This is a genomic window from Paenibacillus glycanilyticus NBRC 16618, from assembly GCF_004000805.1.
GTDB classification, from domain to species: domain Bacteria; phylum Bacillota; class Bacilli; order Paenibacillales; family Paenibacillaceae; genus Pristimantibacillus; species Pristimantibacillus glycanilyticus.
The window spans coordinates 173,014-230,684 of sequence record NZ_BILY01000001.1 but is presented as its reverse complement, the minus strand read 5'-3'; the positions used below and the strand labels follow the sequence as shown (position 1 = coordinate 230,684).

General features: G+C 49.4%; 42 protein-coding genes (2 of these 42 only partly in view). 34 read left to right on the top strand and 8 right to left on the bottom strand.

What is annotated here, in order from left to right; genetic code table 11:
- Both PGL01S_RS00855 and PGL01S_RS00850 read left to right on the top strand, forming a co-directional pair.
- Window positions 1–336, top strand: the 3' end of a protein-coding gene (locus PGL01S_RS00855; RefSeq protein ID WP_127490678.1) for a type 2 periplasmic-binding domain-containing protein. 1,446 nt of this gene lie to the left of the window's left edge; 336 of the gene's 1,782 nt are visible here — the last part of the coding sequence; its start codon lies off the left edge, out of view; its stop codon occupies window positions 334–336.
- A gap of 28 nt (window positions 337–364) precedes the next feature.
- Window positions 365–1,903: a carboxylesterase/lipase family protein gene (locus tag PGL01S_RS00850; protein ID WP_127490677.1), complete on the top strand. Its 1,539-nt coding sequence runs from the start codon at window positions 365–367 to the stop codon at window positions 1,901–1,903.
- Here the strand turns inward: PGL01S_RS00850 and PGL01S_RS00845 are convergent.
- The 3 genes from PGL01S_RS00845 to PGL01S_RS31165 form a co-directional block, all read right to left on the bottom strand.
- Entirely contained in the window at window positions 1,896–2,687 is a 792-nt protein-coding gene (locus PGL01S_RS00845; protein WP_127490676.1) for a helix-turn-helix transcriptional regulator, read from the bottom strand. The genes PGL01S_RS00850 and PGL01S_RS00845 overlap by 8 nt on opposite strands.
- 219 nt (window positions 2,688–2,906) lie before the next feature.
- Window positions 2,907–4,271 (bottom strand): RICIN domain-containing protein, encoded by a 1,365-nt coding sequence (locus PGL01S_RS00840; RefSeq protein WP_244935469.1) that lies wholly within the window; start codon window positions 4,269–4,271, stop codon window positions 2,907–2,909.
- Between the two features lie 62 nt (window positions 4,272–4,333).
- The gene (locus PGL01S_RS31165; RefSeq protein ID WP_244935468.1) at window positions 4,334–4,612 is read right to left on the bottom strand and encodes a hypothetical protein; all 279 of its coding nucleotides are present in this window, start codon (window positions 4,610–4,612) and stop codon (window positions 4,334–4,336) included.
- Between the two features lie 340 nt (window positions 4,613–4,952).
- Here PGL01S_RS31165 and PGL01S_RS00835 point away from each other — a divergent pair, with 340 nt between their 5' ends.
- The 5 genes from PGL01S_RS00835 (at window position 4,953) to PGL01S_RS00815 (ending at window position 12,402) form a co-directional block, all read left to right on the top strand.
- Window positions 4,953–6,626, top strand: coding sequence for an extracellular solute-binding protein (locus PGL01S_RS00835; protein WP_174806512.1), 1,674 nt, complete (start codon window positions 4,953–4,955; stop codon window positions 6,624–6,626).
- Window positions 6,607–8,355: a sensor histidine kinase gene (locus PGL01S_RS00830; RefSeq protein WP_127490675.1), complete on the top strand. Its 1,749-nt coding sequence runs from the start codon at window positions 6,607–6,609 to the stop codon at window positions 8,353–8,355. The genes PGL01S_RS00835 and PGL01S_RS00830 overlap by 20 nt, the downstream gene beginning before the upstream one ends.
- Entirely contained in the window at window positions 8,348–9,991 is a 1,644-nt protein-coding gene (locus PGL01S_RS00825; RefSeq protein ID WP_127490674.1) for a response regulator transcription factor, read from the top strand. The genes PGL01S_RS00830 and PGL01S_RS00825 overlap by 8 nt, the downstream gene beginning before the upstream one ends.
- A 121-nt stretch (window positions 9,992–10,112) precedes the next feature.
- Window positions 10,113–11,543 carry a glycoside hydrolase family 43 protein gene (locus PGL01S_RS00820; RefSeq protein WP_244935467.1) on the top strand — a complete coding sequence of 477 codons (1,431 nt, stop codon included), beginning with the start codon at window positions 10,113–10,115 and terminating at the stop codon, window positions 11,541–11,543.
- Window positions 11,467–12,402 carry an AraC family transcriptional regulator gene (locus PGL01S_RS00815; protein WP_307719621.1) on the top strand — a complete coding sequence of 312 codons (936 nt, stop codon included), beginning with the start codon at window positions 11,467–11,469 and terminating at the stop codon, window positions 12,400–12,402. Before PGL01S_RS00820 ends, PGL01S_RS00815 begins: the two co-directional genes overlap by 77 nt.
- Here PGL01S_RS00815 and PGL01S_RS00810 read toward each other — a convergent pair.
- Both PGL01S_RS00810 and PGL01S_RS00805 read right to left on the bottom strand, forming a co-directional pair.
- Entirely contained in the window at window positions 12,399–12,599 is a 201-nt protein-coding gene (locus PGL01S_RS00810) for a hypothetical protein (protein ID WP_174806509.1), read from the bottom strand. The two genes, PGL01S_RS00815 and PGL01S_RS00810, sit on opposite strands and share 4 nt — an antisense overlap.
- The gene (locus tag PGL01S_RS00805) at window positions 12,599–13,759 is read right to left on the bottom strand and encodes a glycoside hydrolase family 27 protein (protein WP_127490670.1); all 1,161 of its coding nucleotides are present in this window, start codon (window positions 13,757–13,759) and stop codon (window positions 12,599–12,601) included. The genes PGL01S_RS00810 and PGL01S_RS00805 overlap by 1 nt, the downstream gene beginning before the upstream one ends.
- Window positions 13,760–14,070: 311 nt before the next feature.
- Between PGL01S_RS00805 and PGL01S_RS00800 the strand changes: the two genes are divergently transcribed.
- The 9 genes from PGL01S_RS00800 to PGL01S_RS00760 all read left to right on the top strand — a co-directional run bounded on the left by PGL01S_RS00800 (window position 14,071) and on the right by PGL01S_RS00760 (window position 27,843).
- Window positions 14,071–16,254, top strand: a complete 2,184-nt coding sequence (locus PGL01S_RS00800; RefSeq protein WP_244935466.1) for an ABC transporter ATP-binding protein — start codon at window positions 14,071–14,073, stop codon at window positions 16,252–16,254.
- Entirely contained in the window at window positions 16,254–16,751 is a 498-nt protein-coding gene (locus PGL01S_RS00795) for a DUF1854 domain-containing protein (protein WP_127490668.1), read from the top strand. The genes PGL01S_RS00800 and PGL01S_RS00795 overlap by 1 nt, the downstream gene beginning before the upstream one ends.
- Before the next feature lie 34 nt (window positions 16,752–16,785).
- The gene (locus tag PGL01S_RS00790; RefSeq protein WP_127490667.1) at window positions 16,786–18,297 is read left to right on the top strand and encodes a glycoside hydrolase family 43 protein; all 1,512 of its coding nucleotides are present in this window, start codon (window positions 16,786–16,788) and stop codon (window positions 18,295–18,297) included.
- A gap of 48 nt (window positions 18,298–18,345) precedes the next feature.
- A complete protein-coding gene (locus PGL01S_RS00785) occupies window positions 18,346–19,356 on the top strand; it encodes an endo-1,4-beta-xylanase (protein ID WP_127490666.1) in 1,011 nt (336 codons plus the stop codon).
- Between the two features lie 188 nt (window positions 19,357–19,544).
- Window positions 19,545–20,282: an ABC transporter ATP-binding protein gene (locus PGL01S_RS00780; RefSeq protein WP_127490665.1), complete on the top strand. Its 738-nt coding sequence runs from the start codon at window positions 19,545–19,547 to the stop codon at window positions 20,280–20,282.
- Window positions 20,245–21,297, top strand: a complete 1,053-nt coding sequence (locus tag PGL01S_RS00775; RefSeq protein ID WP_127490664.1) for an efflux RND transporter periplasmic adaptor subunit — start codon at window positions 20,245–20,247, stop codon at window positions 21,295–21,297. The genes PGL01S_RS00780 and PGL01S_RS00775 overlap by 38 nt, the downstream gene beginning before the upstream one ends.
- Before the next feature lie 47 nt (window positions 21,298–21,344).
- A complete protein-coding gene (locus PGL01S_RS00770) occupies window positions 21,345–24,215 on the top strand; it encodes an ABC transporter permease (RefSeq protein ID WP_127490663.1) in 2,871 nt (956 codons plus the stop codon).
- A 3-nt stretch (window positions 24,216–24,218) separates the two neighbouring features.
- A complete protein-coding gene (locus PGL01S_RS00765; protein ID WP_127490662.1) occupies window positions 24,219–25,106 on the top strand; it encodes an ABC transporter ATP-binding protein in 888 nt (295 codons plus the stop codon).
- A 58-nt stretch (window positions 25,107–25,164) separates the two neighbouring features.
- Complete coding sequence (locus PGL01S_RS00760; RefSeq protein WP_127490661.1) at window positions 25,165–27,843, top strand: endo-1,4-beta-xylanase; 2,679 nt, start codon at window positions 25,165–25,167, stop codon at window positions 27,841–27,843.
- A 173-nt stretch (window positions 27,844–28,016) separates the two neighbouring features.
- Here the strand turns inward: PGL01S_RS00760 and PGL01S_RS00755 are convergent, their stop codons facing one another.
- Entirely contained in the window at window positions 28,017–28,772 is a 756-nt protein-coding gene (locus PGL01S_RS00755; RefSeq protein WP_127490660.1) for a response regulator transcription factor, read from the bottom strand.
- A 260-nt stretch (window positions 28,773–29,032) separates the two neighbouring features.
- On the opposite strand from PGL01S_RS00755, the gene PGL01S_RS00750 reads away from it, so the two are divergent.
- From PGL01S_RS00750 to PGL01S_RS00680, 15 genes are all read left to right on the top strand, one after another.
- Window positions 29,033–30,439 (top strand): extracellular solute-binding protein, encoded by a 1,407-nt coding sequence (locus PGL01S_RS00750; RefSeq protein ID WP_174806508.1) that lies wholly within the window; start codon window positions 29,033–29,035, stop codon window positions 30,437–30,439.
- Between the two features lie 92 nt (window positions 30,440–30,531).
- Complete coding sequence (locus PGL01S_RS00745; RefSeq protein WP_174806507.1) at window positions 30,532–33,423, top strand: extracellular solute-binding protein; 2,892 nt, start codon at window positions 30,532–30,534, stop codon at window positions 33,421–33,423.
- Between the two features lie 16 nt (window positions 33,424–33,439).
- The gene (locus PGL01S_RS00740) at window positions 33,440–34,405 is read left to right on the top strand and encodes a carbohydrate ABC transporter permease (RefSeq protein WP_127490659.1); all 966 of its coding nucleotides are present in this window, start codon (window positions 33,440–33,442) and stop codon (window positions 34,403–34,405) included.
- 29 nt (window positions 34,406–34,434) lie between these two features.
- Entirely contained in the window at window positions 34,435–35,280 is an 846-nt protein-coding gene (locus PGL01S_RS00735) for a carbohydrate ABC transporter permease (protein ID WP_127490658.1), read from the top strand.
- Window positions 35,281–35,294: 14 nt separating this feature from the next.
- Window positions 35,295–36,761 (top strand): hypothetical protein, encoded by a 1,467-nt coding sequence (locus tag PGL01S_RS00730; protein ID WP_127490657.1) that lies wholly within the window; start codon window positions 35,295–35,297, stop codon window positions 36,759–36,761.
- Window positions 36,733–37,368, top strand: a complete 636-nt coding sequence (locus tag PGL01S_RS00725; RefSeq protein ID WP_041613544.1) for a YIP1 family protein — start codon at window positions 36,733–36,735, stop codon at window positions 37,366–37,368. The genes PGL01S_RS00730 and PGL01S_RS00725 overlap by 29 nt, the downstream gene beginning before the upstream one ends.
- A gap of 16 nt (window positions 37,369–37,384) precedes the next feature.
- Entirely contained in the window at window positions 37,385–39,937 is a 2,553-nt protein-coding gene (locus PGL01S_RS00720; protein ID WP_127490656.1) for a DUF5696 domain-containing protein, read from the top strand.
- Window positions 39,934–40,848, top strand: a complete 915-nt coding sequence (locus PGL01S_RS00715) for a carbohydrate ABC transporter permease (protein WP_127490655.1) — start codon at window positions 39,934–39,936, stop codon at window positions 40,846–40,848. Before PGL01S_RS00720 ends, PGL01S_RS00715 begins: the two co-directional genes overlap by 4 nt.
- A gap of 22 nt (window positions 40,849–40,870) precedes the next feature.
- On the top strand, window positions 40,871–41,809 hold the full coding sequence (locus PGL01S_RS00710) for a carbohydrate ABC transporter permease (protein WP_373864141.1): 939 nt from the start codon (window positions 40,871–40,873) through the stop codon (window positions 41,807–41,809).
- 127 nt (window positions 41,810–41,936) lie between these two features.
- Window positions 41,937–43,190 (top strand): endo-1,4-beta-xylanase, encoded by a 1,254-nt coding sequence (locus PGL01S_RS00705; protein ID WP_174806506.1) that lies wholly within the window; start codon window positions 41,937–41,939, stop codon window positions 43,188–43,190.
- Between the two features lie 100 nt (window positions 43,191–43,290).
- A complete protein-coding gene (locus tag PGL01S_RS00700) occupies window positions 43,291–44,445 on the top strand; it encodes an SGNH/GDSL hydrolase family protein (protein WP_307719620.1) in 1,155 nt (384 codons plus the stop codon).
- Between the two features lie 215 nt (window positions 44,446–44,660).
- Window positions 44,661–46,673, top strand: a complete 2,013-nt coding sequence (locus PGL01S_RS00695) for a hypothetical protein (RefSeq protein ID WP_127490652.1) — start codon at window positions 44,661–44,663, stop codon at window positions 46,671–46,673.
- 225 nt (window positions 46,674–46,898) lie between these two features.
- Window positions 46,899–47,822 (top strand): sulfate adenylyltransferase subunit CysD, encoded by a 924-nt coding sequence (gene cysD, locus PGL01S_RS00690; RefSeq protein ID WP_201002135.1) that lies wholly within the window; start codon window positions 46,899–46,901, stop codon window positions 47,820–47,822.
- A gap of 1 nt (window position 47,823) precedes the next feature.
- Window positions 47,824–49,482, top strand: a complete 1,659-nt coding sequence (locus tag PGL01S_RS00685) for a GTP-binding protein (RefSeq protein WP_127490651.1) — start codon at window positions 47,824–47,826, stop codon at window positions 49,480–49,482.
- A gap of 277 nt (window positions 49,483–49,759) precedes the next feature.
- Window positions 49,760–51,238, top strand: a complete 1,479-nt coding sequence (locus PGL01S_RS00680) for an Lsa family ABC-F type ribosomal protection protein (protein WP_127490650.1) — start codon at window positions 49,760–49,762, stop codon at window positions 51,236–51,238.
- 97 nt (window positions 51,239–51,335) lie between these two features.
- Here PGL01S_RS00680 and PGL01S_RS00675 read toward each other — a convergent pair whose 3' ends face one another.
- Entirely contained in the window at window positions 51,336–53,081 is a 1,746-nt protein-coding gene (locus tag PGL01S_RS00675; RefSeq protein ID WP_127490649.1) for a sensor histidine kinase, read from the bottom strand.
- Complete coding sequence (locus PGL01S_RS00670) at window positions 53,078–54,634, bottom strand: helix-turn-helix domain-containing protein (RefSeq protein ID WP_127490648.1); 1,557 nt, start codon at window positions 54,632–54,634, stop codon at window positions 53,078–53,080. Before PGL01S_RS00670 ends, PGL01S_RS00675 begins: the two co-directional genes overlap by 4 nt.
- Before the next feature lie 168 nt (window positions 54,635–54,802).
- On the opposite strand from PGL01S_RS00670, the gene PGL01S_RS00665 reads away from it, so the two are divergent.
- The 3 genes from PGL01S_RS00665 to PGL01S_RS00655 all read left to right on the top strand — a co-directional run.
- Window positions 54,803–56,170: an ABC transporter substrate-binding protein gene (locus tag PGL01S_RS00665; protein ID WP_127490647.1), complete on the top strand. Its 1,368-nt coding sequence runs from the start codon at window positions 54,803–54,805 to the stop codon at window positions 56,168–56,170.
- Window positions 56,171–56,261: 91 nt separating this feature from the next.
- Entirely contained in the window at window positions 56,262–57,173 is a 912-nt protein-coding gene (locus PGL01S_RS00660) for a carbohydrate ABC transporter permease (RefSeq protein ID WP_127490646.1), read from the top strand.
- Window positions 57,174–57,671, top strand: partial view of a carbohydrate ABC transporter permease gene (locus PGL01S_RS00655; RefSeq protein WP_127490645.1) — the 5' portion only. 321 nt of this gene lie beyond the right edge of the window; only the first 498 of its 819 coding nucleotides appear in the window; the start codon lies at window positions 57,174–57,176; its stop codon lies off the right edge, out of view.

Sequence of the window (57,671 nt, the reverse complement as noted above, 5' to 3'; positions counted from 1 at the left end):
ACGGCACTAACCACAGACTGGCAAAAGACCTACAACGCAACAAATGCCACCGAGTATTACACGAAAAACAATATGATCGACATCGTGCCGAATATAAATACGAGCCTTGGCAGTGATTCGTCGGATATTAAAAACAAACGCAGCCAGATTTCGGATTACGTAAAAAATACATCCTGGAAGATGGTATTCGCTAAGAATCAAGAAGAATTCGATCAATTATGGACAAAAATGAAGAGCGATGCCGTAGGGCTCGGCTGGAATGACGTTGTTGCCGTGGATACGGAAAGAGCGCAAAAAATCATTAAAATGCGTAATGATGCAACAACCGGCAAGTAATTATTTTGGTTGAAGGGAGAATGAATTCATGCTCAGAATTGTACAAGTGGAAAACGGGACGGTGCAAGGACTACCGGCAGCAGATCCTCGAATCACAAGCTTTAAAGGAATACCTTTTGCCGCTCCGCCGGTAGGAGAGAATCGTTGGCGTGCGCCTCAGCCCGCCAGCCATTGGGAAGGCGTGCGGAAAGCTTACGAATATGCGCCGATCCCTCTTCAGGTTAGGCAGGAGCTTGATGACAACAATATATATACGCGGGAATGGGCCGTGGAACCGGATATCGCGATGAACGAGGATTGTCTGTACCTGAACGTTTGGACCCCGGCAAAAAAAGCAGATGAACAGCTTCCCGTATTTGTGTGGTACTTCGGCGGTGGCCTGCAGGTTGGTCATCCTTCCGAGATGGAATTTGACGGAGAACGCATCGCCCGAAGAGGGATCGTTGTAGTCACCATCAGCTATAGACTGAATGCATTCGGATTTCTGTGCCATCCTGAAATTACGGCAGAAGCGCCGGATGCGCCGGCAAACTTCGGCCATCTTGACCAGCAAGCCGCAACTAGATGGGTCAAGCGCAATATTGCCGCTTTCGGCGGTAATCCGGACGATATAACGATTGGCGGACAATCGGCTGGCGGCGGCAGCGTCATGAACCAGCTGACTTCACCGCAGAACAGCGAACTTTTTCAGAGAGCGATTGTTCAGAGCGGATTATTTGCCCCGCTATACCCGAACGCCGGAATGCCAAGGTTTCTCCGCTCGTTGGAGGAAGCCGAACAGGAGGGCATCCAGTTCTTTAACTATCTCGGAGTAACCTCGCTTGAAGAAGCGCGAAATCTAGATGCCGTCTATTTACGGGATAAAATAGTGGAATATAAAGCTTTCTGGGGGACCGTCGTAGATCATAAGTTTAACGTGGGGAACTCGTTCGAGCTATTCCTTCAAAACAAACGATTGCAGGTGCCTGTTATGTTCGGTCATACATCGTCCGAATTTATCAGTGCTCCTCAAGCGGGTTCATTGGAGGAATTCCAACAATTGGCCGTCAATCTGTTCGGCGACGACGCCAAGACGTTCCTGGAGCTATGCGAATATTCAACAGGCAGCCTTGAAGAAGTCATTAAGAAGGCTTCGGTAAGCGGCCTTGAATATGCCATTCGGATTGCAGGCCAGGCAAATGCCGAAACGGGGGGCCATACTCCTCTGTATTATTACAATTTCGATGCCGAGATTCCGGGGTGGGATAATCCCGGAACGTTCCATTCGGTCGATCTTTGGTTCTTTTTCGAGACCCTGGCCAAATGCTGGAGGCCGTTCGTTGGCAAACACTACGATCTCGCCCGGCAAATGTGCAACTACTGGGCGAACTTCATCCGTACCGGAAATCCGAACGGCTTAGATTCAACGGGAGAGGAACTGCCGCAGTGGGAAGCTTATACGCCGGGTGCTCCGTTCGGAATGAAGTTTGCGGATGCAGCCGAATTTGTCAGGGAGCAGCCGAATGACCTGATGAAGTTCCTCGTAGAGGAATATTTTAAAGCGAATCGATTGATTCAGGTCAAATAACCGGATGTTCCCGAACCTGTTCGGAATGGCTGGCCTGTAACCGAAAATTTCTTGGCGAGAAGCCGGTCACTTGTTTGAATTGCCGGCAGAAGTGTTCCACGTTTTGGTATCCGCATCGGTCGGCAACTTCATGAATGGTTCGGGAACCTTGGAACAAATATTCTTTGGCAAGACGAATACGGCAGTTGATGACATCCTCCATGCAGGATATTCCGAAAGTCTTTTTGTAAATGGTTTGCAGATAACCCGGGCTAATTCGGACGTATTCCGCCATTTTCGGAACCGTCCAATGATCGCCCGGGCTATTTTGAATAGCGGCACGCAGACGTAATAGATCGTAGTATTGCGTTGTAAAGCCGTCATGGCAATAGGACTCCAATAGCTTGTTGAACAAGGTTCGCAGCAAACAATCAATGGAAGACTTCTTGTAATCTCTATTAAAATGATGCTCGATCACAAGCAGTTCGATCAACTTGTGGCAATAATCCGGATCATCCAGCGAGAATGGAATGCCAGATGGAAGGTTTGAAATGTACGGTTCGTCCGATTCAAAGCGGATCCAGTCGTTTACATATTTATCGGCGCAAGCTTTGTAATAGATTTTCTGATGTGCCCGGTACAGGACAGCGCTTTGAGAGGGGTATTTTTGGAGTTCTCCGTTTACCCAGAATTGTGCGGGGGTCTTGGTAATGACCAGAAGCCAGCAGTGATGGCCTTGAGGAATATCAAAAACAAAATTACTGTCATGCGCAGCATCGCTTCCGACATAATGGATATGGTTCATCCGATAGACTCTCCCTTCAAACGGCATATTCTTACTGCACGATCTATAATGAAAGAGGATATCTCCAAACATCCAATAATGGAATATACATTCTTTAGAAGTTACTAATAAAATAATAGGTTTATAGATCTGGAGGATTAGAAAACTTGCTCTTTCGATAAAACGTCGTAAGAATGAATGGGGCAGTCACCTTGGAAAAGGACTGCCCCATTTGTTTTGTTAGTTGATTTTCACCAGTTGCCACTGCTGATTAAGGTTGCCCCGATACAAATTCTGTTGGATCAAAGCGGAGTTGTTTGTCGAGGAATTGGCAACCTCAACTGCTTTGTTGCTATTTACGTTAATGATGCTCCAATATCCGTTGCTCAGCTTAATCAGCCGGAACTGCTGAGCGGTATTATTGTAATCGGACATAAGCTGAATGGCTTCCCCGTTGTTCGTTGTCCCGTTGCGTACATCCATGACTTTGTTGTCGGAAGAGCTGACGCTTCGAAGTTTATAGTAATTGTTATAGGTACCTTGATCCGTAATGACCCATTGTTGGGCGGTAGCGCCATTATCCGTATATTGCTGAAGCTGCAAGGCATTCGTATTCTGGCCTCCCGGTACCTCAAGCGCTTTTCCCGAGGCCCGGTTTATAATTTTGTAGGTCGATCCCGATTGGATGCCATTCCAGATTCCGTTCCATGGATGCAGCTGCGCCCGCTCATAATACCATTCGAAAATAAACCGGGCCATTCCGTCCCTTGCGGTATTGCCGTCGTACTTCAAGCCGGCCGTCGGATCGGCGAAGGAGCTTCTGGTGCCGGGCTCGAGCAAGAAACCGTTCATATGAACGGCTATGCTGACATTGCCCGCCGCCGTAAAGATAGCTTTCGTATTTTTGCCGAAGCCCTCATTGGAGCCGTTGAACAGGTCCCAATAAGAAGAGTCGCCGGATAACGTCTTGAACCATGTCGTTTCGGTAATATTGATCGGGTAATTGTTGGCGCATGGCTTGATCGTATCATCCCAGATCTGCTGAAGAGCGGCATAATCGTCATGGGCGCCGTAACCCGGATACCAATGAACGGCATACCCGTAATTGTTGAGCGGATCCGTCAGCGGATAGGAAGCGCACAGCTGGTAGTATTGATCCCAGCCAAGCCCTGCCGCCCAGATCACATTGTCTGCACCGTTATTCCGGATCGTGGAAATGATGGAGTTTTGGAAGGTCTTGAGTGAATTCCAGTAGGCAACAAAGTCGCTTTGTGCAGGATTGCCTCCCCAGGAGCCGTTGGCGGAGGCTTGAACAGGCTCATTGATAAGCTCGAACATGACGTTATCCGCACTCTTGATAGCCGTTTGGGAGGACAAATAACCCCAGATTTGATTAAATTTATCGAGATTGGCTTGCGTTGTCGCCTGGTTATTAAGAATAGTGAAGTCAAGGCCAAGCGTGACGTATACCCCTTTGGTCTTGGCATAGTTGATGTACGGAATGATAACGTCCTGGGTTACGGATTGCAGTCCTGCGAAATTGTATGTGCCGGCCGCGACATCGCCCATGTCCTCGCGATCGATAAACAAGCGAACCTGGTTCATATACCAGCCGTGGTTGTTGCCGTATTTACTTGATGTATTGGTGAAAGTATCCGTAATGTCCTTCAGATACGCCAGAACCGCCGCATGTCTGTTCCCGCCGTATTGATCCAGATAATATTTGCTGTCCTGGTACGTCCAATACGAACCGGAGGGTTGATGCCATCCGTCAGCAGCACGGGCTGGCCGCTGCTGTTCACCAGCTGATTGCCGCTCACATGAAGCTTGGACATGGTCATTCCCGACCACGCTTTCGCCGGATGACTGTTCACCAAGGATGGCGTTAGCATAAGCGCCACTAGGATGAACAGCTTCAGAATCCAGCTTGAATTGCTCTTTTTCATTAATACCCAACTCCTTTGAAATTTGATTGCATGGGGACTGTAATTGTATGCGCTTGCAGAAATGAGTGTACTATTCGGATGCGAGCGTTGAACACCTGTCTAATTATGGGGGTTAGCCTGTTTGATAATGGAGCAATCGGCCTTGCCGATACTCGTGCTTTCCTGTACATTGGATTATGCTAAAAAGTAAACAACGGGTAACGACATAAAGAGATGTGTATTGTATTATCGGGTGTCTGCCCAGATAATGAATTACATACAGCTCGTCGCAGCTGCGCCCGAGTGAAAAGGGGAAATCCTGTTGCGGATACCAAGGCCAAGGATAAACAAGATAAAGCTTATGCTTGCTGCGCTGATGCTTCTATCAGCCTTATCTGCATGCAAGAATGAAAACAACGCCAAGCCGCCGGAAGAGCAGGAGAATTCGAATAAGCCAATACCGGCATCGAATGCAGATCGTTCGCTCAGCCGTTATGCTCCGCCTATCGAGCTGTCCTTTGTAAGAGAAGTCGGTGAAGGATTAGAAGGCTTAATAAGCAACTTGCCGGGAGAAACGCTGGAAGATAACCGGTGGACAAGACTGACCGAGGAAACTCTGGGAATCAAGATCAAATATGATTGGACGGCGAAAGGGGATCTGTATCGTCAGAAGCTTGGCGCATCGATTGCATCGGGACATATTCCGGATGTTGTGCAGGTAAGTGCCCAGCAGCTTAGGGAACTGAGTAACGCCGGCTTGATCGAGGATTTGACGGATGTATATGAACAATATGCTTCCGCGCTTACGAAGAAAGTACTTAGCGAAGAAGGAGACGGCCCGTTTGAAACGGCAACGATCGATGGCAAGCTGATGGGTATTCCACAGACAAGCTCTTCGATTGAAGACGCGGATGTATTATGGATCAGAACGGATTGGCTGAAGAGGCTGGGGCTGTCGCCGCCGAAAACGATGGATGACTTACTGGCGATTTCGAAAGCGTTTACAGAAAGAGATCCAGATAATAACGGCCAGGACGATACCTTCGGGATTGCAGCAACGAAATATTTGGGTGACCCGGTTATGGGACTTGTTGACCTTATGGCCGGTTATAACGCTTTCCCGAATATTTGGATCAAGAATCAGCAAGGAAAACTGGTGTACGGAGGTATTCAGCCGGAGGTAAAAACGGCTTTGAAGGTGATTCAAGATATGTACAACCAGGGCCAGCTTGATCCTGAATTCGCTTTAAAGGACGGGGATAAGGCGGGCAAGCTTATAACTTCCGGGAAAATAGGAATGATCTACGGGGAGCAGTGGGCTTCCTTTCTGGTGCAAACGAGCCGGAACAATGATCCGGACGCGGATTGGCAGGCTTTTCCCATTGTTTCTGCAACGGGCGATGCCCCAAAGGTGCCCCTTAAATTCAATACGAACACCTTTTTCGCAGTCAGAAAAGGCTATGAGCATCCGGAAGCTATCGTGAAGCTCTTTAATCTGCATCTGGAGAAGAACTGGGGGCAGACCGCAGAATACGAGAAGTATTACAACACGACTTACGCGGTATGGCAGTTGTCTCCGGTTACCCCGTCTCCTACAAGAAAAAACCTGGAGGCTTACAGGCAGATTGAAGAAGCCCGCAAGAGCGGTAATCAGGCGAATCTGAAAGACGAGGCCATCTATATCAAGAAGAGAATGGATCATTATCTATCGGGAGATGCTGGCGAATCAGGCTGGGGCTGGTTTAAGACGTATGGTCCAACAGGTGCGTTTTCCATCATTGATCAATATGAGAAAAACAATCAACTGCTGTACGAGAGTTTTGTAGGCGCTCCTACGGATACCATGATTGACCTGCAGCAGATCCTTAGCGATCTGCAGGATCAAACCTACATCAACATTATTTTGGGCAGACCTATTGATGACTTCGACCAATTCGTACAGGACTGGTACAAGCTGGGCGGCGACAAAATAACAGCCGAGGTTAATCAGTGGTATGAACAACGGAGGTATTCACTTGATAAGACTGCCCGCTAAGTCATGGCGAAATGCCTTATTTGTCAGGCTTATTATTACGAATTTAGTTGTTATCCTGCCAATTATTTTACTGGGGGTGTACCTGTACAACTGGAGTTATGCAAATGCCAGTAATGAGATATCGAAAAATACGACTGCCCAGCTTTCTTATTACCTGGAAGATTTGGATCATCAAATCGAATGGCTGGAAATTCAGCAGTATGATATTTTGCAGGATAATGATCTGAACAAACTGGCGGTTACCTGGAATTTGATGGATAACGCTGACAAGAAAGCCAGCATCGATTATTTGCTTCACCGGTTTACTTCTATTAAGAATAGCAGCGTTTATATAAAAGATATTTACGTTCATGTGCGGACTATTCAGAAGACGATTTCTTCCAACAATGGAGTTGATGATTTCAATCAGCTCAGCTTCAATTATTTTCACAATGAAGTGGATAAGAAGGAAGCACGTCTCATCCTCTATGATCATTCCCTTCACCTTAGTGCTGCTAAATATGGAGGCAAGGAAGGGGATCCAGTATTTATCGTCCAGATTGAACTGAATATGGATAAGCTCAGAGAATCGCTGCAGCAGATCAGCGTTTATCCAGAGAGCGGCTCATTCCTTGTCTCCAATAAAATGGGATATACATTGGCTAGTAATGGAGATACCTCGGATGTTTTGCAGAGCTCTGTGATTGGTGCTCTTCATGCCGAAGAAAATACGTTGATCACGCAAATCGGCGACAAAAAATATCATCTCGATAAGGCTTATTCCGAACCGCTGGGATTGTCCGTCATTACCTATTTGCCCGAATCGGTAGTGAAGAAGCCTTTGAAAGGATTCAACAACTGGGCATGGATCTTCGCCCTGACATCCTGCTGTGCCATTGTTATTTATGCCTTATCGACGTATAAGTTTGTTCATAAGCCATTGCTGTTGTTAGTACAGAGCTTCAGAAAGATGGAAGGAGGTGCACTCAACATTCATATTGACCATGAGAAGAAGGATGAATTCGGCTATTTGTATAACCGGTTCAACCAGATGATTAAGAAGCTGCAGACGCTGATCGATCAAGATTTCAAACAAACGATGATGATGCAGAAAGCAGAGCTTAAGCAGCTTCAATCCCAAATTAAACCGCATTTTTTGTACAATAGCTTTTTTATTCTAAACTCATTGGCGAAAACGGGGGATTTGGAGCGCGTTCAGCTCTTCACGAACATGCTTGGCGAGTATTACCGCTTCATCACCCGCAACGGCGAGGATAACGTTCTCTTGGCTGAAGAAAGCCGGCATTCAGGCATGTATACCGAAATTCAGAAGCTCCGGTTTTCCAGAAGAATTAAGGTAGAGTTCGATGAGCTGCCGGAGAGCATGGAGCGAATCCGGGTGCCGAGGCTGATCATTCAGCCGATTATCGAGAATGCCTACGAGCATAGCCTGGAGAAAATGACCAATGAAGGCTTGCTCCGCGTTTCCTTCGGCATGAATGAGGAAGAAGCGAGAATTATTGTGGAAAATAACGGCGACCATCCGATCACAGACGAACAGATTGAAGCCCTGCAAGCAAGATTGGACAGCAAAGGGGAATCCGGCGAAATGACCGGCATGATTAACATCCACCGGCGCATCGTTCTGACTTACGGAGAGGGCAGCGGCTTGTTTCTGTCCAAAAGCGAGTTGAATGGCCTCAAAGTAGAGATCAGAATCAAGCTTGAGGGGGCTGGTGTTATTGTATAGATTGCTGATTGTTGATGATGAAGACATTATTACAGACTCGCTATATGAGGTGTTCCATCGGCTTATGCCGGAGAAGCTGGATGTCTGCAAGGCCTACTCTGCGAAGGAGGCCTTGCATTGGATGTCGCGGACGAGGATTGATATCGTATTGACCGATATCAGCATGCCGGGCATGAACGGTCTCGAGCTGTCGGAGGAGATTCAAGCCTTTTGGCCAAGATGCAAGGTCATCTTCCTGACGGGTTTTAGTGAATTTGATTACGCGTACAAAGCCATACAGATGCCGAAGGTCCGTTATTTGCTGAAGACAGAAGGTTATGACAAGGTTACGGCAACCGTTCAGGAAGTGATGCAGGAGATCGAGCACGAGAATCAGATGAGCCAAATGCTTGAGCAATCCCGCGAGCTGCTTTATACGCTTGAGCAGATGGCACAAGGGGATTACATTCGGCATTTGCTCCAGGAAAGCCATGGGCATAGTCTGGACAAGGACAGGCTGACCGATGAGTTTCATAAAATGAACATTGGCCTGAATCCGGCTTCTCCCGTACTCCTTGTCATGGGGCATTTATCGTATCCGGAGGGTGCCTCTTATATTGAAAGAAGCGGACTTCTTACAAAGGCGCGAATGGTGTGCAATTCTTATTTGTCCGAGAAAACGAGACAAATCGGGATTGTAGACAAGCAAGGGGATCTCTTATGGCTGCTGCAGCCCTCCGAGCATGAGGAAGAGAAGTTTTATAACCATTTGGTTCGCTACCTGGAAGGTACATTGGAATTAATTCAGGAGACTTGCCTGCAATCCCTGCGTTTGCCCATAGCTTTCTCGATAAGCGGTAGCTCCTGCGGATGGGAAGCCATAAACCGGCAATATGATCGGCTTCGCCAGCTGCAGCTCATGAGAATCGGCGGAGAAGGCATGACGATTATTGTGACTGACCGTGGCGAACAGCTTGAAGAGCCGCACGAGCTGCACAGGAAAGAAGAAGGACTGGTAGCCCCGAAAGCCGAAATGCTGGCAGCGTTCCTGGATGCGGGCAAACCCGAGAAATTCGACGAAATCTTCGAGGAATTAAGCTTGGCGATGCTCCACGCGAATAGTTCTGTTAATAGAAAGATTGAAATCTACTATTCGATTGCTCTTATTCTGTATGCGCATATTAACCGCGCGGGGCTTTGCGGCGAGTTTAGCGATTATTGCAAGCTGATGCGTCTGGATGAGCATTCCTCCATGCAAGAAGCCGTTCGATATTTAAGGCAGGTAACGGATCAGCTGTTTAAGGTGAAAAGTCCGGAAAATAAAGAAAATGCGGCTACCGTCATTGATAAAATTTGTCAGTATATCAATGAGCATTTAAACGAGGATTTGTCGCTTGTCCGGCTAGCCGAGATCAATTATTTCAATCCTTCTTACCTATCTCGATTTTTCAAGCTGGAATGCGGCGTCAATTTATCCGAATACATCGATAATTGCCGGGTTAGGAGAGCCAAGGAGCTGCTTAAGGAGGATGAGCTCAAGGTGCGCGAGGTCGCTGTTGAGGTAGGCTACGAAGCGGCACATTCCTTTACGAGATTTTTCAAGAAAGCTACCGGCATGACGCCGCAGGAATATCGGGACGCTCTCACCCAGACTTGAGGAGCTAACCATGAAAAAAAGGATTAATTTGAACATTGTTGTAGGACTAGGCTGCTTTACAGCCGTTCTCATACTATTGATCACATCCCATCATTCGATAACGAATCAGGAGGAATTAACAATGGAAGATTTACAGGTAAAACTGGCTAGCGCAGTAGGTAAAGTACCGCCGCAAGGAAATCCGCTTGTTTCGCATAAATTCGGGGCGGATCCTTACGCTCTCGTGTTTGATGGCCGCGTCTATCTTTATACGACGAATGACGTGCTCGAATACGGCGAGGATGGAAGCGTGAAGGATAATACGTACGGCAACATTAACAAGATTGGCATTATTTCCTCTGCGGATCTGATGAACTGGACGGATCACGGCATCATCAACGTTGCAGGTTCTGAAGGCGCTGCCAAATGGGCCACGCAATCTTGGGCCCCTGCTATTGCCCATAAGGTCATTAATGGACAAGACAAGTTTTTCCTTTATTTTGCGAATAATGCGAGCGGAATTGGCGTGCTGGAAGGCGACAGCCCAATCGGCCCGTGGAAGGATCCAATCGGAAAAGCGCTGATCTTAAGATCAACGCCAGGCGTTGAGAAGGTTACCTGGTTATTCGATCCGGCCGTGCTCGTGGACGATGACGGCAAGGCGTATATCTACTTCGGCGGCGGTGTGCCGGAGGGCAAGGATGAAAGTCCGGATACGGCACGGGTCATGCAGCTTGGAGACGATATGATCAGCGTAGTAGGCGAAGCGCAGGTTATCCCGGCCCCATTTATGTTTGAGGATGCCGGCATTAACAAATATAACGGGACTTATTACTTTACGTACTGCTCGAACTTCTATAACGGCGACCGTCCGGAGGGCAGCCCTCCTGCAGGAGAGATCGCTTATATGACCAGCGACAGTCCGATGGGACCGTGGACGTACCGGGGAACGATTCTGAAAAATCCCGGACATTTCTTCGGAGTAGGCGGCAACAATCATCACGTCATCTTCGAGTTTAAGAATGCCTGGTATATTGCTTACCATGCTCAAACCTTGTCGAAAGCGATGGGAGTTCCGAAGGGTTACCGTTCTACGCATCTGAATGAGCTTAAGTTCCAGGATGCCGATCGGTCGATTCAGGAGATTACGGCGAATTACGAAGGCGCAGCTCAAGTGCAATTATTTAATCCTTATGAGTCAGTAGAGGCGGCAACGATAGGATGGAATGCGGGAATTGCCACGGAAGCTTCCTCGGATGGCAGCTTGACCGTAACCGATATTGACAGCGGCGATTGGATAGCGTTATCCAAGGTTGATTTCGGAAGCAATGGCGCTTCCAGTTTTGCGGCTTCGGTATCGGAAGCATCCGCAGCTGCAATCGTTGAGCTGCGGCTGGATGCGGCGGATGGCAAGCTGATCGGAACCTTGCCGGTTCGGGCAACGGGTGACCAAGCGGCGGAATACCAAACGGAGGTAAGCGGTGCAGAAGGCGTACATGACTTATACCTCGTGTTCAAGGGACAGCCTGACAGCAAGCTGTTTAAGCTGCATAGCTGGCAGTTCGGCCAATAATAGGAGAGGATCGCGGCGACTCAAAGCCGCGGTCTTTTTTTGGAAAGGAAATTTTATGAGGTTGTTGGATGCATTTAACAGCAGTCAGTTAATTTGTACCTATAGCGGCTATAAGCCCGCCAACAGGCATAAGTGGGGACCTGGCGTACGTGATATTTATGCACTGCATTTTATAATCAGCGGGAAGGGAACGCTGGAGACAAATAATCGGCAGTATCCGTTATCGACAGGCGACAGCTTCATGATTTTTCCGAAAACGGAGATCTACTACTACCCTGATCCCGAGGATCCTTGGGAATATGTATGGATCGAGTTTAATGGAGATGAGGCGGAGAGGCTGATAGCGATGACCGGGCTTGAGCCGGATAATCCTGTAGTTGCCGCATGTCCGGCTGATTTAAAGCCCTACTTCCCTCAGGTCGTAGGCGCTGATACGAGGCACTTTGAAAAAATGAGAACGGAAGCTCAATTACGTCTGCTTCTTTCTTATTATGTGGAGTTCTATCCAAGAGAAGCTCAACCGATTGATTATGTCCAGCTGGCGAAGGAATATATCATGATTAATTATTGGCGGACAACCTTGACGGTATCGGATATTGTGAATGCTGTCAGCCTGGAGCGGAGCTATCTGTTTCGTTTGTTTAAGGAGGCTTCCGGAATGTCTGTTTCCGGCTATATGACCGCATACCGGATGGAAAGAGCCCGGGAGCTGCTGATGTCGTCCGGTTTGTCTATCAAGTCGGTCGCCTGCTCGGTAGGATACAAAGACCAGCTTTATTTCTCAAAGGTATTTAAGAAAGCAACGTCATATACACCTTCTGAGTATATGACGCTGCATGGTCGGGACGAGAAGCATTAACGGAAGAGGACGCAGTGTCCGGATTCCCGGAAATAGCGTATCAGCTTCTCAATGGGCTCACGTCCGCAGTTCAGCTTTGCTCCGAGACAATCGATACACAAGAACTGCTGAGCCGTTCTGGAGACAAGCTTCATGTATATCGCTCTATCATCCGCCTGAAGAGAGGCCTGGCAGTTCATGCAAGTTTTGCTGCTCATTATTTAACCAGCTTGGCACGGACAATCAGGCAGTCATGTGCCGGCACTACGGGAGCGAATCTCTCTGTGAACACGCCAAGCTCCTTATGCTCCCAGCAATCATACAGAGATAAGGAGAAGCCGGAAGCATAAGGAAGACCAATATCCCAAAATTGCAGCGACAGCTCCCGCTGATTATCGCTTAGATTGAAGAAGCCGATAGCCACGTCGCCGTCCGTCAGTACTTTTACCAGCATAAAGACATCATCCGCATGGAACCATTGGGGCTCCGGCTTAATCCGGTAGGCTCCGCGGCTTTCGATATCCTGATTGATAGCGATCAGATCCGGGTTGAGCAAAATATTTTTGGTTTCCTGATTAGCCGTACGGATATCGCAGCCAATCATGAGCGGTGAACCCATTAAGCTCCATAATGAGAAATGAGTCTTGTATTCATGGTCGCTGCAGCCGCCTATTTTACTGCCGATAAACGAGTTATTGCTGCCCCCGTACATGCCGACAACCAGCATATCCAGATCATTATGGCAGAAGGATCCGGTATAACATTCCTTGTCCAGCTGTGATAGGGCCAGATTTTTGATAGAATCCCAGTGATCCTGAATATCGCCTGTTGACCGGTACATATGGGCACCTGACTCACGTATCCACTGGTAGACGTTATCCTCGCCCCAGTTGCAGGCAGAGAAGAGAATGTCCCGTCCGCTGTTTTTAAGGGCAAGGCTCATTCGCTTGTACAGCAGCTCTCCCGAGATATGCCGGGGTTTGAAGCAATAATCGTACTTCAAATAATCGACGCCCCACTCAGCGAATAATTGGGCATCTTGAAATTCATGCTCAAAGCTGCCGGGAAAGCCTGCGCAGGTATGGGTGCCAACGCATGAATACATCCCGAATTTCAAGCCTTTCGAGTGGATATAATCGGCGAGTGCTTTCATCCCGCTTGGAAATTTGGCTGGATCAGCAACAAGATTCCCCTGCTGATCACGCTGCTTCAGGCTCCAGCAATCATCAATGACGATATATTCATAACCTGCCGCTTTGTATCCATCCGATTCGAATCGGTCGGCAACATCCCGGATCAACTGCTCATTGATGTCCCAGGTAAAAGTGTTCCATGAATTCCATCCCATAGCGGGAGTTATGCCAAGAGGCTTATCCAAAAGTTACACATTCCTTTCTTGTGCCCGCAGACAAGGGCTGGATTTGAAATTTGAATGATTCGTAAGTATTTAAACATAGGTTGCCTGCGGCAGCCTATAGCTTGACGTTGCTTCTATATGGACAATTGTTGTTTCTGCTGAGGCTATGTTTTGTCCCTATATGAATTGTGCCGGTTATCTATAACTTGACGGGTAATAGAGCCGAAATCCGGCAGGTTGCTGGAGCTGACGGGTAGAGCTAAACTTTCCTTGTTGTGTCAGTTACGATGTGACGGCTATATCCAATTAAGCAGGAGGAGACTATGTCCATTATGGATCAACTGCCTGAGCAGCTGCGGAAGCAGATAACAGGAGAATTGCTGTTTAGCGTAAAAACCGACCTGCTGTTCGACGGCCGCTTCGGAGAACAATGGCTGGCAGTGACGGACCAAGACATCAGGGTGTGGCAGAAAGATGGTTCGCCGGCTATTCAGTTTGCAGTAAGCGAATTGAAAGAAGCACGTGCTGTCGCAGCGGTAGGAGGTGGCATGCTGCTCGCGGATACCGTTGATTGTCCCGTTGTTATAGCGCGTTATACGGCAGCAATGACGCCGGTATTCAACTTCGCGGCAAAGCTGATCAGTGCGCTTGCGAAGAGAGAAGAACTGCCGGTATTATCGGAGCGAGATGTTCCTAAGCATTGCCCAACCTGCGGCAATCCGCTTCATGAAGGCACGAAGGTTTGCCAGCTGTGTATGAACAGCGGTAAAGCCGCTGCCCGGATGCTGCGCTATGCCAAGCCCTATAAAGGACATTTGGCAGCAGCGGCCTGCATGCTTATATTGACCACATTGGTTGAGTTGGTTCCGCCTTATTTGACAAAAGTCATTATCGACGATGTGCTTCAGGCCCAGAATAAGGGCTCTATATTATTGTTTCTTATTCTAGGGTTAGGCGTTACAACCTTGATGCTGTCCGTCATGCAGACTGTGCGAGGATACATCGGCGTATGGGTCGGCTCTAAGCTAATGGGGGATCTTCGCAAGGATATATACGGTTCTTTAATGCGTCTTTCCATCTCGTTCTTCGACCGCCGGCAAACCTCGCAGTTTATCGGGCGCGTGAACAGCGATTCGGAAGCGATGCGGCAGTTCATGACAGACGGGGTCGTCTTTGTGTGCGGAGAATCTTTGCGAATCGTCGCGATATTCGTTATTATGCTGAGCCTGGACTGGAAGCTGTCGCTATTTGCGCTGTTGCCCGTACCGGTCATGATCGCAGTGTCGATGACGATTTGGCCGAAGATTGGGCGCCGCTGGTACCAGCAATGGCGCTCCATCTTCCGCTTGAATACCCTTGTTGGCGATTCGTTGCAGGGTATCCGTGTCGTTAAAGCATTTGGCAGGGAACGGGAGGAGATGAACCGTTATGCAAGTGCCAATGTCGAAGTGGTTCGGAACAATATCCGGATGGAGGGACTATGGCAGTTCATGTTCCCGGCTTTTAATTTTATTGCGGGAATTGGGACGCTGCTCATCTGGTTTAACGGCGGTAACAAGGTGCTTCATGAGAATATGCAGCTTGGGGTTCTAATGGCTCTTGTCGCTTATCTCGGCATGTTGTTTGGACCTTTGCAATGGGTCAGCCAAATGATTAACTGGGCAAGCAATGCCATGGCTGCCGCCCACCGGGTATTCGAAATAATGGATACGCCGTCGGAAGTTCCGGAAGCTAATCAGCCAGCAGCTCTTGGGACCATTCAAGGTCTGGTTCGATTCGATAACGTCACCTATGGCTATGAGAAGCATCATCCTGTACTGAAAGACATCAATCTCCGGGTGAGGCAGGGCGAGATGATTGGCCTAGTGGGGCATTCCGGAGCAGGCAAGTCGACCTTTATTAATCTGATCTGTCGATTCTATGATACGGATGAAGGAGATATCTATATCGACGGTATCTCTATCCGGGAAATCAGCCAATCCGATTTGCGGAAGCAGATCGGCGTAGTGCTTCAGGAGACGTTCCTGTTCGACGGTTCCATAGCGGATAATATCGCATATTCGAAGCCGGATGCTTCGCCCGAGGAGATTATGCGGGCAGCCAAAATCGCAAATGCGCATGAGTTTATTGTCCGTCTGCCGGACGGCTACGACACGCGCGTAGGGGAACGAGGGCATAAACTTTCCGGCGGCGAGAAGCAGCGCGTGGCAATTGCAAGGGCCATTATCCATGATCCGCGCATTCTGATTCTGGATGAAGCTACAGCATCCGTTGATACGGAAACTGAACAGCAGATTCAGGAGGCGATCTCCCGGCTTATCCAAGGCCGGACGACATTCGCCATCGCCCACCGGCTGTCTACACTCCGCAATGCAGACCGGCTGGTCGTATTGGACCATGGCAAAATTGTTGAGGTCGGCACCCATGAAGAGCTTCTGGGCAAGGAAAAAGGGTTTTACCGCAAGCTTGTGGATGCGCAGAAAGAGCTGGCTCAGATTAAGGGGGTAGAAGGCTGATGGCAGACCTATACGATATCCGGATGTTTAAGCCGGAAGAGATCTACTTCAGCCGCGGCAAGGGCGGCGTTCTGCAAGGCGTGGTGGACGGTAAACCGTACGAAGAACTAGTTATCTACCGGACCTTTCCTTTCCGGTTTGCTTCCGAATATATTTCGGTAAGAACGACTGAGGGGAAAGAGCTAGGCATTATCCGCAATATTGCGGAATTGTCGGCTGAATGCGCAACTGAACTGGAGAAGGAACTTCAATTCCGATATTTTCTGCCTAAAGTACAACATATAACCAGCGTGAAGTTTAAGTCGGATTTGTGGATATGGGAAATCGAGACCCATCTCGGCGAAACGAGGCTGACGATGAGAAATCTGCACGAGCATCTTCAATTCCCGGGAGGCAACCGGATCGTTCTGACGGATATGAATGGCAAACGCTGCGAGATTGCCGATTGGCAAATCCTTGATGCCCACAGCAGGCGGCAGCTGGAAGATGTCCTTTAAATCTATTAATCAAAAAAAGAGAGGGGAACTTCCAATGAGCAGTACTATTATAACGAACCCGATTATTTGGGCGGATGTACCGGATATTGATATGATTCGAGTAGGAGACACTTTTTACATGGTTAGCACCAGCATGCACTCCATGCCCGGCTGTCCGATTATGAAATCTCGCAATCTGAAGGATTGGGAGATTGTCAATTACGTATTTGACAGGATCGAAGATCATGCTGCCCACAATCTAGCGGACGGCAAAGGTATTTACGGAAAAGGCTCCTGGGCATCCAGCCTGCGCTATCATAACGGAACCTTCTATGTCTGCTTCTCCAGTAACGATATGCAGCAATTTTATATTTACCGGACCGAAGATATTGAGAATGGAAAATGGGAACGCTCGGTGATCAAGGGGCTGCTGCATGATCCGGCACTCCTCTTCGACGAAGACCGCGTCTTTGTGTTCAGCGGCAATGGAGATATTTATATTACCGAACTAACAGCGGATGCAGCTTCCATTAAGCCTGACGGAATTCGTCAACTGCTGCTTGAAGGAGAGCGGGATGGCATTGGACTGCGTATTGAAGGCTGTCATGCTTATAAAATGAATGGTTATTACTATCTGTTCTTTATCGACTGGCCAAGAACCGGACATGGCCGACGCAGGGAGCTGTGCTATCGCTCCAAGGAGCTGCTTGGGCCTTATGAATATAAAGTCATCTTGGACGATGATCTCGGCTATCACAACAAGGGAGTTGCGCAAGGCGGAATCATCGACACACCGGCCGGTGATTGGTATGCCTTCTTATTCCAGGATCATGATGCGGTCGGACGGATTCCTTGCATCCTGCCTTTGACTTGGCGGGATGGCTGGCCGGTGATTGGCGACGGCGGCAAAGCGCCTGTAACATTTCAGACGAATTTACCGGAGTCGGTGTCTATGCCGCTCGTGATCAGCGATGAGTTTGATTATGAAGAGAACAAGCTGGCATTGAACTGGCAATGGAATCATAATCCGGACAATTCGCGCTGGTCGGTCACTGCCCGGCCGGGTTATTTACGATTGCAAACCGGCGATATCGTTGATCGTGTCGTATTGGCTCGCAACACGCTGACCCAGCGGACGGAAGGGCCGGCGTGCAGCGGAACAACGGTGCTTGATTTGTCCGCTATGAAAGACGGTGATTATGCCGGTCTTGTCGCACTGCAAAGCGGGTATGGCACAGTGGGCATACAAGCGGAGAACAATGGTGAGCGTTATGTCGTAATGGGGATAAACCGAGGCGACGGCGGAATGGAAGCCGTGGAAAAGCTTGAATATAACGGCAGCCGGATTTATGTGAGAATTGATTTTGATTTCCGCGACAGCATTGATCTGGCCTATTTTTATTATTCGGAGGACGGGGCAGAGTGGAAAGCGATCGGACGCCCATTGCAGATGAAGTACACGCTGGATCATTTCATGGGCTACCGGATTGGCTTGTTCAATTATGCAACCAAGCAATCCGGAGGCTATGTTGATTTTGACTACTTCCGTTATACAAGAATGGTTTAACAAGGCTCGGGTAGTAAAATTTCAAAGGAAGAAGAGGTGCGATTAAGCATGGAGAGTACAGTTAATAAGCGGGATAAGCAATCGTTAGCCGATGCATTTCAAAATGATTTTTTGATTGGTGCGGCGGTTAATCATCGCACGATCGTCAGCCAGAGCGAGCTGTTGAATCAGCACTACAACAGCATAACCGCGGAGAATGAAATGAAGTTTGAGAGCCTTCATCCTATGGAACAGCTGTACACCTTCGAGCGAGCAGATAAGATTGCGGGCTTCGCCCGTGAGAATGGCATGAAGCTTAGAGGCCATACGCTGGTTTGGCATAATCAGACGCCAGACTGGGTGTTTGAGGACGGTCATGGAGGAATAGCCGGCCGCGAGCTGCTGCTTGCCCGGATGAAGTCACACATTGAGACGGTCGTGAATCGGTACAAGGATACGATTTACTGCTGGGATGTCGTAAACGAAGCCGTGACGGATGACGGCGAAGAAAGCTTGCGTCCTTCCAAATGGCTGCATGGCATCGGACAGGATTACATCGAGCAGGCATTCCGCTTTGCCCATGAAGCCGATCCAAATGCTCTTCTGTTTTACAATGATTACAATGAATGCAACCCTGGCAAAAGAGAAAAGATTTACTCCCTCGTGAAAGCGCTGCTTGAAAACGGAGCTCCTATTCACGGCATCGGTCTCCAGGCGCATTGGAATCTGTTTGATCCGTCTTTGGATCTGATCCGGGAAGCTATCGAACGTTATGCTTCGCTTGGCTTAAAGCTGCAAATTACCGAGATGGATGTGTCCATGTTTGCTTTTGACGATAGACGAACCGATCTTACGGCCCCTACGGCTGATATGATTCGGCTGCAGGAAGAAAGATACAAGCAATTTTTCGAACTGTTCCGCGAATATAAGGACGTACTGACCAGCGTAACCTTCTGGGGAGCGGCGGATGATTATACCTGGCTGGATCACTTTCCGGTCAGAGGAAGGAAAAATTGGCCTCTTCTCTTCGATACGGAGCAGCGTCCAAAAGAAGTGGTTAAGGAGATTATTGGACAATAGAAGGAAGCTTAGAGTAAAGCACGTTCCAAATGGAACGTGCTTTTTTTGGCTTCGTAAGCTTGCGGCACTTTCTATACCTTGGCAGGTGTTATACCAAAAGCCGACAGGTTGTTGCCTCTTTCTGTTAGCACTACACTTTTTAAAGAAGGCAGAAATAGGGGCGTTAAAAGGGAAAGGGGGGAAGAATCATGCTGGCCAAGCAGGCAGAACAGGCAGTAACAATCGGAGAAACACTGCTTAAGGCAACAGGCATAAAGCGGGTATTCGGGAAAGGGAATGCCGGAGTTACGGCTCTGTCAGATATCCAACTTGATATTCCGGCCGGTTCCATGGTCGCGTTGAAAGGGCGTTCAGGCTCCGGCAAAACAACATTGCTTAATATTTTAAGCGCGCTTGATGAGCCCACTGAAGGGCAGGTTTTTTTTCAAGGGATAGAAATGACCGGCTTATCGGCCAAAGAGAGGAATGCCTTGCGCCGCAAGGAGATCGGATTGGTCTTTCAGTCGTTCGGGCTGATTCCGCTTATGTCCGCTTACGAGAATGTGGAGTTTGGGCTTCGGATAGCAGGCACGCAGGTGAAAGGGAACAAGGAAGCAGCCGAACGGGCTCTCGAACGGGTGGGCATGCGGGAGCGGATGAAGCATCGTCCGATGGAGTTGTCCGGTGGAGAGCAGCAGCGAGTGGCCATTGCGCGTGCCATTGCGCATGAACCTGCGCTTCTGATCGCAGACGAGCCCACTGCGGAATTAGACAGCCGAATGGGACTGCAGGTGATGCGGGTATTCAGGGATCTGGTTAACCGTTCCGGAATGACGATTCTGCTTACTACGCATGACCCGGGTATTATGGAGCTCGTCGATCATGTTATTGCATTGGAGGATGGAAAAATTGTATCCGAAACAACGAATCATGCGCCTCTTATCTAGCAGGGGAACAAAGCGGGCTGCTGTCTTTGCAATCATTGCATTAACACTGTCGGGCTGTTCTCTTCTTCCCCGCGAAGAAGCGGTACTGCAGCCACCGCTTATTCAGCCGGTTCAGGAAAAGCTTGATCTGGTGGAGGCAACTCGCGGCAGTATTCAAACCTCGCTGAAGGGTACGGCAACCTTTGTTTCCTCGAATGTGAAGACGCTGTCATTTACCGAATCGGGCGGACAGCTGAAATCCGTTAATGTCAAGCTTGGGCAAGAGGTGAAGGCCGGCGACCTGCTGGCTGAGCTGGAGACAGAGGATCTGGCGCTGCAGGTAAGGCTGCAAAAGCTGAGCGTAGAGCGGGTGCAGCTTCTGTATAGCGAAGCCGTGAGGGAGGGAGCTTCCGGAACAGACAAACGGCTCAAGGAAATCGACCTTGAACGGGAACAAATATCGCTGCAGGCCATGCAAAGCAGGCTTAACAAGTCGCAGCTGTACTCTCCAATCTCGGGAACGGTGATCTACGTCGATTCCATTAAAACGGGGGACCGCGTAAATGCCTATCAAACCATCGTTACGGTGGCCGACCCCTCCAGCATGCAATTGACTTATGTGGCATCGGATGCCAAGGATGTGCTTGGCGTGGAGGCAGGAATGCCCGTCAGCCTGAAGTACAAGGGAAAGGACTATACGGGTAAAGTGCTGCAGTCTCCATCGAGCGCTCCGGTCAGCACGGATCAGGCAAAGCCGAACGGCAATGCCGTAACCATTGTTATGGGGATCGATCATGCGCCAGACGGCATTCAAATCGGACATAGCGCCGATATGACCATTGAGCTTCAAAAACGCGAAAATGCCATCGTGCTGCCCCGTAAGGCGATCCGGTCTTACATGGGCCGGTCCTATGTACAGGTTGCAGACGGCGAGCGAAAAAAAGAAGTGGATGTCGAGGTGGGTCTAACAACCCCAACCGAGGTGGAGATCGTTAAGGGGCTTGAGGAAGGACAGCAGGTCATTCTGAACAATTGACGGTATAACGAAGCCTTGATGACAGGGCGCAAGAATGAGGTGTACGCATGGCATTATGGACAATGATTCTCCGCAAGATGGCAAACAACAAATGGCTTCAGCTGAATTTATGGTTTGGTCTGACCGTATGCGTGGCTCTTTTCAGCTCAATGCCGCTTTATTCGAATGCCATTCTAGAGAGGACTCTGCAGAAGGAGCTTCAGCTGGTCCAAAGCAAGAATTCCGTATATCCCGGTTACGTGCGGGTCAGCACATCGGTGTCTTCGACCAAGATGGATCAGAAAACGGCTCAGGCAATTGGACGCGCGGACCGGTACATTCAATCGATTCCCGAGCGGATGGGATTGGAGGCGCTGTCCTTTTATCAGCAGCGCTTCACCCAAAAGATGAAGGTGTACGGGGCGGATGCATCAGAGCAGGAGAAGAAGACGCAAAAGACAACGGGAGGCTTCAAATCGTTGTCCGATATGGAAAAGAGAGTGCATCTGATTGACGGCCGAATGCCGGTTGACCGCACGGACGGCTTGTTTGAAGCGGTGGTTACGCAAAAGTTTCTGAATTCCGTTAAACGCGATTTAGGGGAGGAACTTCTGGCGGAGACGGCGGATAAGCATTTGTTCCGGGTCATTCCGGTGGGGATTATCGATACCGATCCGGCAGCAGATCCGTATTTGCCTTTTCTGGCGACGGATGAGCCTGACGGATTTATCATTCCCTTCCAGCAATTCGAGCGCGAATTTATTGCGAAGGACGGCAAGGTAAGAGTATCCGACCTGGAATGGCGTTATGCACTGGACTACAAGCAGATGAGCATTGATAAGATCCAGGCATTTACCGAAGCCAATCGGGCGATTCGAAGTTATTTCCGCGGACGGCTTGGTTCCGCAGAGATTAATATTCCCGCGAATGAGACGATAGCCTCCTATCAAGGCAAGCAAGATAAACTTGATGTGATGATGCTGTCTTTGTATTCTCCGGTGATGCTCATGCTTGGTTTCTATCTGTATATGGCGGCAAATCTCGTCATTGAAAGGCAAAAAACGGAAATATCCGTGCTTCGAAGCCGAGGAGCCAGCCGGCTCCAGATTATGACGGCCTATACGCTTGAAAGCTTGGTGCTTGGAATTAGCGCGCTCGCCGTGGGTCCTTTTCTTGGCGTTACCTTCACGAAAGTATTGGGGGCCGCGAGCGGATTTCTTGAATTTGTGCAGCGCTCTGCTCTTGAGGTCAGCTTGACAAGCAATGCGTACAAGATTGCGGCCGCGGCTGTAGGCGGAGCGATCGTACTTATCCTGATCCCGGCGTTTCTCGCAACGCGGGTATCGATCGTCAGCCATAAGCAGCAGGCGGCAAGACTGACCAGGATCTCCTTCTGGCACAAGACAGGCATCGATGTTTTGCTTGCCGGCCTGGCTCTGTATCTGCTCTACAATTTCAATAACCGGCAGGAGGATTTGAAGCGTCTGGCCCTGAATTCGGATGACCTGCAGGTGGATCCGCTGCTGTTTTTAATGCCCGCGCTATTTGCGCTGGGAGCCGGACTGCTGGTGCTAAGAATTTATCCATGGTTTATTCGGCTTGTTTATTGGGTCGGGCGCAAGTGGTGGCCGCCGGCGCTGTACAACACGCTTATACAAATCAGCCGTTCTTCAGGCCAGTATTTGACGATCAAAGTATTTCTGATTTTGACGGTATCTACCGGTTTGTTCAGTGCCAATGCGGCCCGGACCATCAACGATAACATGGAAAGCAAAATCCAATATAACATTGGCGCAGATATGACCTTGACCACGCGATGGGAAAGCGACGCTCCTCCGCCAAGCCTGCAGGGGGCCGAGCTTCAGAATCAGATGGGAGACAATTCCGGCGAGAAGCGGGTGCAATATACGGAACCGCCATTCCAGCCTTTTCAAGAGCTCAGCGGTGTTGAAGCATCAGCCAAGGTATTCCGGAAGGAAGGGGCCAGATTCAGTGCAGGCAGCGCGAAAAAAACAAACGGCGCAGCTACGCTGGTTGGTATCGATACGAAGGATTTCGGTCAAACCGCCTGGATGAAGGACGGTCTTCTCGATTATCCGATCAACAGCTATCTGAATCTTATGGCGACCAATCCGAAGGCCGTTCTCATCTCGCGGTCGCTTGCTGACGCTGCAAAGGTAAAGCCAGGAGATCCGATAACCATTTATTGGGACGGACTGGATGAAGCCTTATTCACCGTCTACGGCATTATTGATTATTGGCCGGGCTGGAATCCGCTGCCTGCTGCTGCCGATGGTGAAGAAAAACCAACGAAGCCAAATCTGATCGTCGGCCATTTAAGCACGATTCAGAACCGGCTGGCTGTTGAGCCTTATGAAGTGTGGCTGAAGCTGAAGGACGGCGTTTCCAGCCAGTCCGTCTATGATCAATTGACCGCAGCCAAAATCAATGTGACCGGTCTGCATGACGCGAAGCAGGAGCTGATTACTTCCAAGAATGATCCGTTCCGCCTGGCCATCAATGGAGTCATGACGCTGGGCTTTGTCATATCCATGCTGATCAGCTTTTTTGGCTTCCTGTTGTTCTGGGTGCTCGCCTTATCCGGCCGAACGCTGCAATACGGGGTTTTGCGGGCAATGGGGATTCCATTCCCGCAAATTATCGGCATGCTGCTCAGCGAGCAGCTCCTTACCTCCGGCGCGGCCGTCATTATCGGCGTGTTAATCGGCAACATGACCAGCGAGCTGTTCGTCCCGCTTTTCGAAATGTCATTTGCGACGGCCGAGCAGGTTCCGCCATTCGAAATCGTCTATAAACTCAGCGATTATTTGCAGCTTTACAGTATCGTAGGCCTTACTCTCACGATTGGACTGCTTATACTTGGCTACCGGCTGTCCCGGACGCGGATTGCTCAGGCGCTGAAGCTGGGGGAGGAATAAACCATGATCAGATGCGAGGAGCTCGTCAAAATCTACAAAACCGCCGATCTCGAGGTGGTTGCTTTGCAAGGATTGGATATGCAGGTCGAAGACGGTGAGCTGATGGCAATCATCGGCAATTCCGGGAGCGGGAAGTCGACCCTGCTGAATATGCTGGGCGGTCTGGATAAGCCTTCTGCAGGCAGGCTGTTCGTAGACGGCAAGGATTTGCTGGCGTTCGGCGAAAAGGAGCTTGTGAAGTATAAACGAGAGACAGTTGGTTTTGTATGGCAGAACAATGCCCGCAACCTAATTCCTTATCTGACGGCTCTTGAAAACGTAGAGCTGCCCATTCTCCTGAAGGGGAGGCGGCGCAGAGCCCGTGCAATCGAGCTGTTGGAAGCGGTTGGACTTGGCCATCGCTTGAAAAACAAGCTCAGCGAGCTATCCGGGGGCGAGCAGCAGCGGGTGGCGATTGCCATCGCCTTAGCCAATGAGCCCAGGCTGCTTCTCGCGGACGAACCAACCGGCTCGCTCGACACAAAGACCTCTGAGCAGGTGCTGGATCTGTTCCGGAACCTCAATCAGACGCTTGGCATTACCGTTGTGATCGTCACGCATGACCCGCTGCTGGCCCGCAAGGTCGACAGGGTCGTGCAGATCCGGGACGGCAAAACCTCTGCGGAGATGATCCGCAGAGAATCGTATGCCGATGAGCTGGCACGGCTGGATGCCGAGCATTTGCAGGCCGAGCAGAAAAGCCATATCGAATATGCGGTTCTCGATAAGGCAGGACGTCTCCAGATTCCCGCAGGCTATTTGGATGCCGAGGGCTTCAAGGACAGCAACAAGGTGCGAGTTGAGATGGAGGAAGGGCGCATCATCCTTTATCCGCAGGAAATGATGCCATGATCCGCTCGTAAGGGCGGTTAATGGAATATACAAGAAAAGCGAAAGGTGAGGTGTATTAATGAAGAAACAAGGTTTGAAACGCTCTCTTTCAGGCGTGCTTGCCATTGCTGTGATGCTGGCTTCCTTGTCCTTGAGCATGCTGCCGAAGCAGGCGGAAGCGGCAGCAAGTACGGTGAAATTGACAACGGATTTTGAAGACGGCACGGTCCAAGGCTGGCATGGACGCGGAGGCAATGAAGTGCTGTCTGCCTCGGGAGTCGCTGCTCACACCGGGTCCTACGGTCTTCAGGTAACGGGCAGATCGCAAGGCTGGAATGGCCCGCAGCTCGATGTAACCTCCATGATGACGGAAGGGAAAACCTATGCACTTGCCGCGTGGGTCAAGCTTCCGGCAGGAACAGCTGCCTCATCGGTATCGATGACGGTTCAGCGTACAACGGACGGAACTACGAATTATGAAGGGGTTACCTCCGGGAATGTTACAGGAGACGGTTGGGTAAAGTTTAGCGGCCAATATCAATTGAAGCAGCCGATACAAAGCCTCTCCGTTTATTTTGAAGCATCCTCTAACCCGACACTGGATTTTTATGTAGACGATTTTTCGATCGAACAGCTTCCAGAACCGGAACCTATCGTTATCCAGCAGGATATTCCGTCCTTGAAGGATGTATTTGCCGATGATTTCAAGCTGGGAACGGCCGTATTGGTTAATGAAATCGAAGATCCGAACAGTCCGGATGCTCAATTGGTTAAAAAGCATTTCAATAGCTTAACTGCCGGCAATGAGCTGAAGTGGGATGCTACGGAGCCGCAGGAGGGGCAGTTCAACTTCACGCGCTCGGACAAAATTGTTGATTTTGCGGTGGAGAACGGTATTGCCATGCGCGGTCACACGCTGATCTGGCATTCTCAGACACCAAGCTGGGTGTTCTACGATGAGAATGGAAACCTGGCAAGCAAAGAGCTGCTGTTTGCCAGGATGAAGCGTCATATCGACGCTGTCGTTGGCCGTTACAAGGGCAAGATCTACGCATGGGATGTTGTGAACGAAGTGCTTGAGCCAGGCGATAAACAGCCGGGCGGTCTCCGCAACAGCTTATGGTATAAGATCGCGGGAGAAGAATTTATCGAGAAGGCATTCGAATACGCGCATGAAGCGGACCCAAATGCGAAGCTGTTTATCAATGACTATAATACGAATATGCCGGAGAAGCGGCAGGATTTGCATGACTTAATCAAACGTCTGAAGGATAAAGGCATTCCGGTTGACGGCGTTGGCCATCAGACGCATATCGGCATTGAGTATCCGCAGGTTCAAGAGCTCGATGACATGATACAGGCGTTCACGGATTTGAATATTGAGCAGCAAATAACAGAGCTGGATATGAGCGTCTATACCAATGACAATGATGCTTACGAGACATTCCCATTGGAGCTTCAAGTAAAACAAGCGAAGCGGTATAAGGAAATTTTCGATGTATTCAGGAAGCACGCAGATCAGCTGACCGCCGTTATTTTCTGGGGCAAGGACGATTTAAATACGTGGCTGCGCACCTTCCCGGTCGACCGCAATAACTGGCCGCTGCTGTTCGACGAACGGCTTCAAGCGAAATATGCCTATTGGGCACTGGTAGATCCAAGCAGGCTTCCGGTAGACATTCAGAATACATCGGCGGCAAATGCCGTTGCGGAAATTGACGGCAAGCTGGAGGATGCCTGGAACAGGTCGCCTTACGTCTCCGTTAAGAGCGAAGGAACGGCTGTCGCCAAGTTCAAGTCGCTGTGGGATTCACGCTACCTTTATCTTACGGTTGACGTGACGGATCCAAGCACGAACGGAAATGATGCGGTAGAAGTATTCATCGACGGCAATAACGGTAAAACAACCTCTTACGAAGCGGATGACAAGAAATATACGTTCCGCCGGAGCGGAGCAAATCCGGGTAAGCCTGCTGATTACAAAGCCGTTAAGCTAGCCGACGGTTACCGGATTGAAGCGGCTATTCCGGTTGATGGCCTGTCGCTGAATAACAAGCTAGGATTTGATGTACGCATTGTCGATAAGGCGGGCAGCACAGTAACAAAAACCTCCTGGAACGACAGAACGGGGTCGCAAGATGCCGATACGTCCAAATATGGCGTTTTAACCTTAATAGAAGGTCCGCAATATACGGAAGCTCCAATGGGATCGCCCGTTGTTGACGGCAATATAGATTCCCTCTGGAGCAAGGCAAACGTCATTACGACAGACCGCTGGGTGCAGGGAACAAACGGGGCTACGGCAAAGGTTAGGACGCTCTGGGATGGAGGACGTTTATATATTCTTGCGGAAGTGACGGACTCATTGTTATCCAAGAAAAGTCCTAATGCGTGGGAGCAGGACTCTGTAGAAATATTCATCGATCAGAACCAAGCTGCAACTGCGAGCTATCAAGCGGATGATGGGCAATACCGGATCAACTTTGACAACGAGCAAAGCGTGAATCCCGGCTCTTTAAGCGGAAATCTGGTATCTGCGGTAAAACGCACCGCTGATGGTTATCTGGTAGAAGCCTCCATTAAATGGAACGGCACGCCTCCGGCAGCCGGGGACATCATTGGCTATGATGTTCAGGTGAACAACGATGAAGACGGCGATGGGGATCGTGACAGCGTGGCGATTTGGAATGACCGTACAGGGCTGTCCTACACGAACACTTCCGGCTTTGGCCTATTGAAGTTGTCGGGAACAAAGTAAACGAGCGCAGCGCCAAAAAGCTTTCCGTTAATTCGGAAAGCTTTTTGTTCTGGCTTCAATGAGACCTATGGGAAAAACCGGTCAAAGTCCGGGACTTAAGGATAAGTCCAAAGACATGTCCGGTTTTTTATCGTTTGCAAGCGCTTACCGAAATAAAGATTCCTATAAACTCATTAGGCATAGATCGTACTTTGCTTGCGGTACTCATTAGCGCTTGCTCCCGTGTATTCCTTGAATTTCTTATAGAACCAGTCAATTTCCGTGTAGCCTACTTCATTGGCAATCTCGTAGATCCTCATATCCGTTTTCTCCAGAAGGAGCTTTGACTTCTCCATTCGCTGCTGAAGAAGATATTCGTTAAACGACATGTTTTCCTGGTCTTTGAATTTCTGGCCAAGATAGGCACAGTTGAAATGCAGCATGTTCGAGATTTTTTTCAAGGTAATATTCTCATGCATATGCTCCTGGACGTATTGCTTGACGAGATCAATGATGGATGGATTCCGGCTTCTTTTATTCTCGTAACTTAAGGTTAACCGTTTGGAGTGAACGGATTGAAGGTCAAGCTCTTTCTTTACCTTGCACAAGCTGGCAGCCAGATCTTCCGGCTGTACGGGATCCGCTATGTAATCGCTTACTTGAAAGGCCATTGCTTTTCTTAGCAGCTGGAAATCATGACTGCCTCCCAAAAGAATAATAGAGACACGGCTAAGCTCGCGGATTTGTTCGCAGAGCTGCATTCCCGCAGCCTGTGAAGGTTTAAGATCTATAAGAATGAGGTCGAACATCCGAGTGCCAAGAAGAGCTTGAGCGTCAGAGAGAGAATCCGCATAGGCATGAAGCTGGAAGCCATGCTGCTCCCATGGAAGCAGCAGTCTGGTTTCCTCTCTCGAAATCTTGTCGGGCTGAACAAGTAATGCTTTATACATAAAGCTGAACCTCGCTTTCCGTAGGATTGTCTCTGACGGATTATGGTTTTTATTATTGTTCATGACCCCAGCAGGTGACAATGTGCATTTCTTTATCCATCATCCATTTGTTTACCTCTTCGCAACAATGCATCCCGGGAGCCCGCATTATTCCTCGAAACCTATAAATTGACAGGTCATTGACCTATCTGCTGGCGGGTTGTTGACCGGAAATGTAAGCGCTACACTTTTTCCTGTAAACCAATTTAGGGGGGACCAATGTGAGAGTAAGAAAGACGATTATGATGCTTTCGACTTTGATGTTAGCGGCTTCATTAACGGCATGCAGCGGGGGAAGCGGCGGCAACGGCGGCAACGGCAATGCAAGCGGGAACGGCAATAATGCCGATGCGACAGCAAGCAATAATGCCACAGCCTCCAATAATGCCGCAGCGTCGAATAATACCGGCAGCGCGGAAGAGGATACTTCGTCTCCGGAGATGGATTTCGACATGGGAGGCAGAACGATCAAGGTCGTTTCCTGGTGGGATATGACCATCGGAGAGGACAATCCGGACAATATCCAGCGCAAGAAGAACCTGGAGGAGCTTGAGAAGAAGCATAACTTCAAGATGGAATTCGTAGCGGTTGATTACGGCGAATACCAGCAAAAAGTTGTCGCATCGCTCCTTGCCGGTGAACCGCTAGGCGATATTGTGAGACTGGGCAAAAACTACACCATTCCTTCCCTGGTTCAGCAAGATCTGTTATGGCCGGTTGACGAATACACGAAAAACACAAAGGTGTTTAATCCAAAGGCTACCGAATTCATGTCGTACAACGGCCGAGGCTACGCCTTCTCCGAGGGCCAAGGCAACCTGATTACCGGTATTTTCTATAACCGTACCCTCCTTAACAAGCTTGGTATCAAGTCTCCTCAGGATTACGTGAACGAGGACAATTGGAACTGGGATACCTTTACTCAAGTAGCGAAAGACGCGAACAAGGATACGAATAATGACGGCAAGCTGGATACATGGGGACTTGCGTCTGCCGGATTTATGGATCCTGCTCTCGTCTCCAATGAAACAAGCCTGACGAGTGGCGATAAGCAAAATCTGGATGATCCAAAAACCGTTGAAGTCTTTAACTTCCTGTCCAAGCTGGCAACCGAGAAAGTGGCTCGCCCAACCGAGGGCGGGGACTGGACGGAACCGGGGCAATTTTTCCGTCAAGGCAATACGCTTATGTATGCCGGGGCTATGTATGAGATCGGCGGCTTGAAAACGGATATGAAAGACTACGATATCGGTTTTGTACCATTCCCGAAAGGGCCAAGCGCTACCGCGTACCACTCTGCCGAGGGAGCATTCCAGGCTCTGACCATTCCGAAGAGCGTCGAGAATCCGGATCAGCTGGTATACATCTGGGAGAAAATCAACGATATCGATTCCATCTACGATTACGCGGATCAAGCGTCGCTTGAGAGCAACTTCACGGATGAGAAGGATATCCAGAACGCGCGCGACGCAGGCGCAGGCATGCTGGTGCTTGACAGCGCTACGTTCCCTAAATTCCCTTACTATGAAATGATCGGCGAACTGACTTCAGGAAACTCGGTGTCAACCGTGATCGACAAGTATAAAGCGCAGGCTCAAGCTGCCATTGATGAGGTTTACAAAAAGTAACGTTAAAAGCTAATGCCAACAGTCCCCATTAGAATCCTCACAATGGGGACTGTTGCTAAAGCGTAATCTCTTGCCGCAGGAGGGGAGAAAAGTTGAGCAACAAAAAGCGCTACGGAATTGCCATACTGGTTCTACTTGTATTTTTTTTGTCCATATGGGCGTTCTACCCTTCGGGTCAGCCGCATAACGGACGCGCTCAGGCAATGGGCGGATTTCAGGCGGTTACGGATTCCGATAAAGGCGGCTACAACGAGTATTTGAAAAGCTATTCTGCCGATGACAGACCGTCTCAAGTGATCCGAATAGAAGGCGAAAGCTTTGCCGCTACCGTTGGAGAAGGCTTTGAGGTGGCCGATCAACCGGAGGGTCTGAGCGGGAAAGCCGTTATGACGCCGGATGCCGGCTCGATAAGCTGGAACGTTCCTGTCGAGCAAGCCGGACTCTACAATATCCGGATTCATTACTACCCGATGGAGGGGAAAAGCTCCGCCATTGAACGCAAGCTCACGATTAATGACGAGCAGCCGTTTTCAGGAGCTGAAGATCTGTTGTTTGACCGGCTTTGGGGTAACCGCGATGCCGGGATTCAGAGAGACGACCGGGGAAATGATCTCCGTCCAAGGCAAATCGAGCAGCCGGCTTGGCAGCTCAAATCATTTATGGACAGTGAAGGCTATTATGCGGAACCCTATTTGTTCCACTTCGACAAGGGTGTGCAGAAGCTTACGCTGACAGCTTCCCGGGAGCCGATGGCCATCGACTATATCGAGCTGTATCAGGATCAGGCCGTCAAGTCCTACGCGGATATAAAAAAGGATTATGAAGCGGAGGGCTTAAAGCCCGCGAAAGACCAGTATATGATGATTCAGGCAGAGGACGCGGTGCTAAAATCGTCTCCGACGCTATATCCCTTGTCAGACAAATCAAGTCCTTCCGTTATTCCGTATGATGTGTCGAAAATCAGGGTTAACGCAATCGGCGGCGTGAACTGGAAGCTGCCGGGGCAGTGGCTGGAGTGGGATGTGGATGTACAAGAGGATGGATTGTATCAGATCGCATTAAAAAGAAAGCAGGATCAGCTTCGCGGTGTATACAGCACACGCAGTCTGATGATTGACGGGGAATATCCGTTTAAAGAAATGAAGCAGATTCCGTTTAATTTCGATATGGACTGGAAGATGGATGTCTTGGGCGGCGATGAGCCCTATTTGTTCCATTTGACCAAAGGCAAGCATAAGCTCCGTCTGTCCGTATCCCTGGGCGAGATCGCTCCGCTGCTCCAGACGATTGAATCAAGCGTCCTGCAGCTTAATGAGATATACAGAAAGATTCTGATCATTACCTCCAACTCGCCTGATCCTTACCGCGATTACCAGCTGGAGAAGCGGATTCCGGAGATGACGGAGGTGTTCAAGACACAGGCGGCTACCATCAAAAGCGTGGCCGATTATCTCGAACAATCGACAGGCGAACAAAGCGATAAAGTAGCGGTTCTCCATACGATGGTCAATCAGCTTGAAGAGATGGCTGCCAAACCTGAAACGGTTGCTAAACGGCTGGCCGCTTTCAAGATTAATGTCGGAGGACTTGGTACTTGGATATTAAACGTAAGAGTACAGCCGCTTACGCTGGACTATTTAGTTGTATCATCTCCGGAAGCCAAGCTTCCGCGGGCAAGCGCGACCTTCTTCCAAAAGGTTAAGCATGAGCTCGGAGGACTGGTTGCTTCTTACACGGAGGATTACGACAGCATTGGCAATACCAAGCAAAGCGGCAAGTCGATCACGGTATGGATTACGACCGGCCGGGACCAGGCCCAAGTATTAAAGAGCATGATCGATGAGAGCTTCACGCCGGAGTCGAATATATCCGTGAAGCTGAGGCTTGTTCCGGCCAATATTCTGCTTCCCGCAACGCTGGCCGATGAGGGACCGGATGTGGCCATGCAGATTGGGGAAGATGTACCGGTCAACTATGCGATGAGGAAAGCGGCGGCGGATTTGTCCGTATTCCCCGACTTCAAGGAAGTTGCTTCCAGATTCAACGAAAGCGCGTTGGTTCCTTATGAATTCAGCAATGGCACCTATGCCTTGCCGGAGCAGCAGACCTTCCCGATGCTGTTCTACCGGAAAGACGTGCTTGCAGAGCTTGGCTTAACACCGCCTAAAACCTGGCAGGAAGTATACAATATGATCTCTGTGCTGCAGAAGCATAATATGGAATTCTGGCTTCCAATCGATGACGTAAAGAATAATGCGAATCTGACACCGAACGCAACCTTTTCGATGATGCTCTATCAGAATAACGGCAAGTTCTATAGGGATGATGACAAGAAGAGTGCGCTCGATTCGGACATTTCCATGGAAGTTTTTAAGAAATGGACGCAGTTCTATACCAACTATAAGTTTCCGCTGATCGCGGATTTCCCGAACCGGTTCCGTACCGGCGAGATGCCGATTGGGATCGCGGATTATACGACTTACAACAATTTGGCTGTAATGGCGCCCGAGATTAAGGGGCTCTGGGATTTTACGATGGTACCGGGGACGGAAATGCCTGACGGCACGGTAAATCATGAAGTGGCCAGTCATACAACCGCAGTGATGATGCTGGAGAATGCCAAGGATAAGGATGCATCTTGGGAGTTCATGAAATGGTGGACCAGCAAGGAAACGCAAATTGCTTATGGCCGCGAGATGGAAGGATTGCTCGGGGAGGCAGCTCGTTATCCGACTGCCAATATAGAAGCGCTTGAGGAGCTGCCTTGGCCGGTGAAGGATTATCAGAATCTTGAAAGCCAGTGGCAATGGGTAGAGGGGATTCCTCAGGTTCCGGGAGGATATTTCACAGGACGCCATCTGGACAATGCCTTCCGCAAAGTCGTCAACGGCAATGAGAATCCACGCGAGGCATTATCGGATTATCTCTTGTATATCAATGACGAGATCGCGATTAAGAGAAAAGAATTTAAATTACCGAACTAGCTTGGGGGTGAAATCAATGCCTGATCAATCCGTATCCGTTCCTGTGCCTAGGCCCAATCTCGTCCAGCAGCCGGTTAAGGTATCCAGATGGACGCAATTGTTCAAAGAGATTAAGAGAAACAAGCACTATTATATCCTGATGAGCCCGTACATGATTATTTTCACCCTGTTTACGATCATTCCTGTTTTATTCTCGATCTGTCTTAGCTTCTTCTATTTCAATATGCTCGAATTTCCAAGGTTCGTTGGTTGGGATAATTATTCCAGGCTGTTCTTGAATGACGATGTCTTTATGGTTGCCCTGCGCAATACATTCATGTTCGCCGTTATTACAGGACCAATCAGCTATTTCGCCTGCTTTCTGTTTGCGTGGATAATCAATGAGCTGTCTCCGAAGATCCGGGCTGTTATGACCTTGATTTTTTACGCGCCATCCATCTCGGGAAATGTCTATTTCATATGGCTGATCGTATTTTCCGGAGACCGGTATGGTTATTTGAACGGTTTCCTGATCAAATTCGGATTTATTCTGGAACCGATTCAATGGCTTACGAATGAGAAATATATTCTGACCATCGTCATTATCGTTCAGTTATGGCTAAGCCTTGGTACCAGCTTCCTTGCTTTTATCGCGGGGCTTCAGACCATTGACCGGTCTCTGATAGAAGCTGGTACGGTAGATGGAATCCGTAACCGGTGGCAGGAGCTATGGTTCATTACGCTTCCATCCATGAGACCGCAGCTGTTATTCGGCGCAGTTCTTCAAATTACGGCTTCGTTCGCCGTTGCGGATGTTTCCATTGCCTTGGCGGGCTTTCCGAGCGTTAACTACGCAGCGCATACGATCGTCACGCATTTGATGGATTATGGCACGATCCGTTTTGAAATGGGCTATGCATCGGCCATTGCAACCGTTCTCTTCCTGATCATGGTGGGTGCCAACAAGCTGACCCAGAAGCTGCTTAGAAAGGTCGGTGAGTAACGTTGAACAGTTGGACAGCGGTTTTCCGAATGCAAAGAAAGCTTAACCGCTCCTTTACCGTCAGCTTTTTATTATTTCTGCTCCTTGCCGTATTTGGCCTGTTTATGGCCATACCGCTTGTATATGCGATTAACAACGCGTTCAAACCGCTAGATGAGCTGTTTATATTCCCGCCGCGGATTATGGTTAATAATCCTACGCTGGATAACTTTTTCGACTTGTTTGCGTTAATGGGCAATTCCTGGGTTCCGCTGTCGCGCTATATTGCGAATACGCTCGTTATTACGCTTGTAGGAACGTTTGGGCATATCCTGCTCGCGTCGGCGGCAGCCTATCCGCTTGCCAAGCACAAATTCCCGGGTTCCCAGATTATTTTCTCGACGGTCGTTCTGTCCTTGATGTTTTCCGGTACGGTTACGGCCATCCCGAACTATATGATGATGTCATGGCTAGGCTGGATTAATACTCATTTATCGATCATTATTCCATCCCTTGCGTTCCCGCTCGGACTATTCCTGATGAAGCAGTTCATGGAACAGATCCCGGACGCGCTCGTGGAAGCCGCCAAGATTGACGGAGCCAGCGAGTACCGGATCTATTGGCAAATCGTTATGCCGAATGTAAAGCCGGCCTGGCTTACCCTTATGATTCTGCAATTCCCTATGCTGTGGGGCTCTGACGGAGGCAACTTCATATACAGTGAGAACCTGAAGACCCTTCATTATGCATTAGGCCAAATCGCGCTTGGAGGTATTGCCAGGGCAGGCGTTGGCGCGGCAGTTGCGCTTATTTTGATGGTCGTTCCAATTACGCTCTTCATCCTATCCCAGAGCAGTGTCATCCAGACGATGGCAACTTCAGGGATGAAAGAGTAGAAGGGGGGCGAAGCATGATGCGAATACAGAACAAATTGTACCTCCTCCTTGCCTTAACCTTGTTATTAGGCATAGGCACGGGAGGCACTAAGGTGCGGGCTGCGGATGGCGCAGAATCCTATAACTATTCTTACTGGGGATTAACGACCGCGGCTCCGGCAGCTTACCAGGCTAACGTATTGTGGAACGGGGAAAGCATGGGGGCAGGTGCTTTCAAAGATCCAAGCGATTTTCAGGTGACCGCGGATAAACAAATCTATGTTTTGGATTCAGGCAATAACCGGGTCGTTGTGCTGGATGACAAGTTTCATCTCGTAAGGACGATCAGCTCGTTTGTCCGCGACGGGAAAGAGGAGACCTTCAATAACCCTCAAGGGTTGTTCGTTACCGAAGGCAAAGAGCTTGTTATAGCGGACACCGGCAATAAACGGATTGTTCAACTGGATCAGAACAACAATCTGGTAAAAGTTATTGAGGCTCCCAAATCGGATATGCTGTCCGAGAAATTCGATTTTCAGCCGGTACGGGTTGTTGTCGACAAGGCGCAGCGGATATACGTCATGTCCACCGGCGTTTATGACGGCTTTATGGAATTTAGTCCGGACGGCACGTTTACCTCGTTTGTCGGCGCGAACAGGGTCTCCTTTAATCCAACGGATTACTTATGGAAGATGCTGTCGACCAAAGCGCAGCGAAGCCAAATGGTTATGTTTACGCCGACGGAGTTCACAAATCTGGACATTGACAGGGAAGGTTTTATTTATGCAACGAACGGGCAGGACAGCGGGAATGTCAAAAAGCTGAATGCCCAAGGCAATGATATATTGCGGCGAGAAGGCTACTTTGCTCCCGAGGGCGATATCCGCTACATGAGCGCAACCGGACCGTCCCGACTGATCGATATAGATGTTGGCGACAGCGAGATTTATTCCATCCTTGACGGCAAAAGGGGCAGAATTTTCACTTATGACGGAGATGGCCATTTGCTGTATGTTTTTGGCGGGCTTGGCAATCAAATGGGACAATTCAATACGCCGGTAGCCATTGAGCGGCTTGGCGATGAATTCCTCGTACTTGATAAAGCACTTGGCGAGATAACCGTCTTCCAGACAACCGAATACGGCCGCACGCTGAATGAGGCTGTCAGAGCTTATTACAATGGCGACGAGGACAAAGCTTTTACGTTGTATCAAAAGACAATCAGTATGAACGCCAATCTGGAATTTGCTTATGCGGGGATTGGCAAAGCACTGCTTCGTCAAGGCGATTATCATGAAGCCATGAAATATTTCAAGAAGAGCATGGACCAAAAAGGGTATTCCAAGGCATTCCTGCTCTATCGGAAAGAAGTGCTTCGCGAATACTTCCCGGGCATTATGACAGGTATTCTCTTGCTTCTTGTCTGCTGGTTCGGAATAAGCAAATACCGGAAATGGAAAGGAGGGAAAAAGGTTGCCTTTATTAAGCAGAGAGCTGTATAAATATCCGTTATATCTGATTTTGCATCCCTTCAACGGCTTCTGGGAATTGAAATACGAACGCAGCCGGAAGCTGAACCTGATCATTTCCTTTGCCATATTGTTCCTGCTGATTGTTATGAAGATTATGCAGACGCAGTACAGCGGATTTCTTGTCAACATTGTTTATCCGGACAGTATAAACAGCCTGATGGAGAGCTTGTACGTGATCGTACCCGTCTTGTTCTGGTGTATCGCCAATTGGTCGCTGACCACCTTGATGGACGGAGAAGGCAAATTTGTCGATATTTTCACCTCGACTTGCTTTGCCCTGGTTCCGCTTCTGGTTATTCAATTTCCCTGGATTGGCCTGAGCAATCTTATTTCGCTCGAAGAAGTATCCTTTTACCATTTCTTCAGTAATGTGTCCGTGCTTTGGTGTGCCTATCTTCTGTTTGTCGGCAATATGACCGTGCAGCAATATTCGCCGTCCAAGACAATCGGAACAATCATTCTCACCATTGCGGCAATGGCATTTATGGCTTTCTTATGTTTATTGTTTTTTAGTTTGATTCAGCAGATGGTTGCGTTTGTGCAGGTTATACACCAAGAAATCGTGCTCAGGCGTTAGTAAAGGAGGCAAGAAGATGAATAAGGCCAGAATGGCCCTGCTAACCGCATGCTGTCTGGTTGGGATCCTGCTTGCCGGATGCTCGGATTCAGCTTCGGGCAAGCAGGCGGGAGAAGCTGACCAGGCCGCAATGACATTTACGCAGGGAAAGGCTCTGAGCGCTTCCTTCACGGATCCCCTTTTTACTGACATGAAAGGGGTTGCCGAGAATGATCAGCTTCGATTATTCGCGGATGATCAGACTGGCGCTATTGCTATTCTTAATAAGCAAAGCGGAGAGGTTTGGCGCAGCAACCCCCCGGGGAGCAGCGAAGACGCCATTGCCGCCGGCGTGAACAAGGATTTATTATCGTCCCAGATTAAGCTGGATTTCTACAATGATTTCGGGCAGCTTAATTCGATTAATTCCTATACGGACAGCGTTGTTAATAAACAGATTAGCATGGAGAAGCTCCCCAATGGGCTCAGCGTTACCTATCAATTCGGCAAGGTGGAGAAAACGCTGGAAGATATGCCGAAGATGATGAGCAAAGAACGCTTTGATGCCGCCAACAAGAAGTTGGATAAAACCGGGCAGCGCGCGTTAAAAATCGCCTATAAAGAAAATAAGGAACAGACGGCCTATGAACGAAATGACAGTGCGTTAAACGGGCTGCAGCTGGACCGGGCGCTGAAAGCCCTGGAAGCCGCAGGTTATACGGAGGAAGATCTGAAGAAGGATATGGAGGAGCTTCATTTCACCCAGGAGAAAACAGCCCCGAGAATATTCGAGGCGACAATCAAATACACCTTGGATGGCAACAGTCTTGTCGCTGCCGTACCGGTGGCTGACATCCATTATCCTGAAGAGTATCCGGTAAACAGCGTTTCTTTTCTAAATTTCTTTGGGGCAGGCGGAACGGGGGACAAGGGCACGATGCTTGTTCCGGATGGCTCTGGCGCGCTTATTCGCTTTAACAGCGGGAAAACACGTTATCCGTCCTATCAGCAGCTTGTCTACGGCCAAGACAACACGATGGCAAGAACCGAAGATACGTCAAGGGAAGAAGCGGTAAGACTTCCGGTATTCGGTATCATCCGCGAGAACGGCGCTTTCCTCGGCATTATTGAGCAAGGGGAGTCTGTTGCAACGATTAATGCGGATATAAGCGGCAGGCTGAACAGCTATAACTATGTTTACCCGAGCTTTAATGTCATCAACAAAGGTCAAGTAACGCTGGATGCGAACGGCCAGCAGCGCTCGCTTCCGAAGTTTCAGGAAAATCCGATGAAGTCAGACTTTGTTGTCCGATATGCTTTCCTGAGCGGAGAGGATGCCAGCTATCAAGGAATGGCCAGCTACTATAAAGAGTACTTGGTTAATAATAAGGCTCTGCCCGTTCAGGAGAAAGCGGCAGATGGAGAGAATATTCCGTTCTATCTCCAGCTGGACGGAAGCATTTCGGATAAGAAGCATTTTATGGGCATTCCTTACCGTGCGCTAGAGACACTGACGACCTTCAAGGAAGCCAAGTCTATTATCAATCAAATGAAGCAGCTGGATATTCATAATATTAAGTTGAAATATGCCGGATGGTTTAACGGGGGACTTGATCATAAAGTGCCCAAATCGATTTCGGTAGACGGGGAAATTGGCGGAAGCCAAGGGCTGAAGGATCTGGCATCGTTTGCGTCAGGCAACGGCGTTACCCTTTATCCGGACGTAGCGTTTCTTACAGCCAATACCGGCAATGATTTTAATGAATCCAAATCGGCATCACGAACGCTAAGAGGGGATCCGGCAGCGCTATATCCGGCAGATTTGGCATTGAACCGGCGAGATATTTCCAAGTCTCCGTCTTATATTGTTTCGCCTCGGCTTGTGGATAGTTTCGTAGATTCGACCTTGAAAGGCATGAATAAGTTTAATGCGAACGGTATCTCGGTCAGGGATCTTGCCGATCAACTAAACAGTGATTACCGGAAGCATAACCAGATCGACAGGACGGAATCCGAAGAGATTTCCAGAGCAGCGATGGCGAAGCTGAAGGATCAGAAGCTGCAAGTGATGGGTAACGGCGGCAACGCCTATGCGCTTCCGTACCTGTCCGATCTCACGAATGCTCCAATGGGCAATAGCGGATTCAAGCTGGAGGATGAACAGATCCCGTTCTATCAGATGGTGATCCGCGGGAGTGTGGAATATACGGGCGCGCCGTATAACCTTTCGAACTATACGAACGACAAGCAATATATTCTGAAGTGCCTGGAATTTGGCTCTAACGTGTATTTCGAATGGATTTACGAACCGAACTATTCCGTTAAGGATACGGATCATAACGAGCTATACGCCGTGAACTATAAGCTGTGGATGGATAAGGCCGCAGGCATGTACCAGGAAGTTAACAAGGTACTGAAAAATGTGAGGAATGAGCCGATTACCGGACATGAGAAGCTGCAGCAAGGCGTGTATAAAACGGTATACGGAAACGGCTTGTATGTCATTGTCAACTATAACCGCTCACAAGTGACGGTAGAAGGCAAAAGCATTGAAGCCGAGAGCTACTTGACGGGTGGTGACCAATCTTGAAACGGATAGTAAAGCTTGGCATGAAGCATCGAACCTATGCAGAGCAAAAAGCGCTGTTAGGCTTCCTATTTGTATTGCCTTGGCTGCTAGGGTTTATCTTGTTCTTTATCATTCCGCTGGTCAACTCTTTCCGTTACAGTCTCAGCAAGATTGAGGCCAATTCATCCGGAATAAAGATCAGTTATATTGGATTCGAGAACTATATCAATGCCTTGACCGTGAATACCAGCTTTAACCGGACATTAACCGAAGCCATCCTTAACATGGTGGTAAACGTGCCGCTGATCGTCATTTTCAGCTTGTTCCTGGCCGTTCTTCTTAATCAGAAGTTTATCGGTCGCTCGATTGCCCGCTCGATTTTCTTCCTGCCGGTCATTTTGGCATCGGGGGTGATCATGACTCTGGAGACGTCCAGTCTCGTGCAAGCCGTTAATGACCAGAACCAGGGTTCGGGCGGCGCCATTCACGCTTTAGGCGCTTACGAGCTGGCAGGGCTTATGATGGACGCAGGCGTCAGCGAGAGCGTCGTTGATTATTTGACCGGCGCCGTAGAGCGAATCTACCAGATCGTCAGTCAATCCGGCGTGCAGATTCTGATCTTCCTTGCCGGCATTCAGACCATCTCCCCTCAGCTGTACGAGGCATCCAAGATGGAAGGGGCAACCGGCTACGAGGCGTTCTGGAAGATTACTTTTCCGATGGTCAGCCCTCTTATTCTTGTCAATATGATTTATACCATTATTGACTCGTTCTCAAGAAACGGGATGACGGATTTGATTAAAGAGACGGGTTTTACCAACTTCGATTTCGGACTTAGCTCGGCCATGGCATGGTTATATTTTGTGTCTATTATGCTGATCCTGCTCGTCAGCTCCTATATCGTTTCGAAGAAGGTCTTCTATCAAGAATAGAAAGAAGGTGAGCTCATTGATTATGGCCCGATTGTTATCGTTTGAAAGCTGGAAGCGCTGGATTTGGTCATTTGTCAGACTCGTGCTGATTGCCGGACTATCCTTTGTTATCCTGTACCCGATTATTCAAAAAATATCGACAGCGATAAAAGCAAAAACGGATCTCTACTCGCCGATTGTGGTATGGATTCCGGAGCATTATTCGCTCGAGAACTTCAAGAATGCCATCTCCATTATGGATTACTGGAAGACGCTGCTGAATACGTTCACGCTCTCGGCAACCACCACAATTCTGACTGCGATATCCTGCGCTCTGGCGGGCTACGCCTTCGCGAGATTGAAATTCAAAGGCAGCAATCTGCTGTTCGGGGGCGTCATTCTGACGATCATGGTCCCGCCGACAACGATACTTATTCCGATGTACCTGAATTTGAAGGACTTCAGCCTGATGGGGCTTATTCCTCTCATTACGGGAAAATCCGTCAATTTACTGAACTCCTACTGGCCGTTTATCTTAACCTCCATTACGGCGAATTCCTTGAAAGCCGGATTATATATCTTTATTTTCCGGCAGTTTTTCCGGGGCATTCCACGGGAGGTCGAAGAAGCTGCTTATATGGATGGAGCGAGCGTTGGTCAAACGTTCCTGCGCATCATGCTGCCTAACGCGATTCCTTCTATTATTACGGTGCTGCTTTTCTCGTTCGTCTGGCAGTGGAACGACAGCTTTTTCACGACCACCTATCTCACCTCGAGCGACGTGATGTCGACGCAGCTGTCGTCCTTGCCTTATAACCTTTCTATTATTCTTGGCAATGACGCTTCTGCCAAGGATCCGTTCTACTTGAGTATGGTACAGGACACGGGGATATTGCTGGCGATACTGCCTCTTATTGTTTTATATCTGTTCGTACAGCGATATTTTGTTGAAAGTATCGAAAGAACCGGACTCGTCGGATAAAAGGTTTCGATGTCAGTCGAGAACGGGAGTTTTATTTAGAGATAGAACCTACCTCTATACGCGGTCGCTCATCTACCGAGAGGCCGAGGGTAGAGGTTTTCTCATTTCACAAGAAAGCGGGTTGCCAATGTTTCGTATACGCAAAATTGTGCCGGCGGCTATCCTTATCGTCATTGTTCTGATACTGGTGTTGAACAAGTCCGGAGAACCTGGTCAGACTACCGTAGCCAACGTTCAATCAACTGATCAGGCAGCAACTGCTGCTCCGGAAGAGCCGGAGAGCAGCGCAGAGCCGTCGAAGCAGCCGGCTGAAGAAGTTGTGCCTTCCGTACAGATGGATATACCGTCGCTGGCGGATACCTTCAAAAATGATTTCGCTATCGGAGCTGCCATTGAGCCAAACCAATTGAATGGATTATCGGCTGATCTAATGAAAAAGCAAATAAATATGCTCGTTGCCGAGAATGTGATGAAGCCAGCTTCGATCCAGCCGGCAGAGGGCCAATTCAATTGGAATGAAGCGGATCGGATTGTCGCTTTCGCCAAGGCCAATAACATGGCGGTCCGTTTCCATACGCTTGTATGGCATAGTCAGGTGCCGGACTGGTTCTTCAAAGACGTTGACGGCAAACCGATGACGGATGAGACCGATCCCAAGAAGCGGGAAGCTAATAAGAGGCTGCTGCTGGACCGGCTGGATACTCATGTCCGGGCTATTGTTGGCCGTTACAAGGATGACATTACATATTGGGATGTCGTGAACGAAGTGATTGAGCCAGCGGATCCGGACGGCATGCGAAGCAGCAATTGGTACAAAATCACGGGCACCGACTATATTGCGACTGCCTTCCGTGCTGCAAGAGAGGCTGGCGGTCCCGGGATTAAGCTGTATATTAACGATTATGGAACGGATGATCCGAAGAAGCGGGATCGATTGTACGATCTTGTGAAAGAGATGCTTGGGAAAGGTGTTCCGATTGACGGTGTTGGTCATCAGACACACATCAGCGTTTATAACCCGTCGGTTACGAACATTGTTGACTCTATGAAAAAATTCAGGGAGCTGGGGCTCGATAACCAGATTACCGAGCTTGATATGAGCGTCTATAACTGGAACGACCGGACCGACTACGGAGCTGCCGTGCCGGAAGATATCCTGCAAAAGCAGGCACAGCGCTACAGGGAGTTATTCGAAGCATTGAAGTCCAATGCCGGACTGGTCAGCGCTGTCGTGTTCTGGGGGATCGCTGATAATCATACCTGGCTAAGCACGTTTCCGGTCACGCGGACCGAAGCGCCGCTTCTGTTTGACAAGCAGCTGCATGCGAAGCCTGCATTCTGGGCCATCGTGGATCCAAGCTATAAAGTGAATCCGTCCTAAAGCGCTGACGCAGTACAATCGAACCGATGAGAGGTGAATCACGATGATAGAATCCGCAAATGCTGCAAAGAATGATTTTAGCACGGAGAATTATCGCCAAATGATTGCCAGATCATTGCTTGACAAAGGCAATAATAAGAGGCTGAAAGCCGCAATTGCAAAGGCGAAGCGAGGCGATGACGTTACCCTAGCTTTTATTGGCGGATCCATCACGCATGGGGCAGGAGCGGAGCCCCTCCATACCGCCTGCTATGCTTACCTGACCTATACCGCTTTTAAAGAAAGGTTTGGCAAAGACGGCGGCGATCACATCCACTTCATCAAAGCGGGATTGGGAGGAACGCCTTCCGAACTGGGAATGATTCGTTATGATCGCGATGTTCGGAGAGATGGCGCGGTTCAGCCGGATATTGTTATCGTCGAGTTTGCGGTCAACGACGCCGACGATGAAACAAATGGGGTTTGTTACGAAAGTCTCGTACTGAAAGCTCTAGCCGCCGACAATGGACCAGCAGTTGCTTTGCTGTTCAGCGTATTCGAGAACGATTGGAATCTGCAGGACCGCCTTTCCCTTGTCGGCAAGCATTACGGGCTGCCCATGGTAAGCATAAAGGATGCGGTGACGGAACAGTTTTACCAATCAAGAGAAGAGGGCCATGTTATCTCCAAGAAGCAATTTTTCAGCGACATTTATCATCCTACCAACGCGGGGCACCGCATCATGGCCGATTGTTTAAGCTGGCTTTTTTATGAAACCGACCGTCATGCTCCAAATGAAGAGGATATCGTTCTGACTAAGCCGCCTGTTTACGGCAAAGATTTTGCGCATATTCAATTGCTGGACCGGAGCAATTACCAGGAAATAGCTAGCTTCTCGGAAGGCGGTTTTAATGCATCTGATTCCGAATTGCAGTATGCGGAAATGGATGATCATCCAACCGGCACTCCGCAATTCCCTTACAATTGGATGCACACGCCGACAACCGGAAGAAGCGAGAGCTTTATTATGACGATTCATAGCAAAAGCCTTCTTCTTATTTATAAAAATTCCGGAAGCGATGATTTCGGAAACGCCGAAATCTGGGTTAATGGAAAGCTTGCGAGAGTGGCCGAATCCCATACAGTCGAGTGGACGCGCTGCCACGCCTTGATTCTGTACCGGGAATCTGAATCCAGCGAGCATACGGTGGAGATCAGAATGGCCGCTGGACATGAGGGCAAGCGATTTACGATTCTGGGTTTTGGATTTATATAATCATAGCCGGAGCTAGGTTTGGCGAATCGAGAAGATGCGCTGATAAAGCTTTATCACGAGTTTTAGACAATCCACTGACTCAAGTGGATTGTCTTTTTCTCATTGGTGGACCATAGTGGTGGTGTTTTTTTCAAGCTTGGTTAACTTTAGTTAATATACATCTATTATATTTCGCTTTACTCTTATTTAGAAAAATGGTCACAAGGAGAGATTCCATGGCAAATTATTCGGAGCATTACCTTGAGAACTCGAGCCCCTGGCAGACAGGGGAATCCCCTGTTACTGGTTGCTGCTACAACGATCATGCGTATCTTTTCTTTATGCAGCGCATAGCGCAGCACGCCGGTCATGAGACGCGGATCGCCTGCACGAAGACGCGTTCTGCCGGATCCGGCATTGAGGTCATTTGGTCGAACAAGCCCGTCATCCCCAATCAGCCGGTGTCGATTAATGGTAAGGCGGATGTGATGTCTTTCACAGCATGCACGCATGCTGGCGTCATGTATGTTTTCTTCTCGAATCGCAGCGGCAGTGTTGCGCGAACCTCGACGATGGACGGAGAAAATTGGACAGCCCCCGTTTTTTTCGACGGCTTTATAGTTGATGGAGAGCGCCAGATCTCTGCGGCATCCATCGGGCAGCGAATGTTTGTTTTCGGCAGTCGTCATCACGGTGGAGAAGACAAGGCTGTGGTTGCCTGGTCAGATGACGGTCAGACATGGGGGAGCGAGGTTCGCGAGGAATGGAGGAACGTTGGAAATATCAGTATATGCGCTTTCGTCGACCAGTCCGGCTCGCCAAGCCTGAAATACGCAATGGCAACGAAGTACTGGAATGTTTGGTCCGGCATCTATAACTATGAAACGGGCGGTTCGGGTTCGGGATTGTACGTAACCGATATTATCGAGCACACGGAGTTTCGCGGTTCAGCGGAATTCGTCGCTGTCGCCGCGGGATCGGCAAAAGGAGGAAATCATGGCCAGATTGTTCAGATGCTTGTCAACGGATGGCATCGAAAGACGTGGGTCGGCTGGAAGCCGCAACAGAAGAAGGAATATTGCGTCAAGTCCAAAACTTGGTACATAGCCGAGTCACTGAATGAGGGATACGCACGTTACCCGCAATGGGCTCACTACGGCTTGTTTACATACGTACGTGCCATTTCTGCGACTGAACTACGTCAAGAAATCTGGTATGTTTTCAACTATCATAACGTACAGTCATCACTGTATGTCGCACGCTGGGAGTCAGATGAGCTTGTACGTGACGATTTTTCGACATTGCAGCAACCGGTAAGTCGCGATTTTCGTTCGCTAATAGGCGTGGTTGAAGGTCCACCTCCATATATCCTCAACGGACAGCCTTTCCGAGATAGCGTATCCCGATTCCAGTTCGGCTACACCACATCTCTACAGACTTCTGTCACGGCTACGATTAAGATCGGCGTACAGTTGAAAATCGGCGGAAAATCCAGCGATAAAGGATTCCCGTTGCTCGGTTCGTTCCAACTTGGTTCAGAACTGACGCGTAAAACGCAGACGACTTCCGAGATCTCGCAGACATTCGAGAAAATCATTGCACCGATTCCGGGCAAGAACGAATCGACATACATTTATCTCAAGCCTGTCATTACGCGTTACTCGTTCAAGTTAAAGGATTGGTCGGGGCAAGAAATCCCTGGCGTTGTTGTCTACACCTTCACGGTTTCCGATGCCGGCATTGATTTCGACATGAAAAAGAATCTCGATTCGTTCCCTGGCAAACCGGATACGAATTCCTATCAGACTTGGCTCGGCCGATTCAACGGTACGCCTGAGTATGCCGATAGCATTGTAAACGTGCCTGTCGAATGGACAGAGAGCGGCGAGACAAAATATACGCTTAAGTCCGTGACCACCGAGCTGCAGTCACGTGACGATACGGTCAAGGCCGAGGTGAAGGCCGGGATCGATAATATATTCGAAATCGGAGGTAACGCCTCATTCTCGTACACGGTTGAGAAAAAGACGACGAAAACGGAATCAATTGTAGTCACGCTGGCATACCCGCGCGGCAAAGGCGAACCAGAAGATATCGTGAAGGTTGGTCTGCGCGTGTTCGTCTGGTCGCCACGCGAAGGATTTATCGATAAGTGTTATTGGATTCCAGAGAAAGCACGCGATCAGCGTCCGTGGCTTGTCGCTTGGTCGATTGATTTCGTTGAAAAGGAATCGGAGAGACAGCTCTGACATAATGAAATGACTCAAAACCCTTGTGCACAAGGGTTTTCTTTTTCCTACAATGGAATCATACAATCTTGGTTGCATACGGCTGCGTCCTCCTTTTTTAGGAAAACAAGCGTCTCAAAAAAATAAAAGAAAATACTTTATTCCACTTTGCAACAAAGTGAAAATCTGATACGATATAAAATATAGCCTATAGATTTAGTAAGGATTAAAGGGAGGCACTTTTTCATGGACAAATTGACGCTTGATTCCATAGATGCAACAACACATCTGGATCAACTCGAAGCTGAAGCGATTTATATTATTAGAGAAGTAGCGGCGGAATGTGAAAATCCCGTTATGCTGTACTCGATCGGTAAGGATAGCTCCGTGATGCTGCATTTGGCGTTGAAAGCATTTTATCCGGAGAAGCCGCCGTTTCCATTCCTTCATATCGATACAACGTGGAAGTTCAAAGAAATGATTGAATTCCGCGACCGCAAGGCGAAAGAGTTCGGAATCAAAATGCTTGTTCACTCCAATCAGGAAGGGATCGAGCAAGGGATCAACCCGTTCGACCACGGTTCCGCCTATACGGATATTATGAAAACCCAAGCACTGAAGCAGGGCTTGGACAAATACGGATTTACAGCTGCTTTCGGCGGCGGAAGACGCGATGAGGAAAAATCGCGCGCCAAGGAGCGGATTTTCTCATTCCGCAACAAGAACCACGCCTGGGATCCGAAAAATCAGCGGCCGGAAATGTGGAAGCTGTTCAACACCAGAATCAATAAGGGCGAGAGCATTCGCGTATTCCCGATTTCCAACTGGACGGAAAAGGATATCTGGCAATACATTCGCAGAGAGAACATTGATATTGTTCCCCTCTATTTCGCGAAAGAACGGCCTGTCGTCAACCGTGACGGGCAGATGATTATGGTGGATGATGAGCGGATGAAGCTCCAGCCGGGCGAGAAGATTGAAATGGCAAAGATGCGGTTCCGCACATTAGGCTGCTATCCCCTTACTGGCGGTGCACCGTCAGAAGCAGACACGCTGGATGCAATCATTGAAGAAACGCTTGGTGCGGTATCCTCCGAACGGACAACAAGGGTGATCGACCAGGAAGAAGCGGGAAGCATGGAAAGACGTAAACGGGAGGGCTATTTCTAAGATGAAGAGTCTGCTTAAATTTATTACTTGCGGAAGCGTGGATGACGGTAAATCCACCTTGATTGGACATATGCTTTACGAGGCTAAGCTCTTGTTCGCCGACCAGGAGAGAGCGCTCGAGTTAGACAGCAGGCTGGGAAGCCGCGGCGGCAAAATTGACTACTCCTTGCTTCTCGACGGGCTGCTTGCGGAACGCGAGCAGGGGATTACGATTGATGTGGCTTATCGGTATTTCACGACGGATCACCGTTCGTTCATTGTAGCGGACACGCCGGGGCATGAGGAATACACGCGCAATATGGCCGTAGGCGCCTCTTTTGCCGATCTTGCCGTTATTCTGGTGGACGCAACGAAAGGGATTATTACTCAAACCAAGCGCCATACCCGGATTTGCGCCCTTATGGGGATTAAGCATCTGGTATTGGCGGTAAACAAAATGGATCTGGTGGATTTCGATACGGATAAATTTGACGCAATCAAAGAAGAATTTGCGCGCATCACCACTGAATTCCGGTTCGAGAGCATTCAGGTGATCCCCGTTTCCGCAACGGAAGGGGATAATATTACGACGAAATCGCCAAATACGCCTTGGTACAAAGGTCATGCTTTGCTGCCGTATTTGGAGAGTGTTGAAGTTCATGCAAGCGATGACGTGAAACCATTCATGATGCCTATTCAGCGGGTATGCCGTCCGGACCACACCTTCCGCGGATTCCAAGGCCAGATTGAAGCCGGCAGCATCGCAGTTGGCGACGAATTGATTACTTTGCCTAGCCATGAGAAGGCGAAGGTTAAACGAATCCTAGTAACGGACCAAGACCGAAATTCGGCCCATGCGGGGCAGCCTGTTACGATTCAATTAGACCGGGAAGTCGACGTATCGCGGGGTTGCGTGTTTACGAAGGACGATGAGCTCCAAGAGGCAGACAGCTTTAGCTCCACGATTCTTTGGATGGATGATTCTGTCCTGACGCCGGGCAAAGATGTTCTGGTGAAGGTAGGCACGAAGATTCTTCCCGGCACTGTGACGGGAATTAAACACAAAATTGATATTAATACAGGCAATACGGTTACAGCCGATCATGTAGTGAAGAATGAATTGGCTAGATGCGAATTCTCATTATCGGATAGTATTGTTTTTGACAAGTTTGAAAAAAATAAAAGCATCGGTGGGTTTATACTCATCGATCGCGTAACGAATATGACTTCCGCTTGCGGTGTTATTGACGAAGCTCTTCAAAGCTCTGACAATGTCAACCGGATCGATACCGAAATTACCAGAGAGGTTCGCGCCCAGCAAAAAGGACAGCAGCCTTTAACGATCTGGCTCAAAGGTTCCGGTCTGGACCATTCGGTACTCGCCAAGGAAATCGAGAAACGGCTCGTGGCAAGAGGTTATCATACGATGCTGATTGATAACCGCTCAGGAGAATCTTTACGGCAAATCGTAGCCTATGCCACTTTGCTGAACGATGCGGGACTTCTTGCGATAGTACCTGCAGGTTTTACGAACGACAACGACCAAGCCATTGCGCAAGATATCATTGGTCAAGCTTTCCTGCCAATCGAGGTTGCTGCAAATTCTTCCATCGAAGAAGCGGCCAAAGATACCGTGAAGCGTGTCGTGAAGGCTCTCATTCAAGACAGTTATTCCATATAAAAATAAAAAGGAGCGCTGTTAAAGCAGTGCTCCTTTTTATTTAGCTATAACCTTGTTGAACTTTGAAATTTGGCATGCTAAAATTATAATTTTTTATGCGCGATTAGCGGAAAAGAAAAGGAGGGGGAACATGAGTACAGACACGGTGGTTACGCATGATTTACTCCGTATAAGTCGGTAAGTATCCATTCCACTTATACGGAGTAAATGAAGGTCGATGGATATGTGCCGACTTTTTATAAAGAAGCAAGTTGTTTATAAAAAGGAGGAACTTACCATGTCAATGATTCATGTACAAAACCTGACATTTTCATATCCCAGCAGCTTTGATCCTATTTTTGATGACGTTAGTTTTCAAATCGACACGGATTGGAAGCTTGGTTTTATTGGCCGCAACGGTCGAGGCAAGACAACTTTTTTCAATCTGTTATTAGGGAAATACGAATACAGCGGTAATATTGTCTCGTCGGTAGAATTTAATTATTTTCCGTATCCGGTCTCGGACAAAAGCAGACTCACCTACGAAATATTGGAAGAGATTTGTCCTCAAGCAGAGGATTGGCAATTTCTTCGGGAAATATCTTATTTGGAAGTCGATGCTGAAGTGATGTACAGACCGTTCGAAACGTTATCGAATGGGGAACAAACGAAGGTGTTGCTGGCTGCGCTTTTCTTGAACGAAGGGCAATTTCTATTAATCGACGAACCGACCAATCATTTGGATACCCATGCAAGGAAGATGGTTGCCAAATATTTAAAAAGGAAAAAAGGGTTCATTTTAATTTCGCATGATAGAAAGTTTTTGGATGGCTGCGTAGATCATATCTTATCCATAAACAGAGCCGATATAGAGGTTCAAAGCGGTAATTATTCCTCTTGGAAGCTGAATTTCGATAGACAGCAGGAACATGAGGAAAAAACGAATGAGCGTTTACAGAAAGACATTGGAAGGCTGCAGCAATCTTCCAAGCGTTCAGCTAATTGGTCCAATCAAGTGGAAGCCTCCAAAAATGGCACAACGAATTCGGGGTCTAAGTTGGACAAGGGCTTTGTAGGACATAAAGCCGCAAAAATGATGAAACGCGCAAAGAGCCTGGAAGCAAGGCAAAATAAAGCAATCGAAGAGAAGTCTACGCTGCTTAAAAACGTGGAAAAAACGGAGTCTTTGCAATTAGAACCTCTAGAATACAAATCAAAAGAACTGATGCAGTTATCGGACGTGTCCGTCATGTATGATGGTGAATTCGTGAATAAGCCATTAAGTTTTAAGGTGGAAGCGGGAGACCGGATCGTGCTTGATGGCAAAAACGGCAGTGGAAAGAGTAGTATTCTAAAATTAATTCTAGGGGAGCCACTGCGGCATACGGGCACAGTGAACGTTAGCTCCAGCCTCGTCATTTCGTATGTACAGCAGGATACCTCTCATTTAAAGGGAAAGCTGTCCGACTTTATTGAAGAACATCAGATTGACGAACCGATCTTTAAATCCGTTCTGCGTAAGATGGACTTTGACCGGATCCAGTTCGAAAAAGATATATCCCACTATTCCGGCGGCCAGAAGAAAAAGCTGCTTATCGCTAAAAGCTTATGCGAGAGAGCCCATTTGTATATTTGGGATGAGCCGCTAAACTTTATCGATGTTTATTCACGCATGCAAATAGAAGAGCTTATTAAAAGCTTTAATCCAACCATGATTTTTGTTGAGCATGACCGGATCTTCCAAGAGGAAATTGCAACGAAAACGGTAGCCCTATAGTTATGCCTTTAACTTAACGATTGCCTTGAGACCACAAGACAGCTGCCGACCATTTATCGGCAGCTGTCTTTCGTTTAACGGGATAGAGCAGAGCACACTACTTGCTTACCTTAGGCAGCCGAATGAAGACGCGAGTCCCCTGGCCGACTTCGCTCTCAATCCGTAAGGATGCAAGGCTTCCGAACAGATGCTCCAGCCGCCTCTTCGTATTGCTAAGGCCGATGTGTCTCAGCCCGGGGCTGCTCTTTTTCTCATGCGATTCCCAAATCCTCTGCAGCCGCTCCGGCTCGATGCCTATTCCATCGTCCTCGATGGTGATCATAAGTTGGCTCTCGGATTCACAAGCGGCAATACGAATGGTGCCGGGCTCGTCCTTTGGGCATATGCCGTGGAAAATGGCGTTTTCGACAAACGGCTGAATCAGTATGCGCGGTACAAGATAGTGAAGCTGCTCATCTTCCAGCGCCCACTCCACCTTAAACATATCTGCGTACCGGTACGATTGAATATCTATGTAATCTCTTAACAGCGCGACTTCGTTACGGAGCGGGACAAGCGAATCGTCTCCGCCCGTTTTCACCGCGTCCTGAAGCACGCGAATAAAAGCGGAGACCATACGGACGATGTCCTCATTCCCTTGTTTTTGGGCCATGTAAATAACGGCATTCAGCGTGTTGTAAACAAAATGCGGATTAAGCTGCGACATCAGCAGCTCCATTTGAAGCTCGCGCTTGTCTTTTTCGTGCTGGATGGACTCCTCGATATGAGTTTTGAGCTGGCTTGTCATCCGGTTGAACCCGTTCCCTAGCTTTTCCATCTCGTCTCCGGTATCGATCTGCACGGACACCTGCAAATTACCGCTCGATACCGCATTCATCGCATTATACAGCCGCATGACCGGACGGGTAATGCGGAGGATGGCCGGAATCATCAGGGCAAGGATAAGCGAGGTGCTGACAAGCGTGAAGAAGCCGAGCAGGTACAAGACGATCTTGGCGCGGTCGAACAACGATGCCTGCGAGATGAAGGAGGCCAGCCGCCATCCGGATGTTTCGAACCGGTCGACAAGCAGGTAGCCGTTGTTCACGCGGTATGCGCCTTCCGTGCCCGTACCGTCATCTAGATCTTGAACGAGACGGGCTATTGCCTGCTCGCCGTCATTCGGCTTCACATAGAGCGCGTCCCCCGATTCGCTAAGCCAGGTTAAGTTGCCGAAAGGACTGAAGTCGAGCAGCGACTGAAAATGGCTGTAGTCGAGATTAACGATGAATTTACCAATCGTCTGTCCGGGCTTCTCGATATCCCGTACCGTCACGACATAGCTAATGATGGTCGTCTCGGATGACGGTTTCTGGTCGGCAAGCATACGGTGGGGCTCGGTGAAGCCGTACTCGGTTCCGGATCGGACGAAATTTAAGTACCACGGTTCCTTCAAGCGTTCGCTGAAATAGCTGTCGTTGCCGGCTGCGTTCCAGAACACTCGTCCGTCCGGCAGCACAAGCGCATAGCTCGCCACCTCCTTGCGGAGGCCCTTGTAGCCGTCGACGAACTTGAACGTACTCTGCAAAGCCTTGAACTGATCAAACGTATCGAGCTGATCGTACGTTTTATAGAACTCCTGCAGCTGTTCGGCAATGATAAGCGTTAACGTAAATTTCGAAATATCATCGGACATGTAGTCGAGCTGCCGTACCGTCTGGCTCAGCTTCGCTTTGTCCTCCTGCATCATTTGGTCGATCAGGATATGATTATAGTAATAGTAGGTAAAGGCTATGGACAGCAGAAAACTGACGGCGGCAACGATAACGATTCTCCAGAAAATGACGGTGCGAAGCCTGGTCATCGGGCCTGCTCCTTAGCACGGAACTGATGGGGGAGAACGCCGGTCAGCCGCTTGAACACCTGACTGAAATGCTGGGGGGAACGATAGCCGACCCGAGCGGACACTTCAGCCATTTTGGCGTCCTCGCGCATAAGAATGATTTTAGCCTGCTTAATTCGGTATTCGGTCAAGTAGTCAAGAAAGGTGCGGTTGAGCTCCCGCTTAAATAGCTCATGCAAATACCTAACGCTAATGCCGGTTGCGGCAGCGGCATCCTCGACCCCGATCTCATCCTGGAAGTGAGCATGAAGGTAACGTATGGCCTGCAGGAGCTTCGGGGACAGACGTTTACGTGCAGTTGATCCCTGCTCGTTCAGCTCGCCGAAAGCATGAAGGAACCGGTTGCGTATATCGGTTACGTGATACAGGGGACCGAACGTTATTGGATCCAGTGGATCCGCCTCGGGAAGTCCCGCTGCAGCAAGCCGTTCGCGATACAGGGTTGTCAGCGCGCGGATGGCTTCGTACAAACCGTTCAAGTTCCATTCCGGCTGCGTGAAACTGTCGAACCATTCGTTGATAACGCTTTCAAAACTGCCGTAATCCTCTTGTGCGATACAGGCCGCCAACGTCTCAAGCCACCGGCGGCTGCCATCCATATTCGCAGGTGCCATACGGATTGGCAGGGGAAGATCATGCGCGCATGCCAGAGTATTGCGTCCGGAAAACACGGTGTGTCGCGCGGCTTCTTCCAGCTTGCGTATCAACGCGGGCAAATGCGCCGCATCGGCGTATTCGAGAGCGAAATAGAAAGAGACGGTATAACCAAGCCGGCCATCGAACTCCCGCTGCGCAGTCGAGGCGATTCTATGAAAAGCTTCACGCTGCACGGAGACGCTTTTATCGCGCTGTTCAAACAATGCAACCAGCCTGCCGGGTCCATGCGCGAATTCCCCGACTAATTCCCAGTCGGCGGTTGTCTCCGCATGCTTAAAGCCTTCCGTCCATCCTATTGTCCCGCTGGCATCGGGCGACGCTGTGACGGATGGAATTGTCGTGAACGGCACATCTGCTTGCAGGAGCAGCGCGCATAGCGGCGGACGCGCGATATGAGCGCCATGCTTGGCAGGCTGACTGCTGGCGAAAAACGCTTCCTTCAGTTGTTCGGATCGGGAGAGCTTGCGCTGCCGCTCGTTCATTTCCCAAGCTAGCTTTGCTTTCGCAAGTTCCTGCATAAGCTTGTCTCGATTAACCTCGTGCTTAACAAGGTAGCTCGACACGCAACCGAGCGATATCGCCTGACGGGCATAATTAAAATCCTCGTATGCGCTCATTACGATGAAGTTGACGCCCCAGCCGCGTTCGGCTACCGCCCGAATGAGCTCAAGTCCATCCATAACCGGCATGCGGATATCCACGATCATGATTTGGGGACGATGCTCTTCGCAGAGACGCAGCGCGCTTCGGCCGTTTGTTGCCGCGGCTGCGATCTCATATCCATTCTCTTCCCATGGTATTAGCGTTCGTATATGCTCCAGGGCAATGCGTTCATCATCCACCAATATGATCTTCATCGAAGGGAGCCTCCCATGTCCATATTTGAATCCATTATACTCTACGTAATAAGGGCGGTGAAGCAAAGTGCAGAATCCCGACCAAAAATGCAGTTTTGTTATGTTTACGCTTTCATAGGCACTTGTATATGATGAGAGCGTAACCAAAAACCTAAGGGAGGATTTGGGATGCGTCGTTCGAAATGGGGAAGAGGAATCGCGCAGGCAATGACCGCTTTGACTCTTGTTAGTTTGCTAGCCGCATGTTCAGGCGGAAGCGGCGGCAATAGCGGAGGCAACAGCGGCGGAAACGTCAAAACGAGCACACCGGCGGCAGAAACAGAGAATAACGGTGCTGCAGAGGACGGAGGCAATAAGGAGCTTAAAGGGGAGTTCGTGCTCTGGACTTGGGAGCCGGAGCATCCGACGGCGCTGGCGGCTTTTAACGAGAAATATCCGGGGATCAAGGTGAAGAGAGTGCAGGTCGAAGCGGCCGATGTTCCGAAGAAGCTGCAGACGACGATCGCCTCGGGCGGCGAGCTGCCGGACGTTATCCGGATCGAGCGCGGGCAGAAGGCAAAGATCTTCAGCATGGATATTTTGCAAGATTTAGAGGCCGACCCTTATAATGCGGACCGCAACGTGTTATTCGAGTATGACGCTCCGGCATTCTCCATGAATGACCATCTGGTCGCTATTCCGGATGATATGAGCGTTGCCGGCGTTGCCTACATCAAGTCGCTCGCCAAGGAGTATCTGGGTACGGACAATCCCGAAGAGATGGAAGCGATGCTGCCGGACTGGGATGCATTTATCGCCAAAGGCGCAGAGGTGCTCGACAAGAGCGGCGGTAAGGTCATGATGTTCCCAAGCCTTGGCGGTGTCTACGATATTCTGAAGGGTCAGCGGGATCAGCCGTACTTCGAGGGCAACAAGTTAAACGTTCAGCTGCTTCAAAGCATCGTAACGCGGCTTGTCCAGTTCCGCGATGCGGGCATTGTAGACAAGCTCGACCAATGGACGCCGGCCTGGAACGCCTCGTTTGGCGGCGATAAATACATGTTTACGCCAAGCCCGGTCTGGATGCCGCAATACGTCATCGGACCAAACGACAAGAAGCCTGACCGGTGGGCGCTGATGGTAGCTCCGGATGGCGGTTATATCCGTGGCGGTTCGTCGCACGGCATTCCGAAAGGCGCCAAGAACGCCGAGCTGGCTTGGAAATGGATCGAGTTTACTTCGATGTCGCAGGCAGGCGCGGAAGCGCAGAAGAAGGACGGCGTATTTACCCATTACAAAGAGGCTTATCAGAATAAACAATTCTCGAATTGGACGTGGGAGAATTTCGGCACACAGGATATTGGGGAGAAGTTCTTCGTGGACATCTCCGGGGTAACGACCGACGTTGCCGAGAACGTGAACGACCAAGTGCTTGACGAAGCGATGAGCATCGTGCTGCAGACTCTCTCGAAGGATAAAAGCTTCGGCGTGGAGCAGGCGATGGACCGGATTCAAAAAGAGCTGAAGGCGAAAGTGCCGGACGTTACGTTCGGTTAACGGCGAGCCACGATGACGAAGAGACGCTGGGAGCGGCCGGGCGGCCGCTCTTTGCGCTTTCCTTGACCTTATAACGATCGGAGTGGGAATAATGGATGTGGTGAAGCGAAAATGGGCGCCGTATCTTTTTCTGTCACCGTATATGCTGTTTTACGCGGCCTTTGGCCTGATTCCAATCCTGTTTTCGTTCTACGTGAGTCTGACGAGCTGGAACGGGATCGGGAAAAAAACGTTCGTTGGGCTGGACAACTATGCTTTTCTGTTTAATCCCGACTCATATTTTTTCACCTCGGTCGGGAATACGCTGCTGTTCGTGGCCGTATCGCTGCCGCTTCAAATGGCCTTTGGCCTAGCGATTGCTTCGCTGCTCTACAGCAAATTCGTCAAGTGGAAAGCCTTTTTCCAGCTCGTCAACTTCCTGCCGTACATCGTCACGCCGGTTGCGGTCGGCCTCATGTTCAACCTGCTGTTCGATTGGCAGGCCGGCTTCGTCAACAAGCTGCTGCTCGAATTCGGTCTCATCGACGAAGGGATCTATTGGCTTGGCGAACCGATGTATGCCCGTATCGTCATTATTCTGATGCTGTTTTGGAAGGGCTTTGGCTACACGATGATTTTTTATCTGGCAGGACTTGCCAACATATCGAAGGATTTGCACGAGGCGGCTGCCGTCGACGGCGCAACCGGCATGAAATCGTTCTGGACCATAACGCTGCCCTTGCTTCGACCGGTCACAACCTTCGTGGCCATTACGGGAATTATCGGCGGCTTTCAATTGCTCGAGGAGCCGATGCTGCTGCTAGGCGGCGCGGGAATGGGCTCGGCGTCTGCCGTTATCGGCGGACCGGAACGATGCTGCCTGACGACCGTCTGGAATATGTATGACACGGCATTCGGCAGCACAACTCGTTACGGACTAGGCGCGGCGATCGCTTACGGACTTTGCGTCATTATTGCCGTGTTCTCGTTTGTTGGCACCAAGTTTTACAGGGAGGAATCCTAAATGAGTACACGATCGCGTACGGTTACTGCGACGGTCGGTATCGCGCTGCTGTCGATTGTCGCCTTGCTGCCGTTTTACATTATGATTGTTATGGGCACTTACAAGAACGAAGACCTTTTTACGAAGATCGTCCTTTATCCTGGCAACTACCTTGCGGAAAACTTCAAGACGGTTGCGGCGAGCCGGTTCGATCTGGCCTACTGGAATAGTTTTGTCGTCTCGGCTGCCAGCACGCTCCTGTCGGTGTTCGTCAGCGCGCTTGCCGGGTTTGCGTTCGCGAAATACGATTTTAAGTTCAAATCGAAAATTTTCGGAGCTGTTCTGCTGACGATGATGATCCCTGGCCAGCTAGGCCTGGTCGCGTACGTGATCGAGATGCGTTATCTCAACCTTTCCGATACGCTGATGCCGCTTATCCTGCCTTGGGTGGCAAACGCGTTTGGCGTGTACTGGATGACGCAGTTCATTCGCGGCGCCGTACCGGTCGAGGTGATCGAG

What these genes read in the sequence shown, in the direction of transcription:
- PGL01S_RS00850 (WP_127490677.1), top strand. Translation starts at nt 365, where the DNA reads ATGCTCAGAATTGTACAAGTGGAAAACGGGACGGTGCAAGGACTACCG.
- PGL01S_RS00845 (WP_127490676.1), bottom strand. Translation starts at nt 2,687, where the DNA reads ATGAACCATATCCATTATGTCGGAAGCGATGCTGCGCATGACAGTAAT.
- PGL01S_RS00840 (WP_244935469.1), bottom strand. Translation starts at nt 4,271, where the DNA reads ATGAACCAGGTTCGCTTGTTTATCGATCGCGAGGACATGGGCGATGTC.
- PGL01S_RS31165 (WP_244935468.1), bottom strand. Translation starts at nt 4,612, where the DNA reads ATGAAAAAGAGCAATTCAAGCTGGATTCTGAAGCTGTTCATCCTAGTG.
- PGL01S_RS00835 (WP_174806512.1), top strand. Translation starts at nt 4,953, where the DNA reads ATGCTTGCTGCGCTGATGCTTCTATCAGCCTTATCTGCATGCAAGAAT.
- PGL01S_RS00820 (WP_244935467.1), top strand. Translation starts at nt 10,113, where the DNA reads ATGGAAGATTTACAGGTAAAACTGGCTAGCGCAGTAGGTAAAGTACCG.
- PGL01S_RS00815 (WP_307719621.1), top strand. Translation starts at nt 11,467, where the DNA reads ATGACTTATACCTCGTGTTCAAGGGACAGCCTGACAGCAAGCTGTTTA.
- PGL01S_RS00810 (WP_174806509.1), bottom strand. Translation starts at nt 12,599, where the DNA reads ATGAGCAGCAAAACTTGCATGAACTGCCAGGCCTCTCTTCAGGCGGAT.
- PGL01S_RS00800 (WP_244935466.1), top strand. Translation starts at nt 14,071, where the DNA reads ATGGATCAACTGCCTGAGCAGCTGCGGAAGCAGATAACAGGAGAATTG.
- PGL01S_RS00795 (WP_127490668.1), top strand. Translation starts at nt 16,254, where the DNA reads ATGGCAGACCTATACGATATCCGGATGTTTAAGCCGGAAGAGATCTAC.
- PGL01S_RS00790 (WP_127490667.1), top strand. Translation starts at nt 16,786, where the DNA reads ATGAGCAGTACTATTATAACGAACCCGATTATTTGGGCGGATGTACCG.
- PGL01S_RS00785 (WP_127490666.1), top strand. Translation starts at nt 18,346, where the DNA reads ATGGAGAGTACAGTTAATAAGCGGGATAAGCAATCGTTAGCCGATGCA.
- PGL01S_RS00780 (WP_127490665.1), top strand. Translation starts at nt 19,545, where the DNA reads ATGCTGGCCAAGCAGGCAGAACAGGCAGTAACAATCGGAGAAACACTG.
- PGL01S_RS00770 (WP_127490663.1), top strand. Translation starts at nt 21,345, where the DNA reads ATGGCATTATGGACAATGATTCTCCGCAAGATGGCAAACAACAAATGG.
- PGL01S_RS00765 (WP_127490662.1), top strand. Translation starts at nt 24,219, where the DNA reads ATGATCAGATGCGAGGAGCTCGTCAAAATCTACAAAACCGCCGATCTC.
- PGL01S_RS00760 (WP_127490661.1), top strand. Translation starts at nt 25,165, where the DNA reads ATGAAGAAACAAGGTTTGAAACGCTCTCTTTCAGGCGTGCTTGCCATT.
- PGL01S_RS00755 (WP_127490660.1), bottom strand. Translation starts at nt 28,772, where the DNA reads ATGTATAAAGCATTACTTGTTCAGCCCGACAAGATTTCGAGAGAGGAA.
- PGL01S_RS00740 (WP_127490659.1), top strand. Translation starts at nt 33,440, where the DNA reads ATGCCTGATCAATCCGTATCCGTTCCTGTGCCTAGGCCCAATCTCGTC.
- PGL01S_RS00735 (WP_127490658.1), top strand. Translation starts at nt 34,435, where the DNA reads ATGCAAAGAAAGCTTAACCGCTCCTTTACCGTCAGCTTTTTATTATTT.
- PGL01S_RS00730 (WP_127490657.1), top strand. Translation starts at nt 35,295, where the DNA reads ATGATGCGAATACAGAACAAATTGTACCTCCTCCTTGCCTTAACCTTG.
- PGL01S_RS00720 (WP_127490656.1), top strand. Translation starts at nt 37,385, where the DNA reads ATGAATAAGGCCAGAATGGCCCTGCTAACCGCATGCTGTCTGGTTGGG.
- PGL01S_RS00710 (WP_373864141.1), top strand. Translation starts at nt 40,871, where the DNA reads ATGGCCCGATTGTTATCGTTTGAAAGCTGGAAGCGCTGGATTTGGTCA.
- PGL01S_RS00705 (WP_174806506.1), top strand. Translation starts at nt 41,937, where the DNA reads ATGTTTCGTATACGCAAAATTGTGCCGGCGGCTATCCTTATCGTCATT.
- PGL01S_RS00700 (WP_307719620.1), top strand. Translation starts at nt 43,291, where the DNA reads ATGATTGCCAGATCATTGCTTGACAAAGGCAATAATAAGAGGCTGAAA.
- PGL01S_RS00695 (WP_127490652.1), top strand. Translation starts at nt 44,661, where the DNA reads ATGGCAAATTATTCGGAGCATTACCTTGAGAACTCGAGCCCCTGGCAG.
- cysD (WP_201002135.1), top strand. Translation starts at nt 46,899, where the DNA reads ATGGACAAATTGACGCTTGATTCCATAGATGCAACAACACATCTGGAT.
- PGL01S_RS00685 (WP_127490651.1), top strand. Translation starts at nt 47,824, where the DNA reads ATGAAGAGTCTGCTTAAATTTATTACTTGCGGAAGCGTGGATGACGGT.
- PGL01S_RS00680 (WP_127490650.1), top strand. Translation starts at nt 49,760, where the DNA reads ATGTCAATGATTCATGTACAAAACCTGACATTTTCATATCCCAGCAGC.
- PGL01S_RS00675 (WP_127490649.1), bottom strand. Translation starts at nt 53,081, where the DNA reads ATGACCAGGCTTCGCACCGTCATTTTCTGGAGAATCGTTATCGTTGCC.
- PGL01S_RS00670 (WP_127490648.1), bottom strand. Translation starts at nt 54,634, where the DNA reads ATGAAGATCATATTGGTGGATGATGAACGCATTGCCCTGGAGCATATA.
- PGL01S_RS00665 (WP_127490647.1), top strand. Translation starts at nt 54,803, where the DNA reads ATGCGTCGTTCGAAATGGGGAAGAGGAATCGCGCAGGCAATGACCGCT.
- PGL01S_RS00660 (WP_127490646.1), top strand. Translation starts at nt 56,262, where the DNA reads ATGGATGTGGTGAAGCGAAAATGGGCGCCGTATCTTTTTCTGTCACCG.